This window comes from Collinsella sp. AM09-41 (assembly GCF_003473245.1).
GTDB lineage: Bacteria > Actinomycetota > Coriobacteriia > Coriobacteriales > Coriobacteriaceae > Collinsella.
Genome location: NZ_QRMJ01000002.1, coordinates 1 through 57671 on the forward strand (window position 1 = coordinate 1; position 57671 = coordinate 57671).

Annotated in this window: 51 protein-coding genes and 1 riboswitch (1 of these 52 running past the window's edge); of the genes, 25 read left to right on the plus strand and 26 right to left on the minus strand. The window is 59.9% G+C overall.

Going from position 1 to position 57671, the window contains the following annotated elements; genetic code table 11:
• Window positions 1-246: 246 nt before the first annotated feature.
• Together DW112_RS03060 and DW112_RS03065 are read right to left on the minus strand one after the other, a co-directional pair.
• Window positions 247-1158, minus strand: a complete 912-nt coding sequence (locus tag DW112_RS03060; RefSeq protein ID WP_117766881.1) for a hypothetical protein — start codon at window positions 1156-1158, stop codon at window positions 247-249.
• 152 nt (window positions 1159-1310) lie between these two features.
• On the minus strand, window positions 1311-2660 hold the full coding sequence (locus DW112_RS03065; protein ID WP_233545848.1) for an MFS transporter: 1350 nt from the start codon (window positions 2658-2660) through the stop codon (window positions 1311-1313).
• Window positions 2661-2930: 270 nt separating this feature from the next.
• Here DW112_RS03065 and DW112_RS03070 point away from each other — a divergent pair, with 270 nt between their 5' ends.
• Window positions 2931-3341, plus strand: a complete 411-nt coding sequence (locus tag DW112_RS03070) for a peptide deformylase (RefSeq protein WP_117758252.1) — start codon at window positions 2931-2933, stop codon at window positions 3339-3341.
• A gap of 199 nt (window positions 3342-3540) precedes the next feature.
• On the opposite strand, the gene DW112_RS03075 is transcribed toward DW112_RS03070, so the two are convergent.
• Together DW112_RS03075 and DW112_RS03080 are read right to left on the minus strand one after the other, a co-directional pair.
• On the minus strand, window positions 3541-5022 hold the full coding sequence (locus tag DW112_RS03075; RefSeq protein ID WP_117758301.1) for an aminotransferase class I/II-fold pyridoxal phosphate-dependent enzyme: 1482 nt from the start codon (window positions 5020-5022) through the stop codon (window positions 3541-3543).
• Between the two features lie 202 nt (window positions 5023-5224).
• Window positions 5225-6082: a LysR family transcriptional regulator gene (locus DW112_RS03080; RefSeq protein WP_233545849.1), complete on the minus strand. Its 858-nt coding sequence runs from the start codon at window positions 6080-6082 to the stop codon at window positions 5225-5227.
• Between the two features lie 118 nt (window positions 6083-6200).
• Between DW112_RS03080 and DW112_RS03085 the strand changes: the two genes are divergently transcribed.
• Window positions 6201-7112, plus strand: a complete 912-nt coding sequence (locus DW112_RS03085; RefSeq protein ID WP_117758254.1) for a DMT family transporter — start codon at window positions 6201-6203, stop codon at window positions 7110-7112.
• A gap of 102 nt (window positions 7113-7214) precedes the next feature.
• Here the strand turns inward: DW112_RS03085 and bsh are convergent, their stop codons facing one another.
• Both bsh and DW112_RS03095 read right to left on the minus strand, forming a co-directional pair.
• Window positions 7215-8180, minus strand: coding sequence for a choloylglycine hydrolase (gene bsh / locus DW112_RS03090; RefSeq protein WP_117629622.1), 966 nt, complete (start codon window positions 8178-8180; stop codon window positions 7215-7217).
• A gap of 131 nt (window positions 8181-8311) precedes the next feature.
• Window positions 8312-8731 (minus strand): peptide deformylase, encoded by a 420-nt coding sequence (locus tag DW112_RS03095; protein WP_117563534.1) that lies wholly within the window; start codon window positions 8729-8731, stop codon window positions 8312-8314.
• A gap of 193 nt (window positions 8732-8924) precedes the next feature.
• On the opposite strand from DW112_RS03095, the gene DW112_RS03100 reads away from it, so the two are divergent.
• The 4 genes from DW112_RS03100 to DW112_RS03115 all read left to right on the plus strand — a co-directional run bounded on the left by DW112_RS03100 (window position 8925) and on the right by DW112_RS03115 (window position 15129).
• Entirely contained in the window at window positions 8925-10238 is a 1314-nt protein-coding gene (locus tag DW112_RS03100) for an NCS2 family permease (RefSeq protein ID WP_117582871.1), read from the plus strand.
• Window positions 10239-10445: 207 nt separating this feature from the next.
• Complete coding sequence (locus DW112_RS03105) at window positions 10446-12230, plus strand: hypothetical protein (protein WP_118328310.1); 1785 nt, start codon at window positions 10446-10448, stop codon at window positions 12228-12230.
• Between the two features lie 271 nt (window positions 12231-12501).
• Complete coding sequence (locus DW112_RS03110; RefSeq protein WP_158561601.1) at window positions 12502-14256, plus strand: hypothetical protein; 1755 nt, start codon at window positions 12502-12504, stop codon at window positions 14254-14256.
• Between the two features lie 207 nt (window positions 14257-14463).
• Window positions 14464-15129, plus strand: coding sequence for an alpha/beta hydrolase (locus DW112_RS03115; RefSeq protein ID WP_117655640.1), 666 nt, complete (start codon window positions 14464-14466; stop codon window positions 15127-15129).
• A 61-nt stretch (window positions 15130-15190) separates the two neighbouring features.
• On the opposite strand, the gene DW112_RS03120 is transcribed toward DW112_RS03115, so the two are convergent.
• The 4 genes from DW112_RS03120 to DW112_RS03135 all read right to left on the minus strand — a co-directional run bounded on the left by DW112_RS03120 (window position 15191) and on the right by DW112_RS03135 (window position 19753).
• The gene (locus DW112_RS03120; RefSeq protein WP_117647422.1) at window positions 15191-16525 is read right to left on the minus strand and encodes a uracil-xanthine permease family protein; all 1335 of its coding nucleotides are present in this window, start codon (window positions 16523-16525) and stop codon (window positions 15191-15193) included.
• Window positions 16526-16648: 123 nt separating this feature from the next.
• Window positions 16649-17782, minus strand: a complete 1134-nt coding sequence (locus DW112_RS03125) for a 5-methyltetrahydropteroyltriglutamate--homocysteine S-methyltransferase (RefSeq protein WP_233502663.1) — start codon at window positions 17780-17782, stop codon at window positions 16649-16651.
• Between the two features lie 155 nt (window positions 17783-17937).
• Window positions 17938-18834 (minus strand): LysR family transcriptional regulator, encoded by an 897-nt coding sequence (locus DW112_RS03130; protein ID WP_117563541.1) that lies wholly within the window; start codon window positions 18832-18834, stop codon window positions 17938-17940.
• A gap of 10 nt (window positions 18835-18844) precedes the next feature.
• Window positions 18845-19753, minus strand: a complete 909-nt coding sequence (locus DW112_RS03135) for an HAD-IIB family hydrolase (protein ID WP_158549063.1) — start codon at window positions 19751-19753, stop codon at window positions 18845-18847.
• A 163-nt stretch (window positions 19754-19916) separates the two neighbouring features.
• Window positions 19917-20027, plus strand: a riboswitch (TPP riboswitch).
• A gap of 51 nt (window positions 20028-20078) precedes the next feature.
• Between DW112_RS03135 and thiM the strand changes: the two genes are divergently transcribed.
• Genes thiM through DW112_RS03150 form a run of 3 tightly spaced genes read left to right on the plus strand, consistent with a single transcriptional unit; the run spans window position 20079 to window position 21955 of the window.
• The gene (gene thiM / locus DW112_RS03140) at window positions 20079-20918 is read left to right on the plus strand and encodes a hydroxyethylthiazole kinase (RefSeq protein ID WP_233502662.1); all 840 of its coding nucleotides are present in this window, start codon (window positions 20079-20081) and stop codon (window positions 20916-20918) included.
• A gap of 3 nt (window positions 20919-20921) precedes the next feature.
• Entirely contained in the window at window positions 20922-21263 is a 342-nt protein-coding gene (locus DW112_RS03145) for a thiamine-binding protein (protein ID WP_233502661.1), read from the plus strand.
• The gene (locus DW112_RS03150; protein ID WP_006234517.1) at window positions 21260-21955 is read left to right on the plus strand and encodes a thiamine phosphate synthase; all 696 of its coding nucleotides are present in this window, start codon (window positions 21260-21262) and stop codon (window positions 21953-21955) included. Before DW112_RS03145 ends, DW112_RS03150 begins: the two co-directional genes overlap by 4 nt.
• 101 nt (window positions 21956-22056) lie before the next feature.
• Here DW112_RS03150 and DW112_RS03155 read toward each other — a convergent pair whose 3' ends face one another.
• Window positions 22057-22926, minus strand: a complete 870-nt coding sequence (locus DW112_RS03155) for a patatin family protein (RefSeq protein ID WP_118328311.1) — start codon at window positions 22924-22926, stop codon at window positions 22057-22059.
• A 329-nt stretch (window positions 22927-23255) separates the two neighbouring features.
• Here DW112_RS03155 and DW112_RS03160 point away from each other — a divergent pair, with 329 nt between their 5' ends.
• The gene (locus DW112_RS03160) at window positions 23256-25973 is read left to right on the plus strand and encodes an EAL domain-containing protein (RefSeq protein ID WP_118328312.1); all 2718 of its coding nucleotides are present in this window, start codon (window positions 23256-23258) and stop codon (window positions 25971-25973) included.
• Window positions 25974-26099: 126 nt separating this feature from the next.
• On the plus strand, window positions 26100-27629 hold the full coding sequence (locus DW112_RS03165; RefSeq protein ID WP_117758259.1) for a diguanylate cyclase domain-containing protein: 1530 nt from the start codon (window positions 26100-26102) through the stop codon (window positions 27627-27629).
• A gap of 284 nt (window positions 27630-27913) precedes the next feature.
• Here DW112_RS03165 and DW112_RS03170 read toward each other — a convergent pair whose 3' ends face one another.
• Window positions 27914-28234 (minus strand): DUF3784 domain-containing protein, encoded by a 321-nt coding sequence (locus DW112_RS03170; protein ID WP_055252192.1) that lies wholly within the window; start codon window positions 28232-28234, stop codon window positions 27914-27916.
• A 334-nt stretch (window positions 28235-28568) separates the two neighbouring features.
• Between DW112_RS03170 and DW112_RS03175 the strand changes: the two genes are divergently transcribed.
• From DW112_RS03175 to DW112_RS03190, 4 genes are all read left to right on the plus strand, one after another.
• Window positions 28569-29213, plus strand: a complete 645-nt coding sequence (locus tag DW112_RS03175) for a flavodoxin family protein (protein WP_117758260.1) — start codon at window positions 28569-28571, stop codon at window positions 29211-29213.
• Window positions 29210-29551 carry an arsenate reductase family protein gene (locus DW112_RS03180; protein WP_022093957.1) on the plus strand — a complete coding sequence of 114 codons (342 nt, stop codon included), beginning with the start codon at window positions 29210-29212 and terminating at the stop codon, window positions 29549-29551. Before DW112_RS03175 ends, DW112_RS03180 begins: the two co-directional genes overlap by 4 nt.
• A gap of 86 nt (window positions 29552-29637) precedes the next feature.
• The gene (locus DW112_RS03185; RefSeq protein WP_055252195.1) at window positions 29638-30768 is read left to right on the plus strand and encodes a GTP-binding protein; all 1131 of its coding nucleotides are present in this window, start codon (window positions 29638-29640) and stop codon (window positions 30766-30768) included.
• A gap of 95 nt (window positions 30769-30863) precedes the next feature.
• Complete coding sequence (locus DW112_RS03190) at window positions 30864-31463, plus strand: tRNA (cytidine(34)-2'-O)-methyltransferase (protein ID WP_117736482.1); 600 nt, start codon at window positions 30864-30866, stop codon at window positions 31461-31463.
• Between the two features lie 29 nt (window positions 31464-31492).
• Here DW112_RS03190 and DW112_RS03195 read toward each other — a convergent pair whose 3' ends face one another.
• From DW112_RS03195 to DW112_RS03210, 4 genes are all read right to left on the minus strand, one after another.
• On the minus strand, window positions 31493-33988 hold the full coding sequence (locus tag DW112_RS03195; RefSeq protein WP_233504163.1) for an excinuclease ABC subunit UvrA: 2496 nt from the start codon (window positions 33986-33988) through the stop codon (window positions 31493-31495).
• A 10-nt stretch (window positions 33989-33998) separates the two neighbouring features.
• Window positions 33999-35117, minus strand: a complete 1119-nt coding sequence (locus DW112_RS03200) for an AAA family ATPase (protein WP_117736484.1) — start codon at window positions 35115-35117, stop codon at window positions 33999-34001.
• A 93-nt stretch (window positions 35118-35210) separates the two neighbouring features.
• Window positions 35211-37214: a translation factor GTPase family protein gene (locus tag DW112_RS03205; RefSeq protein WP_118328313.1), complete on the minus strand. Its 2004-nt coding sequence runs from the start codon at window positions 37212-37214 to the stop codon at window positions 35211-35213.
• A 304-nt stretch (window positions 37215-37518) separates the two neighbouring features.
• The gene (locus DW112_RS03210) at window positions 37519-38007 is read right to left on the minus strand and encodes a GNAT family N-acetyltransferase (protein ID WP_117736485.1); all 489 of its coding nucleotides are present in this window, start codon (window positions 38005-38007) and stop codon (window positions 37519-37521) included.
• Window positions 38008-38083: 76 nt separating this feature from the next.
• Here DW112_RS03210 and DW112_RS03215 point away from each other — a divergent pair, with 76 nt between their 5' ends.
• Complete coding sequence (locus tag DW112_RS03215) at window positions 38084-38380, plus strand: hypothetical protein (protein ID WP_055310006.1); 297 nt, start codon at window positions 38084-38086, stop codon at window positions 38378-38380.
• Window positions 38381-38447: 67 nt separating this feature from the next.
• Here the strand turns inward: DW112_RS03215 and DW112_RS03220 are convergent, their stop codons facing one another.
• The gene (locus tag DW112_RS03220) at window positions 38448-39152 is read right to left on the minus strand and encodes a class I SAM-dependent methyltransferase (RefSeq protein WP_117758262.1); all 705 of its coding nucleotides are present in this window, start codon (window positions 39150-39152) and stop codon (window positions 38448-38450) included.
• Between the two features lie 434 nt (window positions 39153-39586).
• Here DW112_RS03220 and DW112_RS03225 point away from each other — a divergent pair, with 434 nt between their 5' ends.
• Window positions 39587-39988, plus strand: coding sequence for a hypothetical protein (locus DW112_RS03225; RefSeq protein ID WP_117848220.1), 402 nt, complete (start codon window positions 39587-39589; stop codon window positions 39986-39988).
• Between the two features lie 128 nt (window positions 39989-40116).
• Here the strand turns inward: DW112_RS03225 and DW112_RS03230 are convergent, their stop codons facing one another.
• Window positions 40117-40932 carry a putative RNA methyltransferase gene (locus DW112_RS03230; RefSeq protein ID WP_118328314.1) on the minus strand — a complete coding sequence of 272 codons (816 nt, stop codon included), beginning with the start codon at window positions 40930-40932 and terminating at the stop codon, window positions 40117-40119.
• A gap of 244 nt (window positions 40933-41176) precedes the next feature.
• Here DW112_RS03230 and DW112_RS03235 point away from each other — a divergent pair, with 244 nt between their 5' ends.
• Entirely contained in the window at window positions 41177-42559 is a 1383-nt protein-coding gene (locus DW112_RS03235) for an MATE family efflux transporter (RefSeq protein WP_117848217.1), read from the plus strand.
• 27 nt (window positions 42560-42586) lie between these two features.
• Here DW112_RS03235 and DW112_RS03240 read toward each other — a convergent pair whose 3' ends face one another.
• Window positions 42587-43453, minus strand: a complete 867-nt coding sequence (locus DW112_RS03240) for a LysR family transcriptional regulator (protein ID WP_117757283.1) — start codon at window positions 43451-43453, stop codon at window positions 42587-42589.
• Between the two features lie 158 nt (window positions 43454-43611).
• Here DW112_RS03240 and DW112_RS03245 point away from each other — a divergent pair, with 158 nt between their 5' ends.
• Window positions 43612-44514 carry a DMT family transporter gene (locus tag DW112_RS03245; RefSeq protein WP_117803779.1) on the plus strand — a complete coding sequence of 301 codons (903 nt, stop codon included), beginning with the start codon at window positions 43612-43614 and terminating at the stop codon, window positions 44512-44514.
• A gap of 88 nt (window positions 44515-44602) precedes the next feature.
• The gene (locus DW112_RS03250; RefSeq protein ID WP_118328315.1) at window positions 44603-45328 is read left to right on the plus strand and encodes a uracil-DNA glycosylase; all 726 of its coding nucleotides are present in this window, start codon (window positions 44603-44605) and stop codon (window positions 45326-45328) included.
• Between the two features lie 50 nt (window positions 45329-45378).
• Here DW112_RS03250 and DW112_RS03255 read toward each other — a convergent pair whose 3' ends face one another.
• The 3 genes from DW112_RS03255 to DW112_RS03265 all read right to left on the minus strand — a co-directional run bounded on the left by DW112_RS03255 (window position 45379) and on the right by DW112_RS03265 (window position 48561).
• On the minus strand, window positions 45379-46059 hold the full coding sequence (locus tag DW112_RS03255; protein ID WP_117630049.1) for an SDR family NAD(P)-dependent oxidoreductase: 681 nt from the start codon (window positions 46057-46059) through the stop codon (window positions 45379-45381).
• 9 nt (window positions 46060-46068) lie between these two features.
• The gene (locus DW112_RS03260; protein ID WP_226812554.1) at window positions 46069-46791 is read right to left on the minus strand and encodes a VUT family protein; all 723 of its coding nucleotides are present in this window, start codon (window positions 46789-46791) and stop codon (window positions 46069-46071) included.
• 156 nt (window positions 46792-46947) lie between these two features.
• Window positions 46948-48561 (minus strand): peptide chain release factor 3, encoded by a 1614-nt coding sequence (locus DW112_RS03265; protein ID WP_118328316.1) that lies wholly within the window; start codon window positions 48559-48561, stop codon window positions 46948-46950.
• Between the two features lie 215 nt (window positions 48562-48776).
• Here DW112_RS03265 and DW112_RS03270 point away from each other — a divergent pair, with 215 nt between their 5' ends.
• The 3 genes from DW112_RS03270 to DW112_RS03280 are packed head-to-tail and all read left to right on the plus strand — an operon-like array spanning window position 48777 to window position 50757.
• On the plus strand, window positions 48777-49157 hold the full coding sequence (locus tag DW112_RS03270; RefSeq protein ID WP_118328317.1) for a GntR family transcriptional regulator: 381 nt from the start codon (window positions 48777-48779) through the stop codon (window positions 49155-49157).
• Window positions 49158-49180: 23 nt separating this feature from the next.
• Window positions 49181-50062, plus strand: coding sequence for an ABC transporter ATP-binding protein (locus tag DW112_RS03275; protein ID WP_118328318.1), 882 nt, complete (start codon window positions 49181-49183; stop codon window positions 50060-50062).
• On the plus strand, window positions 50059-50757 hold the full coding sequence (locus DW112_RS03280) for an ABC-2 transporter permease (protein WP_118328319.1): 699 nt from the start codon (window positions 50059-50061) through the stop codon (window positions 50755-50757). The genes DW112_RS03275 and DW112_RS03280 overlap by 4 nt, the downstream gene beginning before the upstream one ends.
• Window positions 50758-50845: 88 nt before the next feature.
• Here the strand turns inward: DW112_RS03280 and DW112_RS03285 are convergent, their stop codons facing one another.
• The 3 genes from DW112_RS03285 to DW112_RS03295 form a co-directional block, all read right to left on the minus strand.
• The gene (locus DW112_RS03285; protein WP_118328320.1) at window positions 50846-52147 is read right to left on the minus strand and encodes a chloride channel protein; all 1302 of its coding nucleotides are present in this window, start codon (window positions 52145-52147) and stop codon (window positions 50846-50848) included.
• Window positions 52148-52273: 126 nt separating this feature from the next.
• Window positions 52274-52807 (minus strand): TIGR00730 family Rossman fold protein, encoded by a 534-nt coding sequence (locus DW112_RS03290; RefSeq protein ID WP_118328321.1) that lies wholly within the window; start codon window positions 52805-52807, stop codon window positions 52274-52276.
• 37 nt (window positions 52808-52844) lie between these two features.
• Entirely contained in the window at window positions 52845-53270 is a 426-nt protein-coding gene (locus DW112_RS03295) for a potassium channel family protein (RefSeq protein ID WP_055252221.1), read from the minus strand.
• 213 nt (window positions 53271-53483) lie between these two features.
• Here DW112_RS03295 and DW112_RS03300 point away from each other — a divergent pair, with 213 nt between their 5' ends.
• Both DW112_RS03300 and DW112_RS03305 read left to right on the plus strand, forming a co-directional pair.
• Window positions 53484-56288, plus strand: a complete 2805-nt coding sequence (locus DW112_RS03300; RefSeq protein ID WP_117805925.1) for a transporter substrate-binding domain-containing protein — start codon at window positions 53484-53486, stop codon at window positions 56286-56288.
• Between the two features lie 42 nt (window positions 56289-56330).
• Window positions 56331-56810 carry a pyridoxamine 5'-phosphate oxidase family protein gene (locus tag DW112_RS03305; RefSeq protein WP_118328322.1) on the plus strand — a complete coding sequence of 160 codons (480 nt, stop codon included), beginning with the start codon at window positions 56331-56333 and terminating at the stop codon, window positions 56808-56810.
• Between the two features lie 96 nt (window positions 56811-56906).
• Here the strand turns inward: DW112_RS03305 and DW112_RS03310 are convergent, their stop codons facing one another.
• Window positions 56907-57671, minus strand: partial view of a MalY/PatB family protein gene (locus tag DW112_RS03310; RefSeq protein ID WP_118065670.1) — the 3' portion only. It continues 447 nt past the right edge of the window; the window shows 765 of its 1212 coding nt (coding positions 448-1212); the start codon falls outside the window, past its right edge — the gene reads right to left on this strand; its stop codon occupies window positions 56907-56909.

The following is a 57671-nucleotide window of genomic DNA, read 5'->3' on the forward strand; positions in this document are numbered from 1 at the left end:
CCCTACCGGGAGTAGCGTCGAAGGTTGACAAAACTATAGGAACACCCAACGACCACCTTCTGGCAACAGAGAGAATGCCGATGTTTTGGCAACGACAGCGAGCGCCCGCCAGAGCGAACAAATTGGCATGAAAAGAGGACGGCATAGACCTTCTGGTCATGCCGTCCTCTTTGAATGACAAGTTGTCGCTCTGGTGGGCGCGCAGCGTCGAGCTGTTACGCCGTTCGGTAGAACGGCGTAACTAACCTAGAAACGGTTGCCGCGGAAGCCGCCACCGTTGCGGCCGCCGCGATCGCCGCCGCGACCGCCGCGGTCGTTACCACGGTTGCCGCCGAAGCCGCCACGGTTGCCACCGCGGTCGCCATAGCCACCACGGTTGCCGCCAAAGCCGCCGCGACCGCCACGGTCGCCGCCACGGTCACCAAAGCCGCCACGGCCGCCACGATCGCCACCGCGACCGCCACGGTCACCGCCGCGGCCACCGCGATCGCCAAAGCCACCGCGGCCACCACGGTCGCCGCCACGGCCACCGCGATCGTCACGGCCACCGCGAGGACCGCGGTCCTCGTCCAGGCCCATGGCGACGAGCGGAGCGATAACCTTATCGAGAGCGGCCATCAACTCGGTGGCCTCCTCGTAAGAAAGCTCGGGCAGGAGCTTCTCCTTCTTGTTGGCAAGCTCGACCAGGCCCTCGGCGGCATCCTCGGCAGCGAAGACGACGATCTTGCGCATATCGCCCTCGGCGTCGTCGATGCGGCCGACCAGATCGGCAGCCTCGGCCTCGGCCATCAGGCCATCGAGCTCACGAAGGCGCATGCCCAGCAGGTCGGACATCTCCTTCTGCTCCATCTTGGGCTTGAGGTCAAGCAGCTTGATGGCGCGCTCGATGTTCGCCATACGCTCGGCCTTGGCCTCCTCCTCCTTGGAAATAGCAAAGCGACGGCTACGCAGCAGGCGGGCGGCCTTCTGCATCTTGTCCATCAGCTCTTCGTCATCGTAATCAACGGCGGCCTCGACAACCTCGGCCTCCTCCTCGGCGGAAACCTCGTCAGCAGCCTCAACCTCGGCAACTTCGGTCTCCACGGTCTCGACTGCCTCAACCTCGGCAGCCATGGTCTCGTTCTCGGTCTCGTTCATGATCTCTTCGTTCTCGGACATGAGACTCCTTCTTGGCCCTCTCGGGCATCATCGCCCCATTCGCGGGGCCCGTCGCGCACTCTTTGCGCTTTAAACATTCATGCCTCTCGGCAAAACGTCAATTAGTTTATGGTGTCGCCATCCAATCTAGCTGCAGAATCTATGTGCACACATTAATGCGACATGTACGACTCGCGGCGAGCGTACACAACCGACACCGCGAACCCGACAACGGCAATCACAGCCGCCACGCGCACGGCAGCCGCAAATCCAATCGCCTGGGCAACGTCCGTCGCGACGCCGGCGGCACCGGCAGCCGCTGCAGAACTCGAAAGCAGGTCGATAAACAGCGACGGGCCAAACGACGCGGCAATCATGTTCCACGTGTTGAGCAATGCCGTTCCGTGAGGATGCTCGGCAGCGGGTAGCGTCTCCAATCCGGCCGTTTGCGAGGGGCTCAGCACCAAACCGACGCCGGCATACACTACAACGGTCAGTGCCGCGACAACGCCGATGTTCATGGTCGCCGCGGTCATCGAGATCGCAGTCTGTCCCACGGCAATCAGGGCAAAACCGACCGGCAGCAGCGGCCATGCGCCACGGGCATCCATCACGCGCCCGCCTACAATCGAGGTCACGGCATTGCAGGCAATCGTCGGCAAAATGAGCAAGCTCGCAACAAGTGCGGTCATGCCGTATGCGCCCTCAAAATAGAGCGGCAACAAAACACTCATCGAGAACGTTGTCATCATCGACACCACCACAAGCAGGCACGCAGGCCAAAAACGAACGCTCGCCATGGGACGCACGTTAAGCACCGGATGCTCGAGCTTGAGCTGACGGGCCGCAAACAAGCTGAGCAGCACAAGGGCGGCGAAAAGCGTCCCGATGCCGGAAATCAGATTGGTCGAGAACTCGCCTACGGAATACACAAATGCCGTAATGCCGGCAGCGAGCAAAACAACCGACAGAATATCAAGCGTGGTGTTCGAGCGCTCTCCGACATTCTGAACAAGCTTTACGCCCGCCGCAGCGACCGCAATGCCGCCCACCAACGGCACTACGAACACCGCTCTCCAGCCAAACAACGTGCACATAAGACCGCTGATCACGGGTCCAAACGCCGGCCCTAGCGTAATGCAGGCACCGCCCAGACTCAGGTACAGACCGAGCTTCTCACGCGGGGCGCAAGACAGCACCACGTTCATCATGAGCGGAAACAAGATGCCCGATCCCGCAGCCTGCAAAATGCGACTTGGCAGCAAGACGGTAAACGTTGGGGCGACCAAGCACAGGACTTCTCCGGCGACCAGGCATCCACATGCGAAAAACAGCAGCTTACGCGTCGAAAAACAACCAGACAGAAAGGCCATGATGGCCGTAAAGATCGACGTCACGATCATGTAGCCCGAAACAAGCCACTGCGCCGTGGTGGCACTCACCGAAAAGGCCGCCATAATGTCGTGCAGCGCCACGTTAATGATGTTCTCGTTAAACGCGGCAACAAAGGCTGCGATATACATAACGATGAGAAACGCCGAAGTGCCCGATGGCGTTGCCCTAACTTGTTGCTGAGATTTGCTCCCCTTGCATTTCCTTCCTCTTGGAACGACAGTCGTATCGCCCCAGAGGAACAGTCCAGGGCGAGGATGAGCCCTAGACTTACGCCAGACGCCGCACGCGACGAGTTTGGCAACATGGTCCAACGTCGAAAGATTGTAACGCAGACGCACAGCTTTCCTTCCGCGCTATTATCAAAAGTCCACGAAAGCATGAGACATGAGGAGCCCGCCATGATTAAGCCCATCATGAAATCCGAGTTCTTTTTGCGCCTGCCCTCCGAAGACGCAGGGCCCGATGATGCCGCGACCGGGCAGGACCTCCTGGATACGCTCCTCGAGCATGAGCACGAGTGCGTTGGCCTCGCCGCCAACATGATCGGCGTGCGCAAACGCATCATCTGCGTAAAGGACGGCAACAGGGCGCTGCTGATGTACAACCCTCAAATTCTTGAGCAGGTCAATGCCTATCAGACGAGCGAAGGATGCCTCTCGTTGATCGGCGAGCGCCCCTGTACCCGCTACCGTCGCATTAAGGTGGAGTATTTGGACGAGAACTTCGTCCACCGCATCAAGAACTTCTCGGGCTACACCGCCGAGATCATCCAACACGAAATCGACCACTGTTGCGGAATCGTTGTATAGTTCCGCCGTTCTACCGAACGGCGGACCGCTTGACGCTGCGCGAGCCGCATTCACACCAATCTGACGTTCAGCTTCAAGGGCGCGACCAAAAGGTCAGCGCCCTTTCGCTTCACGTCACCTTGGCGCAAATGCGGCTCGCTCGCTGTCGTTTGCCTATCCTGCGACGCTTCAGTTCTCGCGGCGGCACATATCTAATCCCCTACGACTGGCGATAGTGATCGAAGAAGTCAGCCAAGTCTTCGAGGGACTCCTTGAGCACTTCCATGCGCGGCAGGTACACGATGCGGAAGTGGTCGGGCTCGGCCCAGTTAAAGCCGCCGCCGCGGGTGATCAGGATCTTCTTCTCGTGTAGCAGGTCAAGGGCAAACTGCTCGTCATCGGTGATGTTGAATTTCTTGACATCCATCTTGGGGAAGATATAGAACGCCGCACGCGGCTTGACCACCGAGATGCCGTCAATCTTGTTGAGCGCCTCATACACAAAGTTGCGCTGCTCGTAGACACGGCCGCCGGGACGGATGTAGTCGTTGACGGACTGGTGTCCACCGAGTGCCGTCTGGACGATTGACTGAGCCGGCACGTTGGAGCACAGGCGCATGTTCGAGAGCATGTTGATGCCCATAATAAAGTCGCTCATGCAGCGCTGGTTGCCCGAAAGCACCATCCAGCCAATACGATAGCCCGCAATCATGTGCGACTTGGAAAGGCCGCTAAAGGTGACGCAGGGCAGGTCGGGAGCGAGCGAGGCAATCGAGACGTGCTCGTAGCCGTCCATGCACAGGCGGTCGTAGATCTCATCAGCAAAGATCATCAGCTGATGCCTGCGTGCAACCTCGACGATACCCTCGAGCACCTCGCGCGGATAGACGGAACCCGTGGGGTTGTTGGGGTTGATAATGACGAGGGCCTTGGTCGCGCTCGTGATCTTGGACTCCATATCCTCCAGATCGGGATACCAATCCGCTTGCTCATCACACAGATAGTGAACGGGATGACCGCCGGCAAGGGTTGCGCACGCCGTCCAGAGCGGATAGTCGGGGCTGGGGATCAGAATCTCGTCGCCATTGTCGAGCAGTGCGTTCATCGAAAGCTGAATGAGTTCGGACACGCCGTTGCCCGTGTAGATGTGCTCCATCTGAACATTGGGCAGGCCCTTGATCTGCGAGTACTGCATGATCGCCTTGCGCGCGGAGAACAGTCCGCGCGAGTTGGAATAGCCTTCGCAGTCGGGCAGCTGCTGGCGCATATCCTTAATGACCTCATCGGGCGTGCGAAAACCAAAGGGCGCAGGGTTGCCGATGTTGAGCTTGAGGATGCGCTCGCCTTCGTCCTCCATACGGGCGGCTTCATCGACGACGGGGCCGCGGACGTCGTAGAGGACGTTGTCGAGTTTGGTGGATTTAGAAAAAGTACGCATGGGGACGCTCCTTGCAATTTGGGCTGAGGGATTGAGTTCGGGCTTGGAAACGTTGCGGGGCGATGATGTCTCGCCTTGATCGGCGTCACCGGCGAGCAGCCAGGTAACATCGACCTCCAAAATACGGGCGAGCAGCTCTGCCACATCACGCCGCGGGATCGTCTTGCCGCTCACATATTGGCTCATCTGACTCTTGCCGAGTTTTTTGCCGAGCATCTCCGATGCGCGGATCACGTCCGACTGGCGAACGTCGCGATCGGACATAGCCTGTCGCAGGCGATCGCTAAACGTCTCTTGGGCCACAGGAACCTCCTTGCTGGCAAAGTTCAATTTATAGAACACGAATTGAACCAAGGTTCAATTTAGCAAGCAGTATAGCGCCGTGCTCTTTCGAAAAGTTCAATTTCAATAATAAAGCGAACCACACCTCGAGATTTATCCCAAAGCGACAACGGTATGCGCTCGCCTAGAGATATTCGAGAAAACGAGCGGCGGCAAGCGAAACGTCGGCCGTTCGATATATGGCGTTAATCTGCCGATGGGGACGTCCCTCGAGCGGACGAATGGCGACATTGAACTGGCAGCGCCGCAAGATGAGCGCCGGAAGGATGCTCACGCCCAAGCCGTCCTCGACCATGGCCATAATCGCATAGTCATCCCAGGTCGACAGTTTTGAGCGCACCGTCAGCCCCGCCCGACGGAACAGCGGCGTAATCTCGTCATCGGTGCCGCGTTCCAGCAGAATAAACTGCTCGTTGGCCAAGTCGGCAAGCGAGACGGCCCCCTCACTAGCAAGCAGAGAGTCTGTCGGCACCACCGCCATCAACTCGTCGCGCACCAAAGATCGCGATGTCGTGCCATTTTCTCGGGACTCATGCGGGATAAAGCCCAGATCGCAGCGGCCCTGCGCCACCCATTGTTCAATCTCTGAATAGTCGCCCATCAGTAACTCGTAATCGACGTCTGGATAATCGGCGCGAAAACGCGCGATCACCGGCGGCAGCACGTGGGTCGCCACGCTCGAAAACGTACCGATGCAGATTTTGCCACGCATGAGCCCACGCATCTCATCCACACGCCGCTGCAAGCGAATGAATTCCTCGCAGAGCGCCTCGACAGCCGGCATGACCTGCCGCCCGTCGGCAGAAAGCGTCACGCCCTCGCGGCTGCGGTCGAGCACCTTAAAGCCCCAGTCGGCCTCGAGGTCGGCCACCATGCGGCTCACGCCCGATTGCGAATAGCTCAGGCGCTCTGCAGCACGCGTAAAGCTGCCGGCACGCACCGTCTCGAGCAGCACTTGCATCTTTTGGATATTGGTCTCCACGGTACACCCCCACCCTTGCATGAGTTTTTGTCATGTTTTCCATGCATTATATTCGCTTTTCTTCTAAAGCCAGTTCACCCATAGTGAACATGTTCGGATATATAGGGGATGTCAGCGCATGAACAACGGACTGTTTACGTACTTAGCAGCATTGCTATTGTTTGGCTCCAATGGCATCATCGCCGCTGCCATCGCGCTGCCGAGCTCCGATATCGTGCTCCTGCGCACGTTTTTGGGCGCTCTCACCCTTGCCGCCATCCTCTTCATAACCAAGCGCCATAACCTGCAGGCTCCGTCTCGCCCCCGTGAGGCCGCAGCGCTCATCGTCTCGGGCGCCGCGCTGGGCGCCAGCTGGATTTTCCTGTTCCGCGCCTATCAGACGATCGGTGTTGGCATCTCCTCGCTGTTGTATTACTGCGGCCCCATCATCGTTATGGCCCTCTCCCCGCTCATTTTTGGCGAAAAGCTGACCGGCGGCAAAATCGCCGGGTTTATCGCCGTTGCCTGCGGCGCCTTTCTCATTGCGGCACAAGGTCTAGGCGGCAATATGCCCATTGCGGGTATCGCTTGCGGCATCGCCTCGGCCTTCTGCTACGCGTTGATGGTCATCGCTAGCAAGGGTGCGCCACACGTCGAAGGCCTCGAAAACTCCGCGCTCCAGGTGAGCGCCGCCTTTATGACCGCGCTGGTCCTTACGCTCCTCACGCAGGGCGCCCCCTCGTTCCTCTCCCCCAGCATTGCCGCCGGCATCGATTGGCGCGCCGTCGCCATGCTCGGCGTCGTCAACACCGGCATCGGCTGCCTGCTCTACTTTAGTGCTGTCGCCAAGCTGCCCGTGCAGACCGTCGCGGTTGTCGGCTACCTCGAGCCGCTTTCGGCAGTCGTGTTCTCCGCCGTCCTTTTGGGCGAGACCATGACGCCAATCCGCCTCATGGGCGCCGCGCTCATCATCGGCGGCGCGGTCTTTTGCGAACTCGCCGGCAAACGCGCAAGCACCAAGGCCGGTATCGCCCAGGCAGCACGCGCTTAAGGGACATTTTCTCGGGGCGCATGCGGGATAAAGCCCAGGTCGCAGCGCCCCTGCACCTCACAGGAGATGCAGGGGCGCTTTGCACTGCAGTAAAGCTATGGGCTACGAACGACGCGGCTCGGGAACCACGAGCCTATCGGGGCTCGCGCCCTCGGCATCCATCAGGCTCACGTAACGAATCGACGGATCCCCATACATCGCGTAGTAATAATTGCCCGTGCGCGCGCTAAAGCATCCGGTATAGATAGTCTTCTCGAACTTGCCATCGCCCATCCTGGACGCCCCCTCAATCATCACCACGCCCTCGAGCGAGCGGAACATGCGAACGACGTTTTCGGTCTCGCTCTCCTTTTGCGGGTAATTGGCATTGAGGTACGCCGCCTTTACAAAACGGCTCGGCGAATAGCAATCGCCCGGAATGCCGCGCATGCCGGCACCGGCTCCATAGGGCTTAAGCTCGGCGCCACGCCATGTCGCCGTCTGCGGAAAATCGCTTGTGGCGGTGATATAGGTGCGCAGGTTTTCCATGTGCCACGGGAAGGTCGGCTGGTTGGCAAGGGTGTCGACCGGATCGTCGTATACATGCAGGCCGTCAGCCATCATCTCGACCACGATGCTGCGCTGGCTGTCGCCGATAATCCAATGGAGCAGCGACACGCCCAGCCCCTCTCCGGCAGATTTGGCGACAATCACCGTGTCGCGCAGCGCGGCCTCGACCTCATCGACCGTCGAGAACGTCGCTGCCACCCACAGGGGAAACTCATAGGCCGCGATATTGTTCTTGCCGTCGACAGGGCCCTCGGCATACTCGGCATAGCCGGGAAAGTTGAGCCCCGCCACAGCCAGACCCGCATCGTTACCACAGTCGAAAAACATGGGATAGTTCTTGTAATCGATGCACATGCCGATTACCGCGTGTGCCGCCGACGCATCGTCGATAAACGAATACGGAATGTGGAACCCGCGCGGCATCACGCGAACCTGTTGGCCGTAGTCAAAGCTCCAGTCGAGGTTGCGGCCCAGATACATGTGGCCAGAATTATCGGTAAATCGAATGCTCGTGCACATAGCGCCTCCTAGCTTTACGGTCCTGCTAAGGTTATTGTCACCAAACAAAAAGGCGCTAAACACAAAAGCCCGGACATGACAACAATGTCACGCCCGGACCAAAAGAGACGAAGTGCGGTGCTTTGGTCCCCTTAGACCAACTTTCCAAGACAGTGGTCGATCATATGCTGGACCATCTGCGCCTCGAAGCCCACAAAGTCCTGCTTGCGCTCGCGCATCTTGCCATCGACGATCTGGTCAAAGGCAACCTTGCACTTGATATAGCGCGTGGACTTGGTGACCTCCTCGTGCGTCAGGCAGCTCTCCTCCATCTTGCTGGCGCCCAGGCCAAACACCAGACGGGGGTTGTAGAGCACGTGGGGCTCGCCGGCGTCGTCCAGGTAGACGCAGACCTTCTTGGTAACGCCGATCTGGTTGGCGGCCAAGCAGCCGGCATCATCGAGCGACTTGATGGTATCGATCAGGTCCTGAGCAACCGACTCGTCCTCGACGGTCGCAACCTCGCAACGCTGGGACAGGATAGCCTCGTCGTGGCAAAGCTCTTTAATCATACGTTCCTCCATAGGGGTCGTTGTAACCGCTTAAGTATACGGTACCCACACATTTTCATGCGATAAATACCGTCCGTCTGTTACAAAGCGCCGAACATCAACATGCGAGGAACAGCAAGGTTGTAAAGGCGATATAGTAAATGAGCTCGTGTCAATCGGCCTAAACTCGGGGCCGAACAAGGAAAGGGTATGCATGGACGAACTTTTTCACGTCAGTGAGCGCAAGTCCACAATCGGGACCGAACTTCGCGCTGGACTGACAACATTCCTGGCGATGGCCTACATCATCGCCGTCAACCCCGCAGTGCTCTCGGGCGCTGGCATTGATGCGGGAGCGCTCGCCTGCGCCACCTGCCTGGGCGCCGGCATCATGACCATCTGCATGGGCATCTTCGCAAACCGCCCGCTCGCCTGCGCTTCAGGCCTGGGCATCAACGCCATGATCGCGGGCATCACCACCACCATGTGCGGCGGTGACTGGCACGTCGCCATGAGCGTTATCTTCCTCGAGGGTATCGTCATCTTGCTGCTCGTCCTTTGCGGCCTGCGCGAGGCCATCATGGACGCCATCCCCGTGGTCCTGCGCCACGCCATCTCGGTGGGTCTGGGCCTGTTTATCGCCATGATCGGCCTGTGCGACGCCGGCATTATCACCGCTGGCGCCGGCACACTCGTCGGTCTGGGCGACATCACCTCCCCCACCTTTATCGTCGGCATCATCTCCATCGTCGTGACGGTTGCCCTGGCCTCCCGCAACGTGCCGGGCTCGCTGCTCATCGGTATCATCGTCGCCGTTATCGCCGGCATCCCGCTGGGCGTCACCCACGCCCCCGAGGGCCTCATCGCCCCGCTCGATTTCTCGACCTTCGGCGCCCCGTTTGCCAGCACCGCCGACGGCAACATGGCTATCGTGAAGGTTCTGACCGACCCGATGCTGCTCGTCGTGGCCTTCTCGCTGCTCATGAGCGACTTCTTCGACACCATGGGCACCGCGATGGCCGTCGCCAAGCAGGGCGAGTTCCTGACCGAGGACGGCAATGTCGAGGACATCCGCCCCATCCTGGTTGTTGACTCCGTGGCCGCCGCTGCCGGTGGCTTTATGGGCGTCTCCTCCATCACCACCTTCGTCGAGTCCACTTCCGGCGCCGCCGACGGTGGTCGCACGGGCCTCACCTCCGTCACCACCGGCGTGCTGTTCATTCTCGCCGCGTTCTTCTCCCCCATCGTCACCATCGTTTCCAGTGCCGCCACCTGCGGTGCCCTGGTCTATGTCGGCTACCTCATGATGAGCGAGGCCTCCGAGATCGACTGGTCCGACGTGTCGCAGGGCTTCCCGGCGTTCATGATTGTCGCCGGCGTGCCCTTCACCTACTCCATCTCCGCCGGCATTGGCCTGGGCTTTATCGCCTACGTGATCGTCGCGCTCTTTAAGGGCGAGGCCTCCAAGATCAAGCCGCTCATGTGGATTGCAGCCCTCGCCTTCCTCGTCTACTTCTTTGTAGCGTAAGGGCAAGATTCACAATACCAAACACCAAAGCGCGGAGTCGCATCGAGCGGCTCCGCGCTTTGCTTTTAAAGCCAGGCACCGCGCGGGCGCGCGATGTATTGCTTCCCAAGTTTTGGACATTTTGCCCTCCAAACGGCACTACCGACGGCTACATCCTGCAGATATGCTGGATATAACCGCATAGGCCCTATGAGGATGGGAGTAACCATGGCCGCCTTGTTCACGACCCCCAAGCGCAATGACAAAACCTCAGGAGCCCATTTTGTCGAGCCCGACGTGCACCGTCGCGCACTGCTCGCGCACGGCAGCTGGCGCCGCGTGACGCGCCGCATCGTTGCGGGCGCCGTGTGCGCGCTCACGGTGAGCTCGCTGCTCATGCCGAGCATCTCGCTCGCGGCCGAGTGGATTGATGTTGGCGGCACCCAGTACAACGCCGGCACTGCGGCGGGCGACGGCGCCGGCACCTGGAGCTGGGACGGCGCCGACGACATGAAGCTCATCAACTATAACGGCGGTGAGATCAAGGCTGCAGGCAAGCTCAACATTGTCTATGAGGGCAAGAACACCGTGAAAACCGAGCCTGATTACACCGGAGCCGCCATCAAGGCGCAGGACGGCACTAGCCAGAAAGCAGAGTTGAACATAACGAGCTCGAATAGCACGGATGAGCTCAATGTGACAGCCGAGGCCGATGCAATTAAATCAACAGGCGACCTCTCCATTTCTGGCCCAGGCACTGTGAACACCACAAGCACTGCTTCCGACGGAATTGAGGCAAAGGGCGATCTCTCTATCACGGGCTCGGGCACCGTGAATGCAACGGGCGGTACCGAAGGCATCCAATCCAAGGGCAAGACCACCATCGATTCCTCTGGCACAGTGATCGCTAAAGGAGGCGAAGGTTACGGCGTCGCCGCGGGCAGTGACCTGATCATCAAAGGCGGTGGCAAGGTAGAAGCAAGCTCGATAGAAGAAGCGGCGATTTGGGCTGACGGCAACATCGACATCTCGGGCGGCAGCCAGGTCAAGGCAAGCTCCCAGGGAGATCTTGCCGTCGACGCTGAGGGTAGTCTCGCGGTCACGAACGCCTCCCTTGACGCAAGCGGTGTTGAATATGGTGTCTATGCCTACAAGGGCGTTACGCTCGATCATGCGACCGTGACGGTCCGCACAAGCGCGAGCGGCGGCCAGGCCATCGCCCTCATCACTGATGGGGACGACATCGTCATCAAGAATGGTTCCATCGTGGACGCGTTCGCAGAAGGCAAATTCTCGGTTGCAATCTCTACCAGAAACCACCAGCCAAACGTCGCTGGCGGCCACATCTACATCAGCGACTCCGTTGTTAAGGCTATAGCCCGCTATGTCGAGACCGGTGGCGATGGCCCCGATCACTACAGCAACGACCAAAGCGGCGAGGTCATCCCTGAGCCTAGGGGTCTGAACATCGGTATCTTCGCCCAGACCTACGAGGGCATCACGCCCGCGAGTATCTCGATCGTCCGCAGCAAGCTCACGGCCGAGGGAGACACGGCGGCAATCTTCGCTCTTGCCATAAGCGAGGATGGCAAGGCGATCGGCACCATCGAGATCGAAGGCGCTCCCATCCAGGCGCCCGCAGGCGGCAAGATCATTAACTATCGCAACAAGGAAGAACTCAGCGGCGGCATCCTCTGCGAGGCGGGTCAAACCATCGGCACGGGCGACGACGTGATCGACTCTCCCTATGACGCCGCTGTCGCCAAGAGCACGCTCACCGTACCTCCCGAGAAGATCAAACCCGAGGAAAAGTCCGGCGAGACCAAGCCCGAGGGTTCCAAGCCCGAGGGCGCAAAGACGACCAAGACCGTTGCAGTTGCAGCCACGGGAGCCAAGATCGCCGGCAAACTCGCAGCAACCGGCGACACCTCGAGCGCGGCCATCATAGCGACCGCCCTTGCAGGAACGGCCACCATCGTCACAGGCGCCCTGGCGAGTCGCAAACGCTCGTAAACACTTTTTCGCACAGGACGGGTGCATCGCGGCCCTTGCCTTCCTCGTCTACTTCTTCGTAGCGTAAGGGCAAGGCTACAAAAGCTGAACAATAAAGCGCGGAGTCGCCATGCGGCCCCGCGCTTTTCTTTTAGCGCCGGTCCCTGCACCGGCGTGCGGCCTATTTCTCCCCCATTTTGGCCATTTTGCCCTCCATACGGCACTACCGCCGGCAACATCCAGCAGATACGCTGAATCTAGTCGTATAGGCCCTATGAGAACGGGAGCAACCATGGCAGCCTTGTTCACGACCCCCAAACGCAATGACACTACCGCCGGAACCCATGTTGCCGAACCCGACGTTCGCCGTCGCATAGGACTCGCGCACGGCAGCTGGCGCCGCGTGACGCGCCGCATCGTCGTGGGAGCCGTATGCGCGCTCACGGTAAGCTCGCTGCTCATGCCGAGCGTCTCGCTCGCAGCGGAATGGGTCAAGGTCGGCGGCAACAAGTACAACACCGCGGCGAGCGACGAGGCCGGTACCTGGTCGTGGGACGGCGCCGACGACTTGAAGCTCAGCAACTATAACGGCGGCGAGATCCAGGCCGCAGGCAAGCTCAACGTGAATTACTCGGGAACCAACATCGTCACTGCCGAATGGATCGAAAGCATCAACGTTTCTCATGGCACTAACGAGAATGCCGAGCTCAATATCCAAGGCGACGAGGGCGGCACGCTCAGCGTGACATCTACTGAGGACGCTATCCTCTCCACGGGTAATATCAAAATCGACGGAGCCGGATCCGTCAACGCCACGAGCACTGGGTTTGATGCCATCAATGCCGGGGGTGATCTCGCTATCAAAGGTTCGGGCAACGTCAACGCCACGGGCGCATCGGATGGCATCAGGGCAAACGGCAATATCACGATTGACGACAGCGGAGCCGTCACCGCCAGGGCTACCAAGGACAAGGGTATTGGAACCGACAAGAACCTCACCATAAAGGGTGGCGGGGCAGTCGAGGCAAGCTCAGCCGATGGTGAGGCCCTTTGGAGCGGCGGCAATATCAACATCTCGGACGGCAGCCAGGTCAAGGCAAGCTCCGAGAAAGACGCTGCCATCGAGGCCAAGGGCAGCCTCGCAGCCACAAACGCCTCCCTCAACGTAAACGGTGTTGAATATGGCGTCTATGCCCACAAGGGCATCACCCTCGATCATGCAAACGTGACGGTCCGTGCAAGTAAAGGCAGATACGGTGGCGCCATCGCCCTCTTCACCTACCAGGACGACATCGTCGTCAAGAACGGCTCCACCGTGGACGCGTTTGCGGAAGGCGAGGTTTCGGCTGCATTCTCCACCAGAAACGATCGACCCAACGAGAAGGGTGGCCACATCTACATCAGCGACTCCGTTGTCAAGGCCATAGCCCGCTATGTCGAGAACGGCGACGGCCCCATCCCCTACAGCGAAAACCAAGATGGCGAGACGAGGCGCGAACCCCAAGGCGAGAACATCGGCATCATCGCCCAGACCAGCGAGGGCGTCACACCCGCAGTCATCTCGATCATCCGCAGCAAGGTAACGGTCGAAGGAGATACAGCGGCAATCTTTGCCCGTGCCATGAGCGCTGACGGCAAGACAATCGGCACCATCAAGATTGAGAACGCCGCCATCCAGACGCCCGAAGGCGGCAAGGTCATTGACTATCGCAAGCTCCGTGACGGCATCTACGAAGCAGGCCAAGCCATCGGCACGGGCGACGCCACGGTCGACTCCCTCTATATCAAAGCAGTCGCCAAAAGCACGACCATCGCACCTCCCGAGGTAGCCAAGCCGGAAGACCCCAAGCCCGACGAGACCAAGCAGAACCCCAAGCCTGAGGGCTCAAAGCCGACCAAGGCCGTTGCGGCTTCAACCACGAAAGCCAAGACTACCGGCGTGCTCGCGGCAACCGGCGACACCTCGGGTGCGGCCATCGTGGCAACCGTCCTTGCGGGAACAGCCGCTATCGCCGCAGGCACCATGGCGAGCCGTAAGCGCTCTTAGACGCCTCTGCGCACATGGCAGCTCCCGCGAAGGCCCCGAGCCCCAGCACCGTTTAACAACGCCACCGCCGAGCTCCCCTCCGGCGGTGGCGTTTTCCATATGCGTCCGCAGGGGATGCACGAGATTGTCTTTGGTCTAGCCCAACCGGCATACGCTGGCGTGCGACAATTGGGGCTGCCGATATCACAACACTGAGAGAAGCCCGTCATGGAAGCGCATCAAAAGCAGATAACCGTTTATTCGAATCATACGGAAAGCGCGCCTGTCATCTACCTTCCTGTGGTCGTGGGCGACGGCAGCGAGGTTTATAAGTGTTGCCGAGAGCTCGACTGTCCGCCATTCGCCCTCGTCACCATTGGCGGGCTCGATTGGAATCGCGAGCTGAGCCCCTGGGCATGCGACGGGACCGTACGCGATGCCGAGCCTTTCGGCGGCCAAGCTGCCGGTTTTCTTGATGAGCTGCTGAATCAGATAATCCCCCAGGTCGAGTCATCGCTTCCTCAGCCGCCCACCTGGCGTGGCATTGCCGGTTACTCGCTCGCGGGCCTCTTCGCACTCTGGTCCCTCTGGCAAACCGACGCATTTGACCGCGCCGCGAGCGCATCGGGGTCGCTATGGTTTCCCGACTTTGTCGATCGCGCCAGCACGGCGCCATTTGCCGGCAGCCCGCAGGCTGTCTATCTGTCGCTCGGTAAAAAGGAGACCAAGACTCCCAACCGCATGATGCGGCACGTACTCGACGATACGCGCGCAATGGAAAAGCTGCTCGGCGAACGTGGTATTCCCACGACGCTGGAGCTCAACCCCGGCAATCACTTTTCCCAGACCGACTTGCGCATGGCCCGCGGCATCCACTGGATACTGACGCATTAAAAATGGTGCCCACGCGCATATACGCATGGGCACCATATCTTGTTTTAGCTGGACGCAGTTGTTACTCAGCAGCCTCCTCAAGCTCGGAGACGTCAAACTCAAAGTCGTTACCCGGCAGGATGGCGTTGAGCACGATGCCCACCAGCGAGCCCACGGCAAGGCCGGAAAGCGAAATCGTCACGCCGCCCAGCTCAAGCACGATGGCGCCGGCGGTGCTGTACGCAATGCCGAGCGAAAGCACGAGCACCAGGGCGGCCACCAGCACGTTGCGGTTGTTTTGGAAATCGACCTGGTTCTCGATGAGGTTGCGGACGCCCACGGCGCTGATCATGCCATAGAGCACGAGCGACACGCCGCCGATTACACACGCCGGCATGGCCGCAATGACAGCCGCGAACTTGGGGCAGAACGAGAGCGCAATGGCACAACATGCGGCAATGCGAATCACGCGCGGGTCAAACACACGCGTTAGGGCAAGCACACCGGTGTTCTCGCCATAGGTGGTGTTAGCCGGAGCGCCAAAGAGCGATGCGAGAATGGTCGCCAGGCCGTCGCCAAGCAGCGTGCGATGCAGGCCAGGATCGGCGATGTAGTTACGCTCGCAAGTGGAGCCGATAGCCGAGATGTCACCGATATGCTCGATCATGGTCGCAAAGGCCAGCGGCATAATGGTGATGATGGCCGTCGTGGCAAGACCGCTATCGAACTGCGGGCCAAAGAGCGCAAACACGGTGTTATCCCACACGACGGGCAAGCCAACCCAGGGAGCGGCTGCGACGCCCGAGAAATCAACCTCGCCGAGCGCAGTCGCAACGGCATAGCTCACCACAACGCCCAGCAGAATCGGCACGATCTTGACCATGCCACGGCCCCAGATGTTGCAGATGACGATCACCGCCACAGCGACAACGGCAACAAGCCAATTGGTCTGGCAGTTGGCGATGGCAGAGCTTGCCAAGATCAGGCCGATGGAAATGACGATGGGGCCAGTCACTACCGGCGGGAAGAAGCGCATAACGCGCTTGGCACCAAACGCGCGAAACAGGGCCGCCAGCACCGGATAGAGCAGGCCGGCACAGGCTACACCTAGGCAGGCGTAGGGCAAAAGCTCGGCCTCGCCGTTGGGCGCGATGGCGGCATAGCCCGCGATAAAGGCAAACGAAGATCCCAAAAACGCTGGCACCTTGCCGCGCGATAGGAAGTGGAAGAGCAGCGTGCCCAGGCCGGCAAACAAAAGGGTCGCCGACACCGAGAGACCGGTGAGCACGGGTACGAGCACCGTGGCACCGAACATCGCGAATAGATGCTGCAGACCGAGTAGGAACATGCGCGGGCGACCGAGCGACGACGCATCGTAGATGGCATCGGCGACGGCGGGCGTCGAGGATTGGGACATGGATGTCCTTTCATAATGGAAGGGCGCTCGGGCATATCGGATTACCTGCCCGAACGATACGATCCGAACCATTGTACGCGATGCATGCCGCTCCGACCACGACGCCCCCTGCGAACGGCAGCACTACTTCCAGATGCGCTCGGCGATGCGTTTGACCAGGGCGATCTTTGCCCACTGCTCGTCCTCGGTCAGCTTGTTGCCAATCTCGCAGCTGGCAAAGCCGCACTGGGGAGACAGATACAGGTTCTCGAGCGGCACGTACTTTGCGGCTTCGCGGATGCGCTCGACGATAACATCCTCGTTCTCGAGCTCTGCGGCCTTGGTGGTCACCAAGCCCAGCACGACCTTCTTGCCCGGGGCAACGTAGCTGAGCGGCTCAAAACCGCCGGCGCGCGGCGTATCGAACTCCAGGTAGAATGCGTCGACATCCTCATGTGCAAACAGGTACGGCGCGATGGGGTCATAGCCGCCCTCGAAAGCATAGGTAGAGTGGTAGTTGCCGCGGCACACGTGCGTGTTAATGACGAGGTCGTCGGGCTTGTCCTCGATGGCGGCGTTGTTGAGCGCCACGCCCAGCTCGCTCACCCTTTGCAGGTCAACCGGGCTCATGCCAGTCTTGGACACAAAGTCGGTATCGCAGTAGATGCCCCAGGTGCAGTCATCAAACTGGATGTTGCGGCAGCCCGCGGCATACAGGTCAGCAATCACGGTGCGGTATGCTGCGGCAATGGCATCGACGAGTTCTTCGTCGGTCTTGTAGACGGCGTGCAGACTCTCCTGCTGGCCATCGCAGCGGTCGAGTGTGACTTCGGAGAACGTCTGGATCGGCGCCGGAATGGTCTGGCGCGCGACCTGGCCCTCTCCCTCGAGCGACTTGATAAATTTGAAGTGCTCGACGAACGGATGATTCTCACCGCTAATGGGACCGGTTACCACGGCGGTGTCGGCGGTAGTCTCCTCATCGTGGAACATGTAGCCCGTGCGCGAGGCGCGGCGCTCAATGCCGTTGAGGCCCCACATAAAATCGAGGTGCCAGTAGCTGCGGCGGAACTCGCCATCGGTAATCACCTGCAGGCCGGCAGCCTTCTGCTTGGCCACTAAGTCGCGGATGGCCTCGTCCTCGACGGCCTTAAGGCCGGAAGCGTCGAGTTTACCCGCGACATAGGCGGCACGGGCGTCCTTTACAGCCTGCGGACGAAGAAAACTGCCGACGATATCGGCACGAAACGGCGCGTTCGGTTGAATCGAAGTGCTCATAGATATCTCCCTTTGCATTGGTTGCTTTACTGGGACAGAGTATGAGCGCTCATATGGACATCGTAAAATATGCGTTTATATCAGTTTGATATAGATGCTTCCTATATTAGTTGGGACTGCCATAAAGAGATTTGACCCGTGCAGAACGCAGCAGTCTAGATGTGCTGACGAATCGCTTCGATATAGGCCTGCCCGTAGCGCGTAAGTGTCGTGTTCTTGCGCGTGATGATGCCGATCTCCATGTACTCGTCTACATCGAGCGGAATGGAGATAATGCCGGGGCCGTTAAGTTCATGGCTGATCACGCCCGAACACACCGTGTAACCGTTAAGGCCCATAGCTAGGTTGAACAGCGTCGCACGGTCGCGCACGCGGATATTCTTGCGGCGCTCAAAGGTCGAGGTCAGCTCCTCGGAATAGTAAAACGAGTTGTAGCTGCCCTGCTCATAGGACAGGAACGGGTAGTCTTCCAAGTCCTCGAGCGTCACACTCGAGCGACCCGCCAGCGGATGGTCGGAGCACACAAAGACATGCGGCGTAGCGCAGAAGAGTCCTTCGAATACGAGCTCGTTGGCCGCCAGCATGCGCTCGATGACCTCGCGATTGTGCTCCGACAGATACAGGATGCCGAGCTCGCTTTTCATATGCGCGACGTCCTCGATAATCTCGTGGGTCTGCTCCTCGCGCAGGGTAAAGTCGTAGCGCGCGGCATCGAACTCGCGGATCACATCGACAAATGCATTAACGGCAAAGGAATAATGCTGGCAGCTCACACTAAAGTGCGGCACCTGCTCGGACGTGCCTTTGTACTTGCCCTCGAGCAGGTCGGCCTGGTCGAGCACCTGGCGCGCGTAGCCCAAGAAGGTCTCGCCTTCCTCGGACACAATGACGCCCTTGTTGGTGCGCTCAAAGATGTGTACACCCATCTCGTTTTCGAGATCGCGAATTGACGCGGTAATCGAAGGCTGCGACACAAAGAGCCGGCGCGAGGCCTCGGTGATGCTGCCGCATTCGGCAACTTTGACGACATATCTGAGCTGCTGGAGCTTCATGGCTTTCTCCCTAGACGTTCGTGACGTCGAAACCCGTCGCGTCCATCTGACGCATAAACGACGGCATCTCCCCCGTCGCGGCGCAGGCGGCAATCTGATGCAGAGCCCCGGCAACCGCATCATCTGCCGCAGCGCCGATATGCCAGCGCGCGGCAGCCGTGACGGCCTCGTTGGCATTGGCGACTGCAACGGAATTGGGAACGGCATCGATCATGGGCAAATCGTTATCGGAATCGCCGAATACGGCCACCTCGTCGGGCGTCAGGCCCAAAGCGCGCGCCAGCTCCAGCGCAGCACAGCCCTTGTCCCAGCCGGTCGGAAGAACGTCGAACAGGCGCACGCGGTTGTTGGGAAACACGAGCGAGAGCTCCGGCACCTCGGCGGCAACACGCTCGCGCAGCTCGGCGAGCTCCTCGCGCGAACGGGCACTCCAGATATTCGCCTTGTATACCGGGGCATCGTCAACGACAGGGCGACAGGGAGCCTCTTCGCCCTTGAGCCACGCGTTGCCGCCTGACTCCATGGCGCGACGCACACGCTCGGGATCGCTTGTCACGCAATAGGCGTCGTTGTCCCAAAAGTCATCACCCAGACGGTAGACCTTCAAATAGGTATCGTCGGTCTCTTGCTCCAGGTAGTCGGCCAGGCGCATAAGGGCATCGTTATCAGTTGCGCGCGAGGCAACCGCCTCGCCATCGACAAACATCACCTGGCCGTTGCAAAACGCACCGGTCGAGAAGCACTCGGAGCGATTGCGGAACATCCAGCTCATCGCGGACGGCTGGCGACCCGAAACCGGGCCAAAATGCAGGCCCGCCGCCTGCATGGCATGAATGCCCTCGATGGCGCAGTCGCTGGCGCCATCGTGTCCAGCAGGAATCAGCGTATCGTCCATATCGGTCAGAACAAGTTTGATCATAAGGTCCCCTCGGTCATTCTTTATCCCGTCTATTGTAACGACCTGCCAATAAGGGACAGGTTTATCTTGGCAGGTTTTATCTGGGAAAATGCAGCGCCCCTGTTGCCACCTGCCAAAATAAACCTGTCCCATATTGGCAGGTGCGCTAGTATAGGGAACAACAGATTCGATGCGGGAGTGCCGGCGGTGCAAACCACAAGGCTGAGAGGGCATAGGGCCCAATCCTTTGAACCTGTCAGTTAATGCTGGCGTAGGGAGCGTGCCGCCTTTACAGGGGCGCTGTCTATGCACAGCGCCCCTTTTCTATGCCAAGGAGGCATGTGCAGTGATTGATTCGGAACAGCTTAAGCAACATATGGTCAAGGCCGTAGAGGAGATTCGAGCCACCAATCCGATGGCCGGCTCCATCACCAACACGGTGACGATCGACTTTGTCGCCAACGCGCAGCTCGCCGTGGGCGGTTCGGCCGCCATGGTCTATCTGCCCGACGAGGGCGAGGCGCTCGTTGCCGGCGGCGCCGCCATCTATCTCAACATGGGCACGCTCTTCCCCATCTACGAGCAGACGATTCCCCGCGCGGCCAAGGCGGCACACGACGCCGGCAAGCCCTGGGTGCTCGATCCGGTGGGTCTGGGCATCGGTAGCCTGCGCACCCAGCTGGTAAACGAGCTCAAGCAGTACAAGCCCGCCATCGTACGCGGCAACGCCTCCGAGATCATCGCACTCTCCGGCCTGTGGGGTCTTGAGGGCGAGTCGGCCGATCTGAGCCGCGTACGTGGTGTCGATACCACCGACACGGTCGACGCCGCCCGCGATGCCGCCGTGGCGCTCGCTCGCTACACCGGCGGCGCCGTTGTGGTCTCGGGCGAAGTCGACCTGATTACCGACGGCACGACCGTGGCCAAATCCCACGGCGGCAGCCCGCTCATGTCCAAGATTACCGGCTGCGGTTGCTCGCAGGGCGGCGTGCTGGCCGTGTACGCCTGCGCTGCCGATCCGTTTACGGCAGCCGTCTGCGGTACCGCCGTCTACAACGTCGCCGGCACGCGTGCCGCCGCCGTCGCCGATGCCCCGGCAAGCTTTAAGGTCGCCTTTATCGACGAGCTCTACCGCGCAACCGCCCAAGACATCGCCGATAACCAACTCGAGCTCGAGGAGGCATAAGCCATGTCCGAGCCCGCAACCAATGCCGGCATGAACACGCTCGTCGCTGTGGCCATCGCCCCGTGCGGCACCGGCGATGAACTGTCCGCCGAGGTCGCCGAGGTCGTGCGCGTCATTCGCGAGAGCGGCCTTCCCAACCGCACCACCTCGATGTTCACCGAGATCGAGGGCGACTGGGACGAGGTCATGCAGGTCGTGCGCGACGCGACCTTTGTGTTAGCGAACAAGGGCATCCGAACCGAAGTCGTGCTCAAAGCCGATATTCGACCTGGATTTACCGACACCATGACCGGCAAACTCGAGCGCATGGAAGCGCAGATCAAAAAGCAGGAGGAAGCACGATGAGCATCCGCGACAACCTTGATATCTCGGCCTATCTGGTGCTCGGCCCCGAAAACACCCTCGGACGCCCCGTGGGCGATGTGGTGGCCCAGGCGCTCGACGCCGGCTTTACCTGCATTCAGGTGCGCTCCAAGGTGGCAAGCGCCCGCGAGATCATTGCGCTGACCGGCGACGCCGCGCAGGCAATCGCACAGGCCGGCAAGACCGGTCAGGTCGCCTTGCTAATCGATGACCGCCTTGACTGCGTACTCGCCGCACGCGAGCAGGGCATTGCGGTCGACGGCGTGCACGTGGGCCAGAGCGATATTCCCGTCGAGGTCTGTCGCAAGCTGCTGGGCCCCGACGCCATCGTGGGCCTTTCGGCCCGTTGCGAGGAAATGCTCGAGTACGTCAAGACCGCCGACATGAGTCTGGTCGACTACCTGGGCATCGGCCCGCTCCACGAGACCGAGACCAAGCGCGACTGCGGACGCGCAGCCGATGGCTCCATCATCACCAAGAGCTTTGAGGACCTGGCCGCACTCCACGCGGCAAGCCCCGTGCCCATCGTGGTGGGCGGCGGCGTTAAGACGGCCGACTTGCCGCAGCTTAAGGCAACCGGCGTCGACGGCTTCTTTGTGGTGAGCGCCGTCTGCAGCGCCGACGATCCCTACGCCGCGGCCAAGGAGCTTGTCGACACCTGGCAGCAGGCATAGGCATAGGCCGAACAGCTGATTCGCAGCCTCATATCTTCAGCAATGGAAAGCGCATCCCAGTTTGGGCCTCCATTCCGGGATGCGCTTTCCGTATGCGACCCTTACCCCGCCAGATACGCTTCCAACGCCGGCAAAGTCGCCTCTGCATCGTGGCGGCCGACCTGGTAGATGCGCTCGAGCTCATCCGGTTCGCGGCACAGCGACGGCACCTTCACCGATTCGCTCGGCCGCACCACAAAGATTTCCCCGGCAGCCTCTCGACGTGCCAGGTCATCGAGCGTGGCATTGTAGACCTCATGCCGATGCTCAAGCGCTGCAACAAACTCCGGATAGTGACGGAACACGCGCCGCAGCATGGGCATCACGCTGTTGGGCTGCTTCACAAAGCCCGCCGGCTGCGTGAGTACCACGATATTGCGGTCATACCCCTGCGCAAACAGCCATGCGCTGGGAATAGAATCAGCCACGCCACCATCCAGATACTTATGCCCCTCAATGGCAACGGGTCGTGTTGCCACGGGAATCGCCGACGACGCCCGGATCCACTCGATATCATGCTCATCACCGTAAGGCAGGTCATGGTAGACGGCCTGCCCCGTCTTAAGATCGGTACATACGCACGTAAACCGCATGGGGCAGGCGCGATATGCCTCCAGATCGATGGGATCGCGCTCGATGGGTACCTCATGATAGGCAAACTCGGCATTGAACATATCGCCGGTTCGCAACCAGCTCGTCACGCTCGCATAGCGCTTGTCGGCGCAATAGGCCTTGTTGTAGCGAATGGCGCGGCCGATCTGGCGCGATTTAAAGTTGTAGCCAAACGCCGCGCCCGCCGAGACACCCACCATATGGTCGCAGGTTAAGCCGTGCTCCATCCATACGTCGAGCACGCCCGCCGTATACATACCGCGGTAGCCGCCTCCCTCGAGCGCAAGCCCCACCGTGGGCGTCGTATCTGGCTGTGCCATGCGACCATCTCCGTTCCTGCGTTTTAAAACGAAACAAGTATACCCGTCAACATATATCGCCTCAGTCGCATTTTCATCGAACATCGTCGCGTTACCGTTTGGCGAATAATGGCGAATAATGGCCGCCCGCAACATGGGCACCCCTGCATAATTCCATACACTTGTTTATACTACTCAGTAGTTATCAGCAACGAACGTCAGCCGACAAATAAACCCAACGACGCAGCAAGGCGGGGGCTTGGAAACACGCGAGGCGTTGAGCAACAACGCGTGTGCACAACGAGCTCGCCCGACGCAATCCGCCCCGACCCCAGAAAGCCGCCTACAGCATGGATACCCCCAGCAATTACACTGAAACGCTCGAAAAGACCGTCCGCGACCTTCTCAAGCGTCAGGAGGATCTGGTCAGGACCGCCTTTACCGACCAGCTTACCGGGCTTGGCAACCGCGGCGGCTTTGCCCGTTCCCTCGAGGAGCTCTGGGAGCAGGACACCCCCGTTACCATGGCGTACATCGATATCGACAATCTCAAGCACTGCAACGACGTCTTTGGCCATGACGAGGGCAACCGCTATATTTTGCAGGTAAGCCTCTATCTCAAGCTGTATATGGAGGTGGACGAAGCGGCGTTTCGTCTGGGAGGCGACGAGTTTGCCATCCTGTCTACGATTGCAACCGAGGACGACCTCGCCGAACGTCTGGAACGCTGCCGAACGGTCCTGCTCAAAAACAACGATGCCGAGATGCCTCACTCGTTTAGCTACGGAGTGGCACACGCCGACCCCGCCCTGGGCGAAGCCCCCAATCGCTTGACGAACGATGCCGACCATCGCATGTACGACTACAAGCTACGTCATGCCGTGCACCTTGATCGACGCAATATCGCACAAGCCCACACCGACGACTTCGAAATAAGCGATCGAATTTTCGACGCCCTTTCGATGCTCAACGAAGGCCGTTATTTCTTTATCGAGAACTTGGACAAACATCGAACCCTTTGGTCACAAGGCGCCTTGCGCGATCTTGGTCTTCCTTCGGAGCATATAGACAACTGTCACGATTATTGGAAAACGCGTGTCCATCCCGATGACCTTGAGGCCTATACCAACGACATCGACCAAATCTATGACGGCTCCAAACATCGTCACGTCATGCAGTACCGCGTGCGCAATGCCGCCGGCGATTACATCCTCGGCCGTGCTCGCGGGTTTCGTATCGACGGCGACGGAAATGTCCCCTCGCTCTATGTCGGCGAGCTCGTCAACCACTCGCTTGCCGAGACCGTCGACGCCGCCACGGGTCTCGGAACGCAGCGCACGCTGATCAACGCTATCGATGCCTGCCGTCGCGACCGTTGCGAGACGGGGCTTATAGCAGTGCGTGTTCGCGGCACGGCAAAGCTCAACGAGCTCTACGGGGCCGAGGCCGTCGACAACATGCTCGCCGAATACGCAGGCCGCATGCTGTCGATTACTCGCGGCAGGAGTCGCGTCTTCCGTTCACGCAACGCCCAGTTCGTCGTGCTTAGCAACAATTTGGATCACGAAGCATTCGAGCAACTGATCCAACATCTCAAAGAGGCCGTTTTCGCTCCCGTTCGAATCGCGGGCGACACTATTACCCCCGTCTGTCTTGTCGTTCCGGCCTTTTACGAGCACCTGACCAATCAAACGGCCGCCGTTTTAGGCGAACTCGACCGTCGCATTCGCACGGCCGGCGGGCTTGTTCCCAACGACAGCCTCCCCATACCCGAGGTGGAGCGCAAAAGCGCCATCGCCGAACGCATCGATCCGCTCACGGGTCTCTATCGACCCAGCGAGTTTATGCGCCGCGCCAACGAATTTCTTGAGACAAGGCGCAACGGCGCCTGGTGTATCGCCACCGTCGATATGGGACACATGCGGCTGTTCAACGAATGGCACGGACAGGCCGAGGGCGACCGCATGCTCGCCGATGTGGGCACGGTTCTCAAGGACATCGAGAATGCCGACATGGGCGTCGCAGGGTACTGGGGCCAAGACGATTTTTGCGTACTCATCCCCTTTGAGCACGTCGCCGTCCATCAAATCTATAGCCGTGTTCGCGAAGCCGTGGCCAAGCACGATGACGGCGTGGGCTTCTGGCCGTCCATGGGCGTTTACCCCATCGACTCCAACGAAGAAATCACCATCGATGCGCAGGCCAAGGCAATGTTTACCAATCGGCGCGCAAAAAACGACTTTAAGGAGCGCATTGCCATTTTCCGCCCCGAGGAATACGAGCACGAAATCGCGTTCCACCGCACGCTGACCGAATTCCAGTATGCGCTCTCAAACGGCCGCATTACCTACTACTTGCAGCCCCAGGTCGACATGGAAACCGGCGAGATCATTGGCGCCGAGGCACTCACGCGCTGGATTGACAAGGACGGCTCCCTCATTTCACCTGCCACCTTTATCCCCGCTCTCGAGGAAAGCGGTTTTGTGGTGACGCTCGACAAATACGTTTGGCAGGGCGTCGCCTCGTGGCTGCGTGAGCGCATCGATCGAGGGCTGCGCGTGGTTCCGATCTCGCTCAATGTGTCGCGCGTGGATATCCTTGCCTGCGACGTCGCCGAACATATGGGGGCACTCGCCGCCCAATACAACCTGCCGCCCGAGCTCATGCGCATCGAGATCACCGAGACGGCTTATACGGGAGAGTCCGAGGCCGTGGATAAGCTGACGGCCGACCTACACACTCGCGGTTTCTCGACCTACATGGACGATTTTGGCACCGGCCAGTCTACGCTCGCGATGCTCAAGAACGTCAACGTCGACGTCATCAAGCTTGATCGCACGTTTGTGCCCACCGACCGCGATCAAAGCCGTAGCGCGCAAATCGTTTCATCAATGCTCGAGATGGCGCAATCGCTCCATCTGCCCGTTGTAATCGAAGGCGTCGAGACAAACGAGCAGGCGAACATGCTGCTCCAAATGGGTGCCCACTACGCTCAGGGCTTCCTCTACTACCGCCCCATGCAGGCAAAGGATTTTGAGGCATTGCTCGATGGCGGTAACAAAAACTGATACGCTCGCGCGCAAAACGATACCGCCGAAGGGGCGCTTGTCCCCATTGGCTAACTTATGCCCCCAATCCAAACCGAATTGGGGATATGATGCAAACCACTGTTGTGCCCAAGGAGGTTATCCATCATGAACGAGTCGTATCGCCTGGGCGAGCAATCGATCATTGCTTATCTTCAGCGACTTGCGAACGGGGTCTCGACCGCCGAGCTCGATGTTGCCGCGCTGCCCACGGAGCTGTGCGCCATCGGTGAGCAGCTACAGAAGACATTTGCCATCCTGCAGCAAGAACGCGAGCTGCTTGAGCGCGGCGCCTATATCGATTCGCTCACCAATCTTGGCAACCGTGCTGGACTCCACCGTTATGCCGAGCTGCTTTGGCACAAAGGCACCCCCTTCACCTGCGCCTATATCGATATCGATCGCCTTAAGCATTGCAACGATACGTTTGGCCACACCGAGGGCAATCGCTACATCCTGAGCATCTGCCGTGCACTCACCGAGACAATGGAACCCAATGACCTGCTGTTCCGTATCGGTGGAGACGAATTTGTACTCGTATCCCCCACGACAGATGAAGCCGAACTCGAGCAGCGCCTGGAGCGGACGCGCACCAACCTTATCGAGGCAACATCGGGCGGCAAAGCGCCCATGATCGCTAGCTTTAGCTTTGGCTGCTCGCGCGTCGACCCACTCGCTGGCGATACGCGTCGCCAGATGACCATGGACGCCGACCGCAAAATGTATCGCTACAAGCTCATGCACCGTGTGCAGCAGCCGAAGGAAAACGACGCATCCATGCGCCCAATCGCCGATCAGCCTCCCTGCAACGACCGGGTGTTCCAAGCGATCTCCATGAGCTCCGAGACGCGCTATCCGTTTATCCTTAACCTCGATACCGGCGAATCGCAATGGTCGATTAATGCCGTGCGCGATTTTGACCTGCCCTCCCAGCATCCCTATAACTCGCTCGATATGTGGCTCGCCCGCGTTCACCCCGAGGACCGCGACAACGTGCGCAGCGAGCTCGATATGGTGGTAAACGGCGCGTGGCACTTCCATTACATGCAGTATCGCGTCATGAATACCGCTGGTAAATATGCGCTGTGCGAGTGTACGGGCTACCGCTTGGATAGCACCGAAACCGAGCCCAACATGTATGTGGGCATTATCATCAACCGAAGCTTGGCGGATACGACCGATTCCGTGACCGGCCTGGGCGATATCCACGCCCTGGTCAACGCCATTGGCGAAATGCGTCGCGTGGCGCGCAAGGCAGGCCTGGTCGCCATCAAAATCGACGACATCGCCAAGGTCAATGCCCGCTTTGGCTTTGATGCGGGCGACCGCGTTTTGGCAGAAAGTGCCGCCTGCCTCATGGACTGTTCGCGCGGCAAGGGCCGTCTGTTCCGCTCGACCGGACCGATGTTCGTGGCGCTTTTCGATGACCTTGATCCCGAAGAGACCGACACGATCGCAGAAGAAATCGAGCGGTTCTTGGGGTCGCCCGTACTCTTTGGCTCATTTGAATATCAGCCGCCCATTCGTGTGGCCACACTTCATCTGGACGCCGTCGACCGACAGCCCGTTTCCATTTTGAACGAGCTCAAAGCGCTACTTGAAGAGGCACCACAAGTACCGGGCACCAAGCTGGACTAGCGTTATGGGGCGCATGATGGTTAATTTCCGATCTCAACCGAACACATTGGGCAAATAGGTCGTACCCGCAGTTAGCCGAACGTCCCCGCAGTCCCTCCCGGGGCCCGGGGGCACCGTTTCGATACTCTTGGTTTACTTTGCCTGATGCAAATAAGTGCTCAACAAGATAGAACCTATCCCTCGCCACGGATATGCCCTCGAGTAAATCTGTTAAGCCAAGCCTATCAAATTCTATTGACAATTGGCTGCATTGGTCCATTTTGTCGTCCAGCCACTTCCGCTGGCTACCGCCTCATAAACACAAACCTAACGAGCCGCACGAACGACAAAGAGGCCAAGCTGAACAGAAGTAGAACCAAAACTTCAAAAACGCTGGTATTCCAATCGCGTACCCAGTCCTCTACCGCCCACAAGAAAAACAGCAGCCCCATCCATAACGTCACAGAAGAAATCAGCTTTGCGTAAGGGCGTATATCAATCTCGCTCTCCCTTTTTGTGACATCATATCCAGCAATTGAGCAGAGCCATCTTCCTCTTCGGTATTGGATTGAAAGGACAATCAAGGCAATCGAAGTCATCAAGCAAACAGCATCCTCTGTTTCCATAGAGTTTCCTTTGCTTTCCATCCTAGTTACGCATTCACAATCGAATCAAACCAAGTATGAATTACTCGATAGCAACCGCCTTAGTATAAACCATAGCCGCCGCAGCAGCCCGCCTTCCAAGGCCTCAAAGCTCGCCATCGAGGGCGACCCGCCCAGACCCCTTACAATCTGCTCGCACGAGGCCCCGCACTCCAACATCCTCTGGACCGTATCCCGCTCGTACCTGGTGAGCGTGCCTGCCGTGGGCCCTCGGGGCCGGCATCGTGCCCCACGCCATCTGCCCGCTCGTGCGATAATCCTCTGCAGAAGTCACCGACAGCAGAGGGAGTTTGTGATGAAGGTTCTTTTGGTCAATGGCAGCCCCAAGGCAAACGGCAACACGGCCCGCGCACTCGCCGAGGTCGCCGAGCAGCTCAACGTCGAGGGCATCGATACCGAGATGTTTCAGCTGGGCGCCAAGCCTATTCGCGATTGCATCGGTTGCGGCCAGTGTGGCAAGCTTGGCGGTCGCTGCACCTTTGACGACGACGTGGTCAACGAGCTGATCGCTGCCGCCGAACAGGCCGACGGCTTTGTCTTTGGCTCGCCTGTCTACTACGCGCACCCCAGCGGCCGCATTCTCTCGGCACTCGATCGCGCATTCTATGCCGGTAGCAAAGCTTTTGCACACAAGCCGGGCGCTGCCGTCGCCGTCGCCCGTCGCGGCGGTACGTCGACGACCTTCGACGTGCTCAATAAGTACTTCACCATCAACCAGATGCCTGTGGTAGCGTCCACGTACTGGAACAACGTGTTTGGCTGCGTGCCCGGCGACGCCGACGGAGATGCCGAGGGTCTGGCCACCATGCGCAACATCGGCAAGAACATGGCCTGGCTCCTGCATTGTATCGAGGCAGGACAGGCCGCTGGCATCGAAGCTCCCGAGGCCGATCGCGCTAGGACCAACTTCATCAGGCAGAACGGCGGAACCAAACAATGAATATTCAAATCTTTGGCACCAAAAAGTCCTTCGACACCAAGAAGGCCCAGCGCTATTTTAAGGAGCGCCGCATTAAGGTGCAATTTATCGACCTGAAGGAAAAGGAGATGAGCAAAGGCGAGCTCACGAGCGTGATGCAGGCGGTCGGCGGCATCGACAAGCTGCTCAACCCCAAGGCCAAGGACGAGGAGACGCTCGCGCTCATCCAGCACCTCACCCCTAGCCAGCGCTTCGACAAGTTGCTCGAGAACCAGCAGGTTCTAGCCGAGCCCATCGTGCGCAACGGCAAAAAGGCCACCGTCGGTTATTGCCCCGATGTATGGGGAGCCTGGGAGTAGCCTGTGTTATTTGCCGGCGCGTGGGTATAAGAGCAGGCGTTTGGCATAAGATTCAACTGTAAGCCATGTCTAACAAAGGAGGGCACATGCCCAACAAACCCGTGAAGATCATCATGCTTACCGGATACCTCGGTGCCGGCAAGACCACACTGCTCAACCACATCCTCGCTAACGACGGCGGCATCCGCGCCGCCGTGATCGTCAACGATATCGGCGAGATCAACGTCGACGCCAGCCTCATCGCCGACGGCGGCCTTTCCGAGACCGACGACCTCATCCCGCTCACCAACGGCTGCATCTGCTGCACGCTTTCGGACGACCTTGCCAACCAGCTGCAGGGCATCGCCGATTCGGGCAAGTTCGACTACATCATCATCGAGGCCTCGGGTATCTGCGAGCCTATCCCCATCGCCTACACCATCTCAAGCTTCTGCGACGAGGCCAAGGTGGGCGGCCAGCCCAAGCTTGCACTCGACAACATCGTGGCCGTGGTCGATTGCGCCCGCATGTACGACGAGTTCAACGGCGGTCGCGACCTGCTGGCCGAGGATATCGACGAGGACGACATCGAGAGCCTGCTCATCCAGCAGATCGAGTTCTGCTCCACGCTGATCCTCAACAAGACCGATACCGTGAGCCCTGAGCAGATCGCCGAGCTCAAGGCTATCGTGCGCAGCCTGCAGAAGGACGCCGTGATTGTCGAGGCCCAAAACGGCGAGGTCCCCATGGAGGAGCTGCTCGACACCGACCGCTTCGACTTTATGCGCGCCTACAACTCCGCCGCCTGGATCGAGGCCATGGAGCATCCCGAGGAGCACGACGACCCCGAGGTGCTCGAGTACGACATCGAGACCTTTGTGTACTCGCGCCGCAAGCCGTTTGACCTGCAGAAGTTCACCGATTTTGTTGAGCAGGAGTGGCCCGACGAGGTCATCCGCGTCAAGGGTCCGCTGTGGCAGACCGGCGATCCGGACATGTGCTACATGTTCGAGCAGGCCGGCCACCAAATGCGCCTGATGGAGAACGGTCTGTTCGTTGACTCCGCGCCCGAGGGCGAGAAGCAGAAGATCATCGACGAGAACCCCGAGATCATGCAGATTTGGGACGACGAGACGGGCGACCGCATGACGAGCCTGTGCATCATCGGCCGTCACATGGACAAGGATGCGCTCATCGCCTCCCTCGATGCCTGCCTGACCGACTGGCACCGCGCCTAGATTTATCCAAGCGGGCATTTTTCCGCCTACGTAACCGCCAAACCACCACGAAGGTGCCCTTCGTGGTGGTTTTTCGTTCTGAGCCAAGGAGATTCATGTTCAACATTGTGCTGTATGCGCCCGAGATTCCGGCCAATACGGGCAATATCGGCCGCACCTGCGTGGTTACCGGCGCCCGCCTGCATCTGGTGGAGCCGCTGGGGTTTTCGCTCGACGACAAGACGGTGCGTCGCGCCGGCCTGGGCTACTGGCAAAATTTGGACGTGACGACCTATGCCGGCTGGGAGGATTTCCTTGCGCGCAACGGCCTCTCCCCCGCCGACGAACGCCTGCATCTGCTGACCAAAAAGGCGCGCCGCACCTATGCGCAAAGTACCTACCGCGACGGTGACTTTTTGGTCTTTGGCAGCGAGAGCTCGGGGATTCCCGAGCCACTGCTTGCCGCGGCGCCCGAGCGCTGCGAGCGCATCCCCATGTTGCGCGATTGCGACTCGCTCGAAAACGCCGACGCCTGGGAGGCCCACGAGGAGTCGCTCGGGCATACCGAGGACAGCCACGAAGCCATCCTTCGACAGGATATCTGCGGCAACTTCGTCAATCCGGACGACTACCGCATCAGCGCACTCAACCTCTCCAACAGCGCCGCCATCGTCCTCTACGAGGCTCTGCGCCAAACAGGCTTTCTGGGAATGTGACAAAGGGACGGTCCCTTTGTCACATTCGGTTATAGGTAGCGGCCGGTGATGCTTGCGGGGCATGCCACGATGTCGCCCGGCGTGCCGACGCAGACGATTTGCCCGCCTGCGTCGCCACCACCTGGGCCCATGTCGATTGCGTAATCGGCGTTACGGATAAGGTCGAGGTCGTGCTCGATTACGACGACTGTGGCGCCCTTGGCAACGAGGCCGTCGAACACACTCAGCAGCACCTGAACATCGAGCGGGTGCAGGCCAATTGTGGGTTCGTCGAACACGAATACGGCATCATCCTGCACGCGGCCCATCTCGCTCGCGAGCTTAAGGCGCTGCGCCTCGCCGCCCGAAAGCGCCGGCGTGGGCTCGCCGAGCGTGAGATAACCCAAGCCCAGGTCGTGCAGGGTCTGTAAGCGCGCCTGAACTTTCTTGAGCCCCACCGTAGCGTCGAGGGCCTCGTCCACACTTATGTCCATGAGCTGCGGCAACGTAAGCAGGCTCCCGTCCTTGCCCTCGCGATGGATATGCGAGGCCGCGTCTGCATAGCGTGAGCCGCGACATGACGGGCAGACGATCTCGACATCGGGCAAAAATTGCACGTCGAGCGATATCGAACCCGTGCCATCGCACGTAGGGCAGCGCAAGGCGCCGGTGTTGTAGCTAAATGCGCCCGCCTTGTAGCCAGCTGCCTTGGCCTCGGGCGTACGGGCGAAGGCGCGACGCAGCTCGTCATGGATGTCGGCATAAGTCGCCACCGTCGAGCGCACGTTGGCGCCGATGGGCGTAGCGTCAATCAGGTTGGCGCGTGCGATGCCCTCGGCATCGATCCAGCGCACATGGCTTGGCAGGCGCTCGCCAGTTGCCTGAGCCTTGAGCGCCGGGATGAGCGTCTCGAGCACCAACGTCGTCTTACCCGAACCCGAAACGCCCGTCACCGCGACGAGACGACCGCGCGGTATATCGACTTCGAGCGGTTTGACGGTATGGATGGCATCGGTCGCCATGCGGATATGGCCCTGGTCGAACATTTCGTCGTCAGCCACCTGCGGCCGCAAGCGCTTGGGCTCCGAGCGCAAAAACGGGGCGATGCGGCTGTCCTGCGATTGCTCGACCTCATCCACCGTACCGGCGGCGATCACATTACCGCCGCCCGCTCCGGCAACGGGGCCCATCTCGACCAGATAATCGGCTTCCGCCAATACGCGCGTGTCGTGGTCGACAACGACCACGGTGTTGCCGTCATCCACCAGATCGCGCATTACGCCTACCAAGCCGTCAACATTGGCAGGATGCAAGCCGATCGAGGGCTCGTCGAGCACATACAGCACGCCCGTCGAGCGGTTGCGCACCACGCGGGCAAGCTGCACGCGCTGGCGCTCACCCGTGGAGAGCGTAGCACCGGCGCGGTCGAGCGAGAGGTAATCGAGCCCCAGGTCGACCAGGCGACGAGCCGCGCTCAAAAACGAATCGCAGATATCCGTCGCCATGGGCTGCATCTCGGCCGGCAAGGATGCGGGCACCCCGCGCGCCCACTCAATCGCCTCACCCAGCGTCATGGCCGCGGCCTGCGCCAGATTGATACCACGCACCTGGGGCTGGCGCGCAGCCTCGGAGAGACGCGTGCCGCCGCAGTCACGGCACGGGCCCTCGCGCAAAAAGCGAGCCACGCGCTTAAGTCCCTTATCGTCCTTAACCTTGGCGAGCGCATTCTCGACCGTATAGACGGCATTGTAATAGGTGAAGTCGAGCGGCGTGGCGCCCTCGCCTTTTTTGGGAACGTAGAGAATGTGCTTCTTAACCGCCGGACCGTGGAACACAATGTCGCGCTCGGCGGGCGTGAGCTGGTTAAACGGCACGTCGGTGCGCACGCCCATCTCGCCGGCTACCTGCTTCATCAGATCCCACATGAGCGTACCCCAGGGAAGCACCGCGCCTTCGTTGATGGTCTTTGACTCGTCGGGCACCAGGCTCGCTTCGTCCACCTCGCGCATGACACCGGTGCCGCCGCAGGTAGGGCACGCACCGCCGCTGTTAAAGGCAAGGTCCTCGGCACTCGGCGCGTAGAACTCGCGGCCGCATGCGGGGCACGTGAGCGACAGGCCCGCAGCCACGTTAAGGCTCGGCTCCACACGCGCCCCGCAATGTGGGCACACGTGATGGGCACAGCGGCTAAAGAGCAAACGCAGACTGTTGTTGAGCTCGGTCATGGTACCAAAGGTCGAGCGCACGCCTGGCACACTGGGACGCTGATGCAACGCGAGTGCCGCCGGTACGTGCAATACCTCGTCCACCTGGGCGTGCTCGGCCTGCGTCAGGCGACGTCGAGTATAGGTGCTGAGCGCCTCCAGGTAACGGCGCGAGCCCTCGGCATAAAGAACTCCCAGCGCCAGCGAGCTCTTGCCCGAGCCCGACACGCCGGCAATGCCCACGAGCCTCCCCAGCGGAATATCGATATCGATGTCCTTGAGATTGTGGACACGTGCACCGCGCACCTCGATAGCCTGCGGGCTCATCTTCTGTTCCGTCACCTTTATCACCCTACTCATGCCATAAAACGCGGTCGCGGATATACTCGCCCAGCATGGGCACGGTAAACCGCACAAGGCCGTATCCGGCGGCCTCGATGACGCGCTCGCGAATCAGGCTTGCGCGATATTTACTCGCCCAGCTCTGGGTACGGTCGCAGCGCTCAATGATATCCGCCGTGCGCGTCGGCTTGTCCTCGTCAACCGCCATAGCCTCGATAAAGAGGCGCTGAGGGCTGCGCAGACCGTAATACAGAGGTGCGTCAACCGCTTCGTAGAACTCGGAGACGGCATCCGCATGGCCATTCTCGACATCGCGCCTTTCGATGACCTGCGAGCCACGCCGGACAGCAGACCGCCACATGTAATAGCCCACCAGCTGAACCATATAGGGATGCCCCATGCTCTTGCGCGCCGCAAGGTCCGCCGTCTCCGCGTCAACGTAAAGACCAGCGTCTTTGACCGTCTGGATATACGAATCGCGCACTTTGGGCAAAGATATTGCCCCCAACGTACGCTGCTGGGCACGCCGCAAAAACGTCACGCTCGGCTCTTCGAGCAGATCGTCAACCATACTGGGCAAGCCGGCGAACGCCAGCGCAAGACCGCGCTGGTCGCTATCGGGCAAGCCCGTGGCATCCTGGTCTCCGAGCACCTGCTGATAGAGGACGGCAAGAGCCGCCAGTTCCTCGATAGACACCGATTGTGCCTCGTCAATCGCAAACAAGACGCCCTTGCCCGGACCGAGCTTCTTGAGACGCTCGTTGACCAGCCCTCGCAATGTCTCGCCTTTTGCCCGCGCCGCCTCGACCGACATCCGGCCAAACGACGGCCCAAACTCCATTGACGTCACAACGGGTTTATTCGAGCGAAGCGCGTCGGCCAAGCGGTCGCACAAACCAAGCGAAGCGGAATCGGAGACAACCGCCCATCCGCGCTCGCTGGCTAGACGTTGCAGCTCCCGCAGGAGAACCGTTTTGCCATAGCCGCGGTTTCCCGTAATGAGCATGAGCCTGCCCGGCGCTCCGGCGCCGTTGTCGAGCCCTTCCTCAAAATCTTCGATGACCGACTCGCGACCGATGAGTATCGGAGGCCGCTTACCAGCTGTGGGCTTAAAGGGATTTGGATTCATATCGGCCTCCTCGGATTGGCAAACCCTGGTAACAGTTATACCAACTTATACCGAGTTATACCAATAGCATGTGACAAAGGAACTGCCCCTTTGTCACATGTGGCCGAAAAACTCGGCGTCTGCTGCTCGCCAGGGGCGGAAGGTGGCGGGATCGACCTTTACGTGCGCCGCAGCGGGTGCGTCGTACCATTTGACCGTGTAGCCGGCGCCGTGGGCGCAAAAGACCGAGTCGGGCGTGTTGGGCAGATCGGCCTCGGGCTCGTAGGCGGCAGCCTCGATTACGCGCTCGCCATCATGGCAAGCCGCATAACCGGCGAACTCCAGGTACAGATGCCCGCGACCGCTCGTGTAGGCAGCCACCTCCAGCGCATAATCTTGCACCTCGGATGCCGGAACGCGACCCACAAGCTTCGCCCGGTCTCCCGCCATCGTCGGCGGCTCGTACTCGGCACTCATGCGCGTGGCATCCGAGAGCGCCCGGCCCACGCACTCCCCCGGCACCTCGAGCTCAAAGCGATACCACGGCTCCAACAACACCGCCGCGCCGGTCTCGCGCGCCTGCATCAAACCCTGGCGAATCGCGCGGTACGTGGCCTGGCGAAAATCGCCGCCCTCGGTGTGTTTGGCATGCGCGCGGCCGCCCGCGAGCGTAATGCGCACATCGGTGATGGGCGAGCCCGTCAGCACGCCCAGGTGGTCGCGCTCCATAGCGTTGGTGAGTGCCAAACGCTGCCAGTTAAGATCGAGCTCGTCGGCCGAGGTCACGGTGCCAAACTGCACACCCGAACCCGCCGGCAACGGCTCCAGGCGCAGATGCACCTCGGCATAGTGGCGCAGCGGCTCAAAGTGGCCCACGCCCTCGACCGGCCGCGAAATAGTCTCCTTATAGAGAATGCCGCCGGGCTCAAACTCAATCGAAAGGTCAAAGCGATCGGCCAACACCCGCTGCACGACCTCGAGTTGCACGGCGCCCATCAACTGCAAGTGAATCTGCTCAAGATGCGTATTCCAGCTTACGCCGAGCATGGGGTCTTCGTCCGTCAGCTCAGCCAGCGCTTTAAACACCGCATGGACATCATGTTCGCCCGGGAGCACCGTATAGGTGAGGACCGGCGCAATGACGGGCGCATCGCACCCGGGCTCCGCACCCAAGGCATCCCCCGGGCGAACGTGCGCAAGACCCGTCACGGCACAAATACCGCCAGCGGCAACTTCCTGGGCAAGCTCGTACTTCTCTCCGTTATAGATGCGCACCTGATCGACCTTTTGCTCCCATGCCTCGGCGCCGGAACGCCCGTCAATCATCTGTTTGGCATGCAGTGTGCCGCCGGTCACTTTAACCCAAGCCAAGCGCTCGCCACGAACACCGCGGCTGACACGATAGACACGCGCGGCGAACTCCGGCGGCCACGCCTGCTCACGCATCAGCGTGCACATACCATCCAGCAGCTCGCCCACGCCCTGATCCTTGAGCGCCGAGCCGGCAAAGCAGGGAAAGAGCCTGCGCTCGGCAACCATGCGCGAAAGCGTTGCAACGGAAAGCTCACCCGTCTCAAGAAACTCCTCGAGGGCTGCCTCGTCCAACGCGGCAGCGTCCTCCCAAGCGGCGCCGCCCGCCAGCAGTTCGTTCGCATCGAGGCAGCCCTCGGAAAGACGCTGCCCAAGTTGTGCCAGCAAAACATCGCGGCCGGGATTCTCCAAATCGATTTTGTTGATATAGATGAACGTCGGAATGTCATAGCGCGCAAGCAGGCGCCACAGGGTTTCGGTGTGCCCCTGCACGCCGTCGTTGGCACCTACCACCAAAATCGCGTAGTCGAGCGCACGCAACGTGCGCTCTGCCTCGGCCGAAAAATCCACGTGTCCGGGAGCGTCCACGAGCATGACGCGGGTATCACCGTGGTCGAACACGGCCTGCGACGAGAAAATCGTGATGCCGCGCTCGCGCTCGATGGCGTTGGTATCCAGGTGCGAGTCGCCATCGTCCACGCGGCCGCGCTTGCGAATGCGACCCGCGCAGAACAGCATGGCCTCGGCCAGTGTGGTCTTGCCGGCATCGACATGCGCCAAGATTCCAACGACCGCTTGCTTCGACATGGCTCTCCTCTTATTGCAAGCCCGTCGCACTCGGCAACGGGCATCCTCGTTCCACACTGGATGATACAATTTACGGGCCGGCGGGCGAAGCGGGCCCTATCCCCCGACCAAGCTCATCGCCCTGCGTTGCCGCGCGGCGATTTTCGTAGGTTCGCGCCTTACGAAAGCCGGCACCTCCCCTTTTGTCTGCCCGGTCTCATCTGAGGCGGTAACAATGCGAGTCCCACAACGACGCGTTTTACCAAAAATGGCCCCACGCGGGGCCATTTTCATTTCGATGAAACGCTGGTATGTGACTCGGCCCTTATGCCTCGCGCAGCCAGTCGAACGCAACGCGCGGCGTGCCGTCGGACACATACACGACGCCGGCGCGCTCGAACCCTGCCTTGAGGCTCGCACCCTGCATGGGCAGGTTGTCCGCGTGCGTATCGATACGCAGATGGTCGGCACGCTCCTTGGCAAAGGCAAACATCGCGGCCGCGATACCGTGCACGGTGCCGTCGGACGCCACGCGGTGCAGCACGGCGTACGGAGTGTCGCTGCGCCACTGACCGTCCTCGATGACGTCATAGCACTCGTCCGGGCCCGGCAAAAAGGCAAACGTCGCCACCACGCGACCGTCGACTTCGCACACATAGCTGCCACCGGCGGCGATATCGGCAGCCAGCTGCTCGGCCGAAGGCGTGCCCTCGGGCCACTGCGTGGCGTTGCCATGCGCGCGCATAAAGGCGCGGGCGGCATCATAGATAGCCATGACGGCGGGAATGTCGGTCTCGAGGGTTTTTCTGATCATCACGCGGCGACCTCACGTTTATTGGTATCACTTTGATTGAGCAATGATACCAGCGTTTGGAAAGGGCAAGGAGCGGATGGGAAGCAAAAAGCGAGCCGCCTGGTCAAAGGCCAAAAGCGAGTTTTTGGGCGCTGCCACCGGCGGCGATATGAGCGACCTGTTTGCGCGCGAGGACGAGCGCCGCGATGCCCTGGACGCCGAGCGCGATGAGGCTTGGCGCTACAAATCGTGCGAGCGCAAAAACCGCTACGACACACGCGCCGAGGCCGAGGCCGTTATGGCCGACTGCGAAAACCGTGGACGGCGTGGTTTGGCCTGCTACAAATGCGAATACTGCGGCGGGTGGCATCTGACGTCGCATCCTTGGAAATAGGCTCCGCAACGGAGCGGCGCTCACGCAGCGGCACGGCACCGACACATCGCCGGCCATCACGCGCAGGCTACGGGCGCGGCGGCACCAAAACATCGTAGCGGACGGCCTTGCCCGCAAGCTGATAGCTCGGCTTAACGCCGGCAAGCAATGGGCCCTTCACCGGCCGTTTGATAACGACCTTGCGCGGCCGCACTGCAAGCGCAGTTTTAACCAGCGTCTCCTCATCGGCACACGGCTGTTCCAGATGGTGCAAGAGCTGGAACTTCTTTTTGACCGCCGCGCTCTTGGTGCGCTCAGGAAACATGGGGTCCAGATACACCACGTCGGGAGCCGCGAGCTCATCGCGCTCGACCAGCTCAGCCGTATGGCGAAGGCCGGCAATGCTGTCCTCGCCCGCATGTAAGTGCATGCGCGCCACGGCGGCCGCAAGCGCCGAATCATCTGCCGCGCGATCCAGGGCATCCTGGAGCAGCGCCGCGATCACGCAATCCTGCTCATACAGATCGACGGTAAAGCCCGCTGCCGCCAGCAGCAGCGAATCCTCGCCAAAGCCTGCCGTGGCGTCAATCGCCCATGGTTGTTCGATGCCTTTTGTGCGCGCAGCCTTTACCAACAGCTCTTGCTGCAGACGACCCTGCTTGAGCCGTGGAAGCATGCGGCCAAAATCGGCACGCAACTCCATCGTGCCGTCGGTGAGCGTAAGGCCCTCGGACGTCCGCACGAGCTCGAGCCCAGCAGCCCGAGCAACAGAAAAGGGATCGACGACGCCCATGGACACTCCTTAGCAAACAAAACGAATACATGGGCGCCATTCATGTCGGCACCCAACCGTCCGTTATTGTCCCACATGCGACATGGTCCACAGCATCCCAATGCAAAGCACCGCCATCAATACCGTGCACACGGCAGCGATCACAGAATCACTCATGCGCCTTCCCAGCGACCGCGGCTCATCCACTTGCTTGACTCCGTACATCATGGCTCCTCCTTCGGTCCAGCTCTTACCATGGCCTCATCATCGCAGCGCCGCGCATGCGCTGCCATCGATTTGACTTACGTCCAGCTTTCCTTTTTGAAAGGTTGAACCGTGCAGGCAAGAGACGCTTTCAGGCGCATGCATCGCCGCGTTGAACTACAATGTGCTTCACCATATGTGCAGCACATAGGGTGCGCCAGGTTGGCGTACTCGTATCGAAAGGACCAGCCATGAGCTTCACTCGCAAGACACTCAAAGTCCTTGCCCTCATTTACTTTGTTTTGGGCATCGCCAGCCTCGTCATCGCCGGCGTCGGCATCGCCAAGGGCAGCCTCGATTCCACGTACGGGTCGAACGCCATGCTCGCCGCGGCCGTACTTGTCATCAAGGGTCTTGTCGATCTTGCCGCAGGTGTTGCGGGCATCAAGGGCGCCAACAAGCCTTCGCAGGTGGATGGTGCGTTTAAGCTCGGCATCGTCGCCGCAATCGCCACGATTGCGCAGGCCGTGCTCACGCTTCCCGCGTTTGGCGGCGACGCCATCAACTTTGGCGCCTTTGTCATCGTGGTGTACGACCTGTTCTTTATTCAGCAGGCACACGACATTAAGGCCGAGAACAAGGACCGCCTGTAAGCGCTCGCTTCTCATAACCTTTGTAGCCAAGCAACTAAAAAGGGCCGATCGCGCATCTCCGCGGTCGGCCCTTTACGTTTGCCCAGATAAAACCTGCCAAAATAAACCTGTCCCTTTTTGGCAGGTTGTTAGCTGTGACGGTACTCGGCAATGATGAAGTCGATATCGGTCTGAAGGGTGTCCAGGTTTGCCAGGCGCTCTTTATCGGCAGGGCGCGTGCGGTAGTAGTACGGCGTCATCTGGAACACCGCCTCGATGTCGGCCTGCGTCTGGAGCGTAATGTTCGCAGATACCCGTTGCGTTCCCACCAACTCGAGCTCGGTCGTCTTCGGCAGCTTCTCATCGTTGAGATATGGCGTGTCGTAGAGCACCTCCTTGAGCCCAAACAGATGCCGAGCACCCGGCACCACGGTGTAGAGCGAGCCCTCGGGCGCCAGCACGCGGGCAAATTCACGCTCGTTAAAGGGGGCGAAGAGCTCGGTCACCATATCGAAGGCGCCATCAGCCACGGGGATATCCTTCATGTTGGCCACGAAATAGGTCGCATCGCCGCGCTTGGCAGCCAGGCGCACCATCTCTTTGCCCAAGTCGAACCCGAAAGCCTCCACGCCCGGCACCGCACCCATGGCGCTCGTGTAGTAGCCCTCGCCACAGCAAATATCGAGCAAGGTCATGGGGGTGCCGGTAGATGCCGCACACCCAGGCGCCTGCTCGCGCACCAGCTCGACCATCGCATCGCGCAACGGCGCATAGTAACCGCGGTTCAAAAAGTCGCGACGACTGCGCGCCTGCGACTTGGGATCGCCCATGGAGTCGCCGCTCTTGGACGAGCGCAGCAGATACAGATAGCCCTCGCGCGCACGGTCAAACCGATGTCCGCCCGCGCATGCAGCACCGCGCTCATCGTCCACCAACGGCTCATGGCAAACGGGACACAACAACATGGCAACTCCTTAGCGCGGACAACACAACGCCCACCATTGTCTCACGCCTCCCCCACCTAGTCATTGGGGACGTTCTTGAATGACTAGTCGTTTAAGAACGTCCCCAACGACCAAATGACTAGTCTGAAGGAGTGTCCCCAGCTGCCGGCAGAAAAGGAACGTCCCTAAGTGCCGGCTGGATGCATTAGGAGTATCATCGTCTGCGCAAATATCTAGCGAATCGCATAGTAGAGATTGAGAGCGTATGACTGATACCGCGTCCAAGCACATTGACATGACTACCGGCTCGCTGTGGCGCAATATTCCCCTATTCGCCTTTCCCGTCGCCGCCACGAGCATCCTTGAGCAGCTATCGAACCTCATCGCCACGGTCATCATCGGCAACTTCTCGGGCGACCAGGGAACCCTTGCCATGGCAGCGGTCGGCTCTAATGTTCCGCTTACCAGTCTTATGCTCAACCTGTTTATTGGCATGTCGCTTGGCTCCAACGTGGTCATTGCCAACGCTATCGGCCGCAACGATCAGAACATGGTCAAACGTGCCGTCCATACCTCGATTTTAATGGCGCTCGTGGGCTTTGTCGTCATCGCACTGGGCGAGATCTTTGCCGAGCCCATGCTCGCCGCGCTCAACGTGCCTGCCGAGACCATGCCGCTCGCCTCACTCTACCTACGCGTCTTTTTGCTGAGCATGCCCTCGATCTTGCTCTACAACTTTGAGGCCGCGATCTTCCGCTCCGTCGGCATCACCCGCATGCCGCTGCAGGCGCTTGCCGTGTCCACCGTCCTCAACATTGGCCTGGACCTCATCTTTGTCCCCGTACTCCACTGGGGCGTCGCGGGCGTCGCTATCGCCACCGCCATCGCCTACACCGTCAGCGCCGCCACGCTCTTTATCCGCCTGCTCAAGACCGACTCCGTCGTCCGCGTCACCCTACACGACCTAGCTATCGACCCCGTCGCCCTCAAGCGCATCGTCAAGATCGGCCTGCCCGCCGGTATCCAAAGCGCCGTCTTTGCCGTCGCCAACATCATCATCCAGTCCGCCATCAACAGCCTGGGCACCGAGGTCATGGCGGCATCCAGCGCCGCCATGAGCTTGGAGTATGTGTGCTACAACCTGCTCAACAGCTTTAGCCAGGCTTGCACCACCTTTGTGGGGCAAAACCACGGCGCGCGCCAGATCGACCGCTGCACCAAGACGCTCAAGGTCTGCCTGGTCGAAGGCGGCATCGTCGCGCTCACCACCATCGTCATCATCGTCGGTCTGGGGCGCGAGATCCTGGCGTTGTTCAACAGCGACCCCAACATCGTCTCGATCGGCTATATCCGTGTGTGTTCGATCTTCCCGGCGTACGCCTTTAGCATGTTCTACGAGAACATGTCCGGTTATCTGCGCGGCTTTGGCATCTCGCTCATGCCCGCCCTCATCACCATGATTTGCGTCTGCGGCATCCGCTTCTATTGGGTGTTCTGCGTGTTCCCGCACTTCCGCACCTTTGCGAACATCATGATGGTCTACCCCATCAGCCTGGGCACCACGGCGTTCTTTATGGTCGTGGCGGTACTGCTCTGCCACCCGGCACGCACCTACCGTCTGGCGCAAGCCAAAGCGACAGCCCGCTAATCACCACACTCAACGCCACGCCAGTCATTAATTGACAATATGCGAGCTCATATAGTCGATAAAGCGCCTCGTGGCGATAGGCATGGTGTCCCAGCTGCGCCAAGCCGCCACGACGTCGCGCGAGGGAGCATGCACGATGGGGCGCACACAAATATCGGCCCGCATGCCCTCGACGGTACGGCGGTAGAGCATGCTCACACCGAGGCCCTCCTCCACCATCGCCATAATGGTGTAGTCATCGGTGACCTCACTCGTCACATGCGGCGATAGCCCGTGCGCGGCAAACGCATCGAGCACCAGACTCTGTTCGCCCTCATCCAGCAGCACAAACGGTTCGGACGCCAGGTCGGCAAGCGTCACCTTTTCCTTTGCCGCCAGTGGATGGACGGCTGGCAACAGCGCCACCAGCTCGTCGTGATAGACCACGCGTTTCTCGAGCCCCTCGGTAAATCCACGCGCTGTAAAGCAAAAGTCGACCATGCCATCGTGCACCCACTGGGCATTGCGCGTGTAATCGCCCTGCTTGAGGGTAAAGCGCACACCCGGATGCAGGGCCCCAAAGTCGCGGATCACACGCGGCAACACAGTACGACTCACGTTGGTAAACGTCGCAATGCGAATGTCGGTCGACGAAAGCCCCAGCAACTCCTGGCGCTTGCCCTCAAGCTCGGCCTCGGCCGTAACGATCTGGCGCAGATACGGCAGATACTGTTTGCCGTCGCGCGTCAGTGAGACGCCCTGCTTGCCACGCTCGATAATCGTGGTGCCCAGCTCGCGCTCGAGCGCCTTGACGGCCTGGCTCACCGCGCTTTGCGTATAGCCCAACTCGTCGGCCGCACGTTTCAGGCTGCCGCAATCGACCACCATACATACAATCTGATACCGCGATGCCATCGTGCCTCCACATCGATGTAGCCATAAAACGTTTTGCCAGGGCTTTTTCTGCCTACATTAGCATTTCTTAATCATACTGAAGATACATTCGCTTTACTACATCCATATCTGAGCGCAGAATCCTTTTTGCGAAACCGTTCTGTAACAAAAGGAGTCCCATGGATCGCAAAAAAGCAATCGCGCTCTCGTTTTCCGTTCCCGTCGCATGGGGCTTTTCGTACCCCCTCATGAAGATCGGCATGGACAGCATGAACGCCACGAGCATCGTTGCGCTGCGCTGCATCATCGCCTTTGCGGCCTGCCTGCTGCTCTTCCACAAGCACGCGGTGCGCATCAACCGTGACCTGATGGTCCGCGCCGCCATCATCGGCGCCATCATGGCAACCGAGATCACCTGCATGTGCCTGGGCTCCAGCCTCACCTCCGCCTCCACCGCCGGCTTTTTGCAGAGCCTGACGGTCGTAATCGTGCCGTTTGCCAACGCGGCCCTGCTGCGTCGCGCTCCCGAGCGCAAGGTGCTCATCGGCACCGCCATCGTCACCTGCGGCATGTTGCTGCTCTCGGGCGCCGACTTTACCAGCCTGAATCCCGGCGCGATCATCATGCTGCTCTCGGCCTTTATCTATGCCGGCCACATTATCATCGCCAAGCGCTTTGTCGAAGAAGTCGATCCGCTGGCTCTGGGCGTTTGGCAGCTGGGCTTCGGCGGCTTGTTCTCGGGTATCGCCGCATTTACCTTTGGCGGCTTCACGCTTCCCAGCACGCCGAGCGAGATCGTCGTTATCGTTGCGCTCGCACTCATCTGCTCTGCCTACGGCTTTATCACCCAGACGCTCGTGCAGCCCCACGTACCTGCCGAAACCACTGGCTTCGCCTTCTCGCTCGAGCCGGTCTGCTCCGCCGTCTTCTCGTTTTTCCTGGTCGGCGAGGTCCTGAGCCCCATCGCCTTCCTTGGCGCTGCCCTCATCCTCACCGGCGTCATGGTGGCAACTGTCGAGCTTCCGCGCCTTCGCGCACATGGGCATGCTCATATGGCGGCAGCGCCCGAGCACGTCTCGTAGGCCCCACTCCTCATGTAGCCGCGGCATAAAGGCAACCGGTGCGCCTTTACAATAGATGCCGACAAAGCATCTGCCCTAAAGGAGTTCCATGGACGCTGCAACTCGCGACCGCAACATAGCAACTTGGTTGGGCGATGCGCCGCAGCCGGTACGTAACGCTACGAACCAGCTGCTCGAGTGCATCGCCCTTCTGCGTGCCGAGCAGACCATCTACCCGGCACAAGACGACATCCTCAATGCCCTCGCCTACACGCCGGCCGACCAGGTCAAGGCTGTCATCTTGGGCCAAGACCCCTATCACGGACCCAACCAGGCCATGGGTCTGTCGTTCTCGGTACCTGCGACGCAAACCAAGTTGCCGCCGAGCCTGCGCAACATCTATAAGGAACTCAAAGCCGATCTGGGTTGTCCCATTCCCGCCACGGGAGACCTAACCCCATGGGCACAACAGGGCGTCCTGCTCCTCAACACTACGCTCACCGTGCGCGAGCATGCCGCGAACTCGCACGCCAAACTGGGCTGGAGCACGCTCACCGACTACGTTATCGAACGCTGCTGTCAGCTGCCCCAGCCGGTAGTCTTTTTGGCATGGGGCCGCTTTGCCCAGCAGATGGTCGAAGGCAAGCTCGCCGCTACCGGCGCGGGCAAGGCAACCGGCAAGTTCTGTCTGGCCTCTACGCACCCCTCGCCGCTTTCGGCCAACCGTGCCACGGCAGAACTCCCCGCTTTTATGGGGTCGCGCCCCTTCTCTGCCGCCAATCGGCTACTCGAACAGCACGGCTCGACCCCCGTCAACTGGACTTGCATCGGCTAAAAATCGATACATCAAAAACGCGCCCGACAGCTTTCCATCGGGCGCGTTTCCTATTCGGGCCAAATAAATTGCGTGCGGCCGGCCTCGCCGCCATCGATCAACAGGCTCTGCCCGGTCATAAACCGGTTGGTCACGCCCACAAAGTAGATCCACTCGGCGATCTCTTGGGCGGTGGCCCAGCGTTTAAGCGGCGTGAGCTCCATAATCTGGTTCCACAGGTGTTCGTCTTCCATCACGCAACGGTTGAGCGGCGTGATAACGCCGCCCGGGTCCACGCTGTTGGCGATGGCCTGCGGCGCCAGGCGGTTTGCAAGGTTCTTGGTGTAGGCAATAACGCCACCCTTGCTGGCAGCATAGGCGGGAAACTCCGATCCCGTATGTCCGCTCGCCGACCCCACATTGACCACGGATTGGATAGCAGGCGCTGGCTTGGCGGCAAGCCCCTCTCCCACAAAGGCGTAGCGCTCGGTCACGTTGATGGTGCCACGCAGGTTGGCGGCAATGTCATCGGCCGAATCCTGTACACCGGCAACGTTCACGATTACCTGAGGCTCAAGGTCGCCTGGAAACGAGTTAGGCTCGCGTACATCAACGATCAGATGGCGGTAGCGCTCGTGCTCGACCGCCGTCGGCAGCAGGTCAAAGCCCACGACCTCGTGGCCCTCGTCCAAAAAGCGCTGCACGCACGCGGCTCCGATACCGCCCGAAGCGCCCGTGATCAAAACCCGCATACTTGCCCCTTAGGCGGTTGCGTGGCGCTCGAGGTACTCGGCGCCCACATTCTCACGCTCCCAGCCACGCACGACCTTGTAGCCCACGGGGCTCAGGAAGACCTCGCACAGCAGCTCGGCAACAGCGCCGGTCAGCGAGCACATAAGGACCTGCACCCAGGTCCAACCAAAGAACGTGTGGCTCACCACAATGGCAAAGACCAAGTTGTCGATAAACTGGCCAACACCCGTGGACACATAAGAGCGGAAGGCAAAGCTCGCAAAGTTATTCTTTTTGAGCATACGACCGAGCGACTGGTTGAGTGTGGAGTTAACCACGGCAGAAACGAGCATTGCCAGCGAAGAGCCCAGCACCACGTACCAGGTGCCGCCGATGGTGGCGTTAAGGGCGGTGTTGACCTCGATCATACCCGTGTCGTAGTAGGCGCCCCACATGCCGGGCGTGAGCGAGCATGCCCAAAAGCACAGACTCACGGCCAGATTGACCAGCAGCGCGAGGATAGAGATTTTGATGGATGCCTTGGCGCCAAAGCGCTTGCAGATCATGTCCTGGCACAAAAACGAAACCCAGCTCACCACAAAGCCGCAATCGAGTGCCAGATACGGCAGGCTGATAAGCTCTTTGTTGGCCAGCAGGTTCATCATGATGACACTCACGAAAAACAGCGAAACCGTTGCCGCGGGAATGCTCCGCAACAGGACCTTGTAGTCCTCCATGACCTTCTTGATCATTATGTACTCCTTTGGTTTTAGGTTTAACGAGCAGGATATCGGACCCGAACTGCTCGGACGTCACGGTCTTGAGACGACGATGGGTATAATAGCCGCTCACACGGCATCAGGCAAGCAAACGGCGCGGCAGCCCCACAGGGCCACCGCGCCGATGCATTAAAAGGCTACGTTGCCAAACTCCGACAGGATAAGATCGGGGTTGTGATCGGTTGCCCAATCCACGTTCCACGGGCTCGTGAACAGCAGCAGCTTACCGCCGCGCATGTCCTCGACGCGCAGCGTGTCACGCGTGAGCGAAAGGCCCGGGATATCAATGGTATCGGGGTCGTTCTGAATCCAGCGGATGTCCGTATAGGGCAGCGGCTGGCGACGGACCTCAACACGATACTCGGCCTTGAGGCGGCGCTCGAGTACCTCAAACTGCAGCACACCGACCACGCCCACGATAACGCTCTCCATGCCGGCACCCAGCTCGCGGAAGATCTGGATGGCACCCTCCTGGGCAAGCTCCTCCATACCCTTGACGAACTGCTTGCGCTTGAGCGTGTCGACCTGCGTAATGCGAGCGAACATCTCGGGGGCAAACGTCGGGATCTGCGGATACTGCACGTGGCACTTGCCGGAGCACACGGTGTCGCCGATGCTAAAGATACCCGGGTCGAACAGGCCCACGATATCGCCCGCGTACGCCTCGTCCACGATGGCGCGGTCATCGGCCATCATCGACGTGCCCGTTGCAAGCTTGAGTTTACGGTTGCCCTGCACGTGGAAGGCGTCCATGCCACGCTCGAACTTGCCCGAGCAAATGCGCACAAAGGCGATACGGTCTCGGTGGTTCTTGTCCATATTGGCCTGGATCTTAAACACAAAGCCGCTAAAGTCGTCGCGGCAGGGATCGACCGGCTCACTGGTGAGCGTATCGGTATAGGCGCGCGGCGTCGGGGCCAGGCGCAGGAACTCCTTGAGGAAGGGCTCCACACCAAAGTTGGTGAGCGCCGAGCCAAAGAACGCCGGGCTCAGCTTGCCGCAGGCCACAGCATCCAAGTCGAGCTCGTCGCCGGCGCCATCGAGCAGCTCGATGTCGTCCATCAGGTTCTTGTGGTTCTCCTCGCCGATGAGCTCGTCCATGGAAGGATCGCCCAGCTCGGCCTCGACCTCGGCGACCTTCTTGGTGGCGTTGGCGTGACCGTCGCCCTCAAAGGCAATGACGCGACGGGTCTGACGGTCGAACACGCCGCGGAAGTTGCGACCACTGCCGATCGGCCAGTTCATGGGATACGTATTGATACCCAGGACGTTCTCGATCTCTTCCATGAGCTCAAACGGATCGCGAGCCTCGTGGTCGAGCTTATTCACAAAGGTGAAGATGGGAATGTGGCGCAGCGTACAGACCTTAAAGAGCTTTTTGGTCTGGGCCTCGACGCCCTTAGCGCCGTCGATGACCATGACTGCGGCGTCGGCGGCCATAAGGGTACGGTAGGTATCCTCCGAGAAGTCCTGGTGGCCGGGGGTATCGAGGATGTTGACGCAGGCGCCATTATAGGTGAACTGCAGCACCGAGGAGGTAACGGAAATGCCGCGCTCCTTCTCGATGTCCATCCAGTCCGAGACGGCGTGCTTGGCCGAGCTCTTGCCCTTGACCGAACCGGCAGTCTGGATGCTGCCGGTATAGAGCAGCAGCTTCTCGGTAAGCGTGGTCTTACCGGCGTCCGGGTGGCTGATGATCGCGAATGTGCGGCGCGACGAGATTTCATCCGACAGGCTTGCCATGCGGATCCTTTCTTGCATTGAGTGCATTACGTCGATGTAACCGCACTATTGTAGCCGCGAAATCCCGCTCTAGGGCGCCTATCAGGACAAATTCATCAGTTGGGGCCTGGGTAGCCGGCCCAATCCGAATTTGTCTCTTGCGTAACTGTACATAGTGTATATATACTGTGCTTACCGGTTATATACACGTGTAGCCCAACAGCTAAGGAGCCGCTGTGGACATCATCCTATCCAATTCGAGCGACAAGCCCATCTACGAGCAAATAGCCTCGCAAGTCAAAGCTCAGATCCTTTCGGGCGCGCTCGCTTCGGGAGCCAAACTCCCCAGCATCCGTGCACTCGCGAGCGATCTTGGCGTGAGTGTCATCACCACCAAGCGCGCCTACGCCGACCTGGAGCAGCTCGGCTTTATCTGCACCGTGCAGGGCAAGGGCTGCTTTGTCGCCGAGGGCAACCAGGAACTCTTGCGCGAAAAGCAGCTCTGCCATATCGAAGAGTTGCTTGCGCAGGCCGCTACGCAGGCCGAAACCCTGGGCGTCACGCGCGACAAATTGCACGAGATGCTCGACCTTGTAGCTCCCGAAACCATGCAGTAGCCATCTGCAAGAAAGGCTATACCATGCAAAACTTGCTAGAACTCAAAGGCGTTTCACGCCGCGTAAGCGACCGCTTTTCGCTACGCGATGTCACACTCACCGTGGAGCCCGGCCAGATTGTCGGCTTTGTGGGCGCAAACGGCGCCGGCAAGACAACGACCATTCGCGCCGCGCTCGGGCTCATAAAGCTCGATGCCGGCGAGGTGCAGCTGCTTGGCCAGCGCTGCGATGCCAATGCGCCCGGCGAGGCACAGCGCCACCTGCGCTCCCGCGTCGGTCTTGTCCTGGACACGTGCCCTTTCCCCTCCACGCTCAAGGTGGGCCAGATCGAGACGCTCGTAGGCCCGGCGTACCCCACATGGAGTCGCGAAACATTCGCCAGATTTATCGACCGATTTGGCCTTGATCCCAAAACCAAGGTCAAAGACCTCTCCCGCGGCATGGGCATGAAGCTGCAGCTCGCCTGTGCGCTCAGCCACAATGCCAAGCTGCTCGTTTTGGACGAAGCCACCGCGGGCCTCGATCCCATGGCGCGCGAGGAACTACTCGATGAGCTGCTCGCCTTTGTTTCCGACGGCCAGCGCAGCGTGCTGCTCTCGAGCCACATTACGTCCGACCTCGATCGTACCGCCGACCGCGTCATCTGCATCGATAATGGCTCGATTGTATTTGACCTACCACGCGAGGACATTACCGACCGCGCCGGCATCGCCCACTGCACGCAAGCACAGGCCGCAGAGCTCATGGCTTTCGTCGAAGGCGCCCGTGCCGCCCGCCACGCCTATAGCGTGGACGTGCTCGTGCCCAACCGTCGCGATACGCTCGAGGCTTTCCCCGAGATTCCCTGCGACCGGGTAACCATTGATGATTATCTTCGCCTCATGCTGAAAGGGGCTTCGAAATGAAACGCGCCTTTATGTCCGAGCTCGCCATCGTTCGCACGCTCATCCCGAGCATTGCGGGCGTCGGCCTGTTCATCTTCGTCGTGTTGACCCTCGCCAACGCATCGGATGGCGATTCCGGCATGAGCGCCGGCGCCTGCGCGGCCAGTGCCATGTCACCCATCATGGTCATGAGCTCGCTGGCCGGCTTCGACAATCAAAACGGTTGGGAGCGTTATCGGGCAACGCTGCCCTTCTCGCGCAAAGACATCATCTGCGCACGCTACCTGTGTATCGTTGCTTTCTCGGCCATCATGGCATGTGCGGCTGCACTGTTGAACATCGTCACCATCCCACTCTTCAATAATGCAGGCATCCCTCCGACGGGACAGGCCGTCTTTGAGATCGCAGCCGCCTCGGCAGCCTCGATGCTCATCTCCCTCATGATGGTGTTTTTGGCGCAGCCGCTGTTCTTTCGTTTTGGACACATGGAGGCGCTGCGCCTGTCCGTTGGTCTGTTTGCCCTGCTCGGATGCCTTGCCATGGCCACGCTGAGCTCCTCCAACCCCATCAGCAACTGGCTCATGTCGATTGCCGGGGCAAATCCCGATCCCGCCGTCCTCGGCTGCCTATGCGCAGGAATTGCCGCACTGGCCCTCGTGCTATGTGCACTGAGCTGCGCCGTCAGCACCAAGGTTTATCGAGTACGCGATCTGTAAGCATGCGAGTCTCGATCCACGAAGGGAGTGATCGCCCCCTCCCCGCAAATCCGTGGCAAACGGCATGTCCCCGGCGTGCGCCACCGTGCTACTTGCACAGCGGCTTGGGCAGCGGAATGCCTGCCGCAATGACGGCGGCGATTATCATGCAGACGATACCCTTGAGCGGGAAGCACATAAGCAGCAGGCCCACGACCATGACGGGCTGACGCATAACGGCGCCCATCGTCGAGGCGGTGCAGACGGCGACGCAAAAGACCGGATCGGCGCCGGTAAGGATAGCGAAGCCGTAGCCCAGGCTCACGCCCGAAAAGATAACCGGGAAGAAGTGACCGCCGCGCCAGCCCAGGTTGATGAGGGCGGGCGTCAGCATGGCCTTGACCAGACCGGTCGCGATAAGCACGCCGGCGGGAATGGTCAGGTAGGTTTCCATGAGCACGTCGGCCTGGGTCTCGCCGGCAAACATGGTGAAGGGCAGAGCCGCACCGCAGGCGGCAAGTACCAGACCGGCCAGTATGGCCTTGGCGACGGGGCGCTCCCCCATCGCGTGCGCCAGAGCCTCGCTCGCGTGCTCCGAGACAAAGTACAGCCAGCCGCAGACCGTGCCGACGAGCGACAGGGGGATAAGCCAGGCAAGCTCAAGGTTACCCACCTGGGCGGCCTCGAACCTCGGCATGCCCATGCCGCCGCCCATAAGCTGGCCGAGCAGCAGGTAGGTACCCAGACCGCCGGCAATCGCAATGCCGTAGACCACGGTCTTTTGCGCCTTGGGAAGCTTGATCGTGATCTCATCGGACGCGGACTCATCGTCATTAGCGCCCTGGCCGTCGGCGCTACCGGCGAGCGGCGCCACAAAGCCAAACACGGGCGCGGTGAAGAGCGCCGTCAGGGCAGCTTGGGTACCCAGCAGCGTGAGCTGCCTAAACTCGGCGCCAAAGCGACGCATGCGGTCGCCGACCCAGCTGCACAGACCCGCAATGACGCCGGTCAGGCCGGCCTCCGGTCCAATGCTTCCGCCAAATAGCAGTGGCAGCAATGCCGCAAGCGAAAGCTTGCCCAAGTTGTCGTACGGGTAGCGGCCGTCGCGCTTTACCTTGACCATCACTTGGTTGAGGTCATCGGTCTTGGTGCCCGTCATCTTTTCGTACAGACCGATCAGCAGGCCGCCCAGCAGGCAGACGAAAAACGGATACGGCAAAAAACCGAACGGACCACTCGCGAGCTCGGGCGAAGCGACGCCCAGCATATGCGGGATCTCGGTCCATAGATAGTCGATGCCATGCTCCATCGCAAAGAAGAACAGCCAAACCGCGGCGCCTGCAAACGCACCGGTCACGGCAACGCTCACTAAAAACAACGCACGATTTTTGGGTTTTGCAAGGTTATCCATCGGGGCCTCCCGTGGTCAAAATCGACAAGGATACGTTTTATTGTAAGACGGGCACAGCGCGGACGTGCCGACCATCCACGCCGCGAACGGCGCCATTGGGCGCCGCACGTGCGATAGGCCTACGGCTTAGCTGCCGATAATCGATGCGATCTCGTGCAGGTCCTCGGCAAAGTAAATGCCTTGCTGGCGCCTCGGGCTCGAAAGCCCCTTATCAATCATGTGCTCGAGCAGCGCCTTGAGGTCGTTGTAGTAACCGTTCAGGTTGTACAGGATGCACGGTGCGCTCAGATGTCCCAACGACACGGCCGACATGACCTCGGCAATCTCCTCGAGCGTGCCCGTACCGCCCGGAAAGGCGACGAACGCATCGCCGAGCTCGATCATCTTGGCCTTACGCTCGGCCATGTCGCTCGTCACGATCAGGTCATCGATACCATCGTGCTGAAACTCGGCCTCGATAAAAAAGCTCGGCTCAACACCGGTCACGCGCCCGCCGGCATCGAGCACGCTATCGGCGAGCGCGCCCATCAGTCCCGACTTGGACCCGCCGTATACCAGCGCGTGGCCGTTGGAGCCAATCCATGTGCCGAGCTGCCGCACCGCAGGCAGAAACGCCGGGTCGTTACCGACGCTGGCGCCCAGGTATACCGTAATATTCATATTTTTGTCCCCCTCATCGTGACGCGCGGCGCCCGCCCTAGCGTTGGCGTCGGCGATATTCGCGCACGCGGCGCGACAGGTCGGCGAGCTCATCGCGATCGAGCTCTTCCAAGTGCTCGAGATCGTCCATAAAGCGCGCCATGGTGTCCTTTTGACGCATCTTGATGAGCGTGTTGCAGTAGTTCACCGCCACGCCCGTGAGCATGGCGATGTAGAAGATGCTGATGACGCTCAAAACGACGGTGATAGCGCGGGCAACCGGCGTCTCGGCCGGGATATCACCGAAGCCGATCGTCGATACGGTCTCAAAGCTAAACCAGAGGCCGTCGCCAAACGTGAGGGTCGTGGGCTCGGACAGCCAGACGGCCGTCGAGCACAGCAGATAGAAGACGAGAAACAGGCCCGTGATGCGCGCAAAGCCAGCCTGGCGCAACACGTCAGCAAGCGTCCTCAACTTGTTCATCGCGACCTCTTTTCCCAGACGCCCAATCACATTCGCTCGGTATTGTCCCACGCCTCCCCCGCAAACGGAACTAGTCATTGGGGACGTTCTTAAATGACTAGTCAAACAAGAACGTCCCCAATGACTACCTGACCGTTTAGCGGTGCGGTGGCTGAGTGGGCAGGTTGAGCTGGTATCCTTATGTGATACTGTCTCGACTCGATAGGATTACATGTGAAACCTTCCGCCATCCTTCGTTTGGCTCTATATCGCACCCTAGCCGTCGCGGTTGCCGTACTCACCGTACTGAGCGCCGTCATGCCTGCCCCCGCCTTTGCCGCCGACTCCGACCACCAGGTCAAGACGGTCCGCGTTGGCTGGCTCGTCAACAACAAAGGCTTCCAGGAAGGCACGCCGGGCGAGCGCCTCTCGGGATGGGGCTACGAGTACCTCCAGACCCTCTCGTATTACACAAAGGGCTGGCAATACGAATACGTTAGCGGCACCTTCTCCGAGCTTATGGACATGCTCGAGGCAGGCGAAATCGACCTCATGCCCAACATCTCGTATTCGGCAGAACGCGAGCAGAAGCTGCTCTTTTCCTCAAATCCCGAGGGCACCGAGCGCTACTATATCTACGCCAGGCCCGACCGCGACGATCTAGCCAAGGGTGACCCTCAGGCGCTCCAAGGCCTCACCATCGGCTGCAACTCTGGCGTTATGCAAACTATCGTCGGCCAGCAGTGGCTCGCCAACGAAGACGTTACCTGCACCTATAAAGAAATCGACACCGGCAGCGCCCTCTTTGAGGCGCTTGCAGACGGCGAGGTCGACGCCGTCATCATGAACGACACCATTTCGTCGCCCGATGCGTCACCCATGTTCTACGTAGGCTCGAGCGACTACTATTTTGCCGTTCCCAAAAGCCGCCCTGACCTGATGAACGACATCAACGCCGCCATGACGACCATCGCCCGCGATAACCCGCGCTATAACGAGGAAGTCAAAACGAGTTACTCGACCCAAAACAGTGGCTCGTCATCGCTCACCGGCACCGAGACCACCTGGCTCAAAGAAAACGGCAATACCATCACGCTCGGCTATCTTAAAAACCAACTTCCCTACTGTACGCAAAATGACGACGGCGAGATGGAAGGGTCGCTCGCCTCGCTTGCAACGACGTTGCACGACAAGTTTGACATTACGGTCAAAACAATCGCACTCTCGAACAACAAGCAAATGATCAAAGCCCTTTCCAACGGAACCATCGATGTCGCCCTGCCGTTGTTTCGCGACTACTGGCTCGCCGAGCAGACAGGGGTCATCCAGTCAAACTCGATGGGAACGGTTTCGCTGACCGCCATTCACAATGGCAAAAACCTGAACAGCGACCTTAAGAACATCGCTTGTACAAAGAGCACAATCGTTAACCGTTTTGAGCTCGAAAGTCTCTTTCCGAACGCAACGGTAACCGAGTATTCGAATGACGGCGAGGTGCTCAAAGCCCTCGATGAGGGGAAGGCACGTTGCATCATTGTCCCCAGCACGCGCCTGGAAACTCTCCGCGACATCTACGACATCGAGGATTTCGAAACACAGGAACTCACCAACACGGCACAACTATCGTGTTTAATTTCGCGCGGCAAGCCCGAGCTGCTGGGAATCATCAATAAGGGCATCGTCAATGCAGGTGAATCGCTCTCTGCAAACAGCTATTTCCCCACATCGTACTCGGCGCAAGAATCGGATGCGTTCCGACTTCTCTACCGCAACCGCATCGTCATTGCGGCAGTCGTCATCTGCATTTTGCTCACCGGCATCGTCATCCTTGTCTGGTCGCTTTACCGCGCACAGGAGGAACGGCAGAAAGCCGATGCCGCCAACGCCGCCAAAACCGCTTTCCTCACGCGCATGAGCCACGACATCCGCACGCCGCTCAACGGCATCCTGGGCCTTATCGAAATTGAGGAATTGAGAGAAGGCGACATGCAGGTCGCCCGCGAAAGCCGCGCCAAGGCGCGCGTTGCCGCCAATCACCTGCTGTCACTGATTAACGACATCCTCGAGATGGGCAGGATCGAGGAGCGCAAAGTGACGCTCGAGCACGAATCATTCAACCTTAAAGAGCTGTGCGACAATGCGCTCGTACTGTGCAAGCTCCGCGCATCGGACCGCGGCATAACCATGCTCGACACCAGCGAGCCCTACGCTGTCGACCAATATATGATCGGCAGCCCCACCCATATTCGGCAGATCCTTGTCAACCTGCTCGACAACAGCATCAAGTACAACAAGCACGGAGGCACCGTCACGTTCTCATCGACCATCAAGCCGGTCGACGACGAGCACGCCGTGTTTTGCTTTAGCGTCTCGGACACCGGCATCGGCATGTCGCCCGAGTTTCTAAAGCACATCTACGAACCGTTTGCCCAAGAGGGCAACGATGCCCGCAGTAAATTTCAGGGAACTGGCATGGGCATGCCGATCGTCAAATCGCTCATAGACATGATGGGCGGCACGATTGAGATTTCGAGCGAGGTCGGCATGGGAAGTACGTTCAACGTCCAGATTCCGCTCGATATCGACAAGAACCCTCAGGCAAGAGAAGGTGCGGACGAGCAGGCGATCAGCTGCTCGCTTGCCGGCATGAACGTTCTTTTGGCCGAAGACAACGAGCTCAATGCCGAAATTGCCCAGGCCCTGCTCGAAAGCGAAGGCATCGTCGTAACTCGCGCCGCCGACGGCAAAGAAGCGGTCGAACTATACACTAGTCGTCCCGCCGGCAGCTTCGATGCGATCCTGATGGACATCATGATGCCGGGTATGGATGGCTACGAGGCAACTCGCGCGATTCGTCTGAGCGAGAAGGCCGATGCAGCCGACATCCCCATCATCGCGCTCACCGCCAATGCCTTTGCCGAGGACGCCAAGGCGGCACACGATGCCGGCATGAACGCCCATCTGCCCAAACCGCTCGACTTTAACAAGCTCAAAAACATCCTCGCCCGCATCAAGAAAAACGGAACTGTTTCGCTATAGTTTGTGCCCACCCACCATGCACAGTTAGAAAGGAAGCCAACGATGTTTAGGCCCTTACGCCGAAAGAAACGCGCCATCACTGACGAGGAAGCGCGCGAGTTGCTCGCTATCTGCACGCGCGGCGTCTTTGCCGTCAACGGCGACGATGGCTACCCGTATGCCATTCCCGTCAACTACTTCTTTGACGCCGAGCACGACAAGATTTATTTCCATGGCGCCAAGGCTGGCCACAAGGTCGATTCACTCAGGCGTGATGACAAAGTCTGCTTTACCGTTTACGGCAACGAGTGGTACAAGGACGATGACTGGGCTCCCTACGTTATGAGTACCGTGGTCTTTGGCCGTTGCCGTCTGGTAGATGAGGCCCCCGCGTTTATCGAGGACAAAGTCCGCCAGCTCGCGCTTAAGTATTACCCTTCCGCCGAAGAAGTCGAGGAGGAAATCGCCAAAGACATCAAGGGCGTCCAACTCTATGAGATTTCGATTGAGCACCTTTGCGGCAAGCAGATTCACGAAAAGTAGCGAATGCGAAAAACGCGCTCGCTACCCTCTGCGCCCCATGTGCCCACGCATTTTGACGGCGTGGGCACATGGGGCAGCACTCGAATCGAGCGCCCCCTATACCCCAAAAACGTAGCGGTCCAGGCGCTCACACGCCTCCTTTACCCGCGAAAGCGGCAGTGCCAGATTCACGCGGATGTGACAAGGCCCGTGGAACGGACGGCCATCCTGATACCCCACGCCCACGCGCGCCCCCTCGTCAAGCAGCCACTGAATATCGCGGCCATGCTCGCGACACCACTCGGTGCAGTCCAGAAACACCATGTACGTGCCCTGCGGACGCGAATAGGACACGCCCTCAAAATGCTCGTCAACGTAATTGCAAAAGTAGTCAACGTTGGCATCGATGACCTCATTGAGCTCATCGAGCCACTCGTAGCCTTGCGGCTGGTAGGCACCGATAAGCGCATGCATGGAGAGGACGTTCATCTCGTTGTAGTGAGTCTTGTTGGACACGGCGCACACGCGGTCGCGCAGCGTCTCGTTATAGATGATGTGGTAGCTGCCGACCAGGCCCGCCAGGTTAAACGTCTTGCTGGGCGCATAGAGGGCAACCGTGCGCATGCGGGCATCCTCGCTCACCGACTGCGTCGGGATATGCTTGTGACCCGGCAGGATGATATCGGACCAAATCTCATCCGAGATCACCACGCAATCGTGCTGGCGATAGATATCCATGGCGCGCTCGATCTCGTCGCGCTCCCATACGCGGCCGCAGGGATTGTGCGGCGAGCAGAACACGGCGGCATGGATGTGGTTTTGGGCGAGCTTGCGCTCCATGTCCTCAAAATCCATGCGCCACACGCCCTGATCGTCGAGCTT

Bases quoted from the DNA above. Each gene is read 5' to 3' on its own strand.
- DW112_RS03060 (WP_117766881.1), bottom strand. From the start codon at position 1,158: ATGTCCGAGAACGAAGAGATCATGAACGAGACCGAGAACGAGACCATG.
- DW112_RS03065 (WP_233545848.1), bottom strand. From the start codon at position 2,660: ATGTATATCGCAGCCTTTGTTGCCGCGTTTAACGAGAACATCATTAAC.
- DW112_RS03070 (WP_117758252.1), top strand. From the start codon at position 2,931: ATGATTAAGCCCATCATGAAATCCGAGTTCTTTTTGCGCCTGCCCTCC.
- DW112_RS03075 (WP_117758301.1), bottom strand. From the start codon at position 5,022: ATGTCCGATCGCGACGTTCGCCAGTCGGACGTGATCCGCGCATCGGAG.
- DW112_RS03085 (WP_117758254.1), top strand. From the start codon at position 6,201: ATGAACAACGGACTGTTTACGTACTTAGCAGCATTGCTATTGTTTGGC.
- bsh (WP_117629622.1), bottom strand. From the start codon at position 8,180: ATGTGCACGAGCATTCGATTTACCGATAATTCTGGCCACATGTATCTG.
- DW112_RS03095 (WP_117563534.1), bottom strand. From the start codon at position 8,731: ATGATTAAAGAGCTTTGCCACGACGAGGCTATCCTGTCCCAGCGTTGC.
- DW112_RS03100 (WP_117582871.1), top strand. From the start codon at position 8,925: ATGGACGAACTTTTTCACGTCAGTGAGCGCAAGTCCACAATCGGGACC.
- DW112_RS03105 (WP_118328310.1), top strand. From the start codon at position 10,446: ATGGCCGCCTTGTTCACGACCCCCAAGCGCAATGACAAAACCTCAGGA.
- DW112_RS03110 (WP_158561601.1), top strand. From the start codon at position 12,502: ATGGCAGCCTTGTTCACGACCCCCAAACGCAATGACACTACCGCCGGA.
- DW112_RS03115 (WP_117655640.1), top strand. From the start codon at position 14,464: ATGGAAGCGCATCAAAAGCAGATAACCGTTTATTCGAATCATACGGAA.
- DW112_RS03120 (WP_117647422.1), bottom strand. From the start codon at position 16,525: ATGTCCCAATCCTCGACGCCCGCCGTCGCCGATGCCATCTACGATGCG.
- DW112_RS03125 (WP_233502663.1), bottom strand. From the start codon at position 17,782: ATGAGCACTTCGATTCAACCGAACGCGCCGTTTCGTGCCGATATCGTC.
- DW112_RS03130 (WP_117563541.1), bottom strand. From the start codon at position 18,834: ATGAAGCTCCAGCAGCTCAGATATGTCGTCAAAGTTGCCGAATGCGGC.
- DW112_RS03135 (WP_158549063.1), bottom strand. From the start codon at position 19,753: ATGATCAAACTTGTTCTGACCGATATGGACGATACGCTGATTCCTGCT.
- DW112_RS03145 (WP_233502661.1), top strand. From the start codon at position 20,922: ATGTCCGAGCCCGCAACCAATGCCGGCATGAACACGCTCGTCGCTGTG.
- DW112_RS03150 (WP_006234517.1), top strand. From the start codon at position 21,260: ATGAGCATCCGCGACAACCTTGATATCTCGGCCTATCTGGTGCTCGGC.
- DW112_RS03155 (WP_118328311.1), bottom strand. From the start codon at position 22,926: ATGGCACAGCCAGATACGACGCCCACGGTGGGGCTTGCGCTCGAGGGA.
- DW112_RS03160 (WP_118328312.1), top strand. From the start codon at position 23,256: ATGGATACCCCCAGCAATTACACTGAAACGCTCGAAAAGACCGTCCGC.
- DW112_RS03165 (WP_117758259.1), top strand. From the start codon at position 26,100: ATGAACGAGTCGTATCGCCTGGGCGAGCAATCGATCATTGCTTATCTT.
- DW112_RS03170 (WP_055252192.1), bottom strand. From the start codon at position 28,234: ATGGAAACAGAGGATGCTGTTTGCTTGATGACTTCGATTGCCTTGATT.
- DW112_RS03175 (WP_117758260.1), top strand. From the start codon at position 28,569: ATGAAGGTTCTTTTGGTCAATGGCAGCCCCAAGGCAAACGGCAACACG.
- DW112_RS03180 (WP_022093957.1), top strand. From the start codon at position 29,210: ATGAATATTCAAATCTTTGGCACCAAAAAGTCCTTCGACACCAAGAAG.
- DW112_RS03185 (WP_055252195.1), top strand. From the start codon at position 29,638: ATGCCCAACAAACCCGTGAAGATCATCATGCTTACCGGATACCTCGGT.
- DW112_RS03190 (WP_117736482.1), top strand. From the start codon at position 30,864: ATGTTCAACATTGTGCTGTATGCGCCCGAGATTCCGGCCAATACGGGC.
- DW112_RS03200 (WP_117736484.1), bottom strand. From the start codon at position 35,117: ATGAATCCAAATCCCTTTAAGCCCACAGCTGGTAAGCGGCCTCCGATA.
- DW112_RS03205 (WP_118328313.1), bottom strand. From the start codon at position 37,214: ATGTCGAAGCAAGCGGTCGTTGGAATCTTGGCGCATGTCGATGCCGGC.
- DW112_RS03210 (WP_117736485.1), bottom strand. From the start codon at position 38,007: ATGATCAGAAAAACCCTCGAGACCGACATTCCCGCCGTCATGGCTATC.
- DW112_RS03215 (WP_055310006.1), top strand. From the start codon at position 38,084: ATGGGAAGCAAAAAGCGAGCCGCCTGGTCAAAGGCCAAAAGCGAGTTT.
- DW112_RS03220 (WP_117758262.1), bottom strand. From the start codon at position 39,152: ATGGGCGTCGTCGATCCCTTTTCTGTTGCTCGGGCTGCTGGGCTCGAG.
- DW112_RS03225 (WP_117848220.1), top strand. From the start codon at position 39,587: ATGAGCTTCACTCGCAAGACACTCAAAGTCCTTGCCCTCATTTACTTT.
- DW112_RS03230 (WP_118328314.1), bottom strand. From the start codon at position 40,932: ATGTTGTTGTGTCCCGTTTGCCATGAGCCGTTGGTGGACGATGAGCGC.
- DW112_RS03235 (WP_117848217.1), top strand. From the start codon at position 41,177: ATGACTGATACCGCGTCCAAGCACATTGACATGACTACCGGCTCGCTG.
- DW112_RS03240 (WP_117757283.1), bottom strand. From the start codon at position 43,453: ATGGCATCGCGGTATCAGATTGTATGTATGGTGGTCGATTGCGGCAGC.
- DW112_RS03245 (WP_117803779.1), top strand. From the start codon at position 43,612: ATGGATCGCAAAAAAGCAATCGCGCTCTCGTTTTCCGTTCCCGTCGCA.
- DW112_RS03250 (WP_118328315.1), top strand. From the start codon at position 44,603: ATGGACGCTGCAACTCGCGACCGCAACATAGCAACTTGGTTGGGCGAT.
- DW112_RS03255 (WP_117630049.1), bottom strand. From the start codon at position 46,059: ATGCGGGTTTTGATCACGGGCGCTTCGGGCGGTATCGGAGCCGCGTGC.
- DW112_RS03260 (WP_226812554.1), bottom strand. From the start codon at position 46,791: ATGATCAAGAAGGTCATGGAGGACTACAAGGTCCTGTTGCGGAGCATT.
- DW112_RS03265 (WP_118328316.1), bottom strand. From the start codon at position 48,561: ATGGCAAGCCTGTCGGATGAAATCTCGTCGCGCCGCACATTCGCGATC.
- DW112_RS03275 (WP_118328318.1), top strand. From the start codon at position 49,181: ATGCAAAACTTGCTAGAACTCAAAGGCGTTTCACGCCGCGTAAGCGAC.
- DW112_RS03280 (WP_118328319.1), top strand. From the start codon at position 50,059: ATGAAACGCGCCTTTATGTCCGAGCTCGCCATCGTTCGCACGCTCATC.
- DW112_RS03285 (WP_118328320.1), bottom strand. From the start codon at position 52,147: ATGGATAACCTTGCAAAACCCAAAAATCGTGCGTTGTTTTTAGTGAGC.
- DW112_RS03290 (WP_118328321.1), bottom strand. From the start codon at position 52,807: ATGAATATTACGGTATACCTGGGCGCCAGCGTCGGTAACGACCCGGCG.
- DW112_RS03295 (WP_055252221.1), bottom strand. From the start codon at position 53,270: ATGAACAAGTTGAGGACGCTTGCTGACGTGTTGCGCCAGGCTGGCTTT.
- DW112_RS03305 (WP_118328322.1), top strand. From the start codon at position 56,331: ATGTTTAGGCCCTTACGCCGAAAGAAACGCGCCATCACTGACGAGGAA.